The organism is Phenylobacterium sp. T106 (assembly GCF_057219735.1).
Map to the genome: position 1 here is coordinate 55,482 of NZ_JBXVWA010000012.1, position 51,983 is coordinate 107,464.

The window sequence follows — 51,983 nt, forward strand, 5'->3', positions numbered from 1 at the left end:
CTGCCTCATGACCGCCCATCAGACGATCGAAGCCGAAACCACCACCATGTCCGGCGCCGAGATGGTCGTGCGCGCCCTCATCGACCAGGGCGTGGAAGTGCTGTTCGGCTATCCGGGCGGCGCGGTGCTGCCCATCTACGACGCCCTCTTCGCCGAGCCGCGCCTGCAGCACGTCCTTGTGCGCCACGAACAGGGCGCGACCCACGCCGCCGAGGGCTACGCGCGCTCCACCGGCAAGCCCGGCGTCGTCCTGGTCACCTCGGGCCCCGGCGCCACCAACGCCGTCACCGGGATCGTGGACGCGCTGATGGACTCCATCCCGATGGTCGTCATCACCGGACAGGTCGCGACCCACCTGATCGGCACCGACGCGTTCCAGGAGTGCGACACGATCGGGATCACCCGGCCCTGCACCAAGCACAACTACCTGGTGAAGGACATCGCCGACCTGCCGCGCATCCTGCACGAGGCCTTCCACATCGCCACCTCGGGCCGGCCGGGCCCCGTGGTCATCGACGTGCCGAAGGACGTGCAGTTCGCCAAGGGGACCTACCAGGGCCCGACCGAGGTCAAGCACAGCCACAACTACGCCCCGCGCGTGAAGGGCGACGCCGGCCGGATCGCCGAGGCCGTGGCCCTGCTCGCCAAGGCGAAGAAGCCGATACTCTACACCGGCGGCGGCGTCATCAACGCCGGCCCCAAGGCCTCGCTGCTGCTGCGCGAGCTGGCCGAACTGACCGGCGCGCCGGTCACCTCCACTCTGATGGGGCTGGGCGCCTTCCCGGCCTCCTCGCCGCAGTGGCTGGGCATGGTGGGCATGCACGGCAGCTTCGAGGCCAACAACGCCATGCACGACTGCGACGTCATGGTCGCGGTCGGCGCGCGCTTCGACGACCGGGTGACGGGGCGGCTCGACGCCTTCGCGCCGACCTCGAAGAAGATCCACATCGACATCGACGCCAGCTCGATCGGCAAGAACGTGCGCGCCGACGTGGGCATCGTGGGCGACGCCGCCAGCGTGCTGGAGGACCTGGTCGCCGCCTGGAAGAGCCGCCGCCTTTCGATGGACGCGGCGGCGCTCAAGGCCTGGTGGGCCGAGATCGACGCCTGGCGGGCGCGCCAGTCGTTCCGCTATCGGCCGGACGCGAAGCTGATCAAGCCGCAGCTCGCGATCGAGCGGCTCTACGCCGCGACCAAGGACCTCGACACCTACATCACCACCGAGGTCGGCCAGCACCAGATGTGGGCCGCCCAGTTCTACCACTTCGACCAGCCGAACCGCTGGATGACGTCGGGCGGCCTGGGGACCATGGGCTACGGCCTGCCAGCGGCCGTCGGCGTGCAGATGGCGCATCCGGACAGCCTGGTCATCGACATCGCCGGCGACGCCTCGGTGCTGATGACCATGCAGGAGATGTCGACGGCGGTTCAGTACGACCTGCCGATCAAGATCTTCATCCTGAACAACGAGTGGATGGGCATGGTGCGCCAGTGGCAGCAGCTGCTGCACGGGGAGCGCTACAGCCACTCGTACTCGTCCTCCCTGCCCGACTTCGTGAAGCTGGCGGAAGCCTACGGCGGCGTGGGCATCCGGGCCGAGCATCCGGACGAGCTGGACGACGCGATCGCCGAGATGATCTCGGTGCGGAAGCCGGTGCTGTTCGACTGCCGGGTCACGAAGGAAGAGAACTGCTTCCCGATGATCCCGTCCGGCAAGGCGCACAACGAGATGATCATGGCCGAGGAGGCCCGCGACCTGGGCTCGATCATCGACGACGCGGGCAAGCGGCTGGTCTAGGGGGGCTCAGCCGTGCAGCCGAATGGCGCGGCGAATTCGCCAGCTAGAGCGTGTACTCATAGCGCCCGCTGAGGTCCGCTTGTCGCCGCGTGAGCGATGACCGCCTTGCCTCCCCCGTCGCGGTAGCGACGGCGGGAGGGGGACCGCTCGCCGAGGCGCAGCCGAAGAGCGAGGGGTGGAGGGGGCGAGCCACTGGCAGGGGCGACCGTTCAGGCTGTATCTCGCTCAGCGGGCGCCGCTCGCCCCCTCCACCCCCCGCTCTCCAGCCGGCTCGCGCCGGCTTCGGCGGGCGGTCCCCCTCCCGCCGCTTCGCGGGGGAGGTAAGGCGCCCGCAATCCACCGTTGCTGACGGTCTGCTCCCGGCGGAGCGCCCAGAGGCCGCGTTCGACCCGTTGCGGACATCGACGCCTGCGCCCCAACCTCCGTCATCCCGGGCGCAGCGCTCGCCAGAGCGCGAAGACCCGGGACCCAGCCGCACAGCCTCCAACGCGGCTCCTGGAAGACGTCTCCAACAGTGGGCCGTCTCACAGGTCATGGTGCAGCTTTACGGGCGCAGGGACTGGGTCCCGGGTCTGCGCGCTCTTTCGAGCGCTCCGCCCGGGATGACGGGGGGAATGGGGATGACGTCCGCCACGGTCCCCCTCCCGCCGCTTCGCGGGGGAGGTAAGGCGCCGCGACCCACCCCTTGCGGACGTTCAGGGAGTCCGCATCAGGCCGCTTCCACTCGCGCGTGGATCTGGATCCCGGCATTCGCCGGGACGATCGGGAGCTGCCGAGATCGCTGACAGCTCGTTGACGTTCGGACTCTAGACCGGCGCGGGCGCTAGGCCCTGGATGGGCGCGGTCAGGATGGCGCGCGCCCCGGGCCGATTGTCGCTGTAGGTGAGCTCGCCGCCGAGCTGGCGCACCATCGCCGTCATCATGCGGCTGCCGAAGCCCTCCCCGGGCGTGTGCTTGCCGCGGCCATGGTCGGCGACGACGACCTTCAGGTCGGCGTTGTGCTCCTCCAGCCGCACCTCGATCGGCCCCGGCGCGCCGCCGTAGGCGTACTTGTTGGCGTTGATCACCAGCTCGGTCACGACCAGGCCCAGCGACACGGCGCGGTCGGTCGGCACGATGACCGGCGCCGCTTCGACGCTGACCTTGCCGGCCCACTCGGCGCCCATGGAGGCGTTCATGTCGCCGATCAGGTCCTCGAGATAGCGCCCGAGATCCACCGTCTCGATCTGGTCCGCCCGGTAGAGCCGCCGGTGCACCAGCGCGACGGCCTGCAGCCGCCGGCGCGCCTCCTCGAAGGCCTCGTGCAGGTTCGGGTCGCCGACGGCGCGCGCCTGCAGGCCGAGGAAGCTGGAGACGAGCTGAAGGCTGTTCTGGATCCGGTGGTTCACCTCCTTCAGCAACATCGCCTTCTGCTGCAGGAGGCCGTCCTTCTCGCTCAGGGCGCTGCTCAGGCGCGCGTTCAGCTCAAGCTGGCGCCGGTGGCTGCGCGCCTCCAGCAGCGTCTCGCGCAGGCGCTGGGCGGCGTCGGCCTCGGCCAGGGTCCAGCGCCGCGAGCGGCCGCGCACCTGTTCGCGCCAGGCCTCGAAGGAGGCGCGCGGCGTCAGCGTCTCGCCCGGGCCAAGCGCCACGGCCTTGTGCGGATTGCCCGCCCAGTTCACGACCTCCGGCGCCTCGGCCCGGAACCAGAGGACGACGAACGGCTCGTCCGACGCCACCACCAGGCCCAGGAGTCCGCTGGCCTCGGCCATGAACGCCGCCGCGGGCGGATAGCGCTCGGAAAGCCGGTCCGTCACGACGGGATCAGCCGCGCCCGCCTCGACCCAGGCGGCGAGCTCCCGGATGGCGTCGGCCGGAGGGCAGACGCCGTCGGTGAAGGTCTCCCGTCCCCGCACGGCGGCCACGCCGTCGGCGTCCAGCATGCGGCGCAGCTCGGCCATCCCCACCGCGAGGTTCGCGTCCAGGCCGCCGGCCCGCGACAGGCGCGACGTCAGCTCGTCCTCGAGGCCGCGCAGGCGCAGCCGCTCGCGATAGGCCTCGGCCTCCTGCTTGGCCCGGATCTGGCGCGCGAGGGCGCCGGCCAGCGCCCGGGCCGCCGCGCGGACGTCGTACGGCATCAGCCTGGGCTCGCGATGGTGGCAGGCCACCAGCCCCCAGAGCACGCCGTCCTTCACGATGGAGACGGACGCCGACGCGGCCACGCCCATGTTGCGCAGGTACTGCATGTGCACCGGCGAGACCGAGCGGAGCGCGCAGTCGCTCATGTCGAGCGGGGTCGGATCCGTCCAGGCCGGGAGCAGCGGCGCGGGCTCGTAGGTCACGTCGGGGATCACGCGCACCAGGTTGCGGACGTACAGCTCTCGCGCCTGGGCCGGGATGTCCGAGCCCGGGAAGTGGTGGTTGAGGAAGCTGGGCATCCCTTCCGCCAGCGCCTCGGAAAGGACGGCGCCGGCGCCCTCCTCCAGGAACCGGTAGATCATGACGCGATCGAAACCGGTCAGGCGCCGGAACTCGATCGCGGCCCGGTCGCACAGCAGCTTCACCGTCGTGGCGCGCTCGAAGGCGGCGCTGGCCGACTCCAGCTGGGCGAGGAGCATCACGGCCGGCAGGGGAGCTCCGACCGTGGGCTCGACCTCGACGATCAGGCGTTCGCGGTCCAGGTGGGCCGAGACGTCATAGGCGCCTCCGCCGTTGCCGCTGACGTGCCCGGCGAAGCCGCCCTGCGCGCCGGATTGGGTCACCTGGGCGATGCGCTGGGCCAGCGGATCGCCCAGCACCTCCCCCAGCGTGCGGCCCAGCCACGCCTCGCGGCCGAGGATGCGCGGAACGTCGCCCGCCGCGTGGCTCACCTCCTGGGTCGTGCGGTCGGCGACCAGCATGACGCCGTGGGGCTGGATCGAGCCCGGGATGTGGATCGGTTCGCGCGCGCAGGCGTCGAGATCGAGGGCCGGGTCCGTCATGCGTCGGCTCGTCCGCAGAGCCGCCGCTCCACATGTTCGAAGCCGGCCACGCTGCCCGCCACGACGTCGTCGGCCTCGGGCGCCCCCGAGAGCACCGAGAGAAACCCGCGCCAGCGCTCGCCCGCGCGGCGCCCGTAGGGGTCCAGGAAGCTGAGCCCGGTGAGATCGCCGCCGGCGCCCTCGACGTGACGCCGGATCACCCGGCCGCCAAGGGTGGAGCCTTCCAGCACGTACATCAGGCCCAGGGCTTCGCCGACGTTGCGCAGCCGGATCGGTTCGCCGCCCCCCGAGGCCGCGCGGAGACCGAGGACCGCCATGTCCCGGGCCAGGCGCGGGGAGCGGCGGCGCGCTTCGAAGTCGAGCTCCGCCATCCCCGAGAGCCAGGGGGCGAGCGCCGTCTCGGCGTCGAGGTGAAGCGCGCCGAAGCGGCCCACGAGCTCCCGACGCTGGTCCGCGCAGGCGATCCGCCGGAAAATGTCGAGGCGTCGCTCGAGGCGCTGATGTGGCTCGCGCGTCGCGTCCCGCACGCGCCGGAGGGTGTCACAGGTCATCGGGTCTCTTGCGGCGCGGCCCCCACGTCACCCATAGGTACTCGTGCGAGCCGCATCAGTTGGGAACCCGACAGAACCGGCAGTTTCCAGCAGACGCGAACTCTCCATGAGCCGAACGACGCCCGCCACAAACGCACTGAGCCGCGCAAGCGTTGCATTCGAACTGCATGCCTACGACTACGACCCGACGGCCGAGCGTGTGGGTCTGCAGGCGGCCGAGGCGCTGGGCGCGCCGGCGCGCGAGGTGCTTAAGACCCTGATGGTGCGCGCCGACGGCAAGCCCGCCTGCGTCGTGCTGGCGTCGGACCGTGAGGTCTCGATGAAGAAGCTGGCCGCCGCGCTGGGGGCGAAGTCGGCCGAGATGATGAAGCCGGCCGACGCCGAGCGCCTGACGGGCTATCGCGTCGGCGGGGTCAGCCCCTTCGGCCAGAAGCGGGCCGTCCCCACCGTCATCGACGCCGACGCGGCGGCGCTGCCGCAGGCCTTCGTCAACGCCGGCCAGAGGGGGCTGCAGGCGCGCCTGTCCCCCGCCGACCTCGTACGCGTGCTGGACGCCGTCGTGGCGCCCGTGACCTGAAGAGCGCCTAGATTGGCGCTGCAGTCGAGGTCTTCGGTCGCTCCTTCGTGGTCTCCGGGCCTTCCGACTTGCCCGGCTCGCTCTTCGTTCCCTCAGCCTTGGCTGCCTCTGCCCTTGCGCCAGTATTCCGCTCGTTAGCGAGCGATTCCGACGCCTTCTGCAGGCCAGACGCCGCAGTGCAGGCCGAGTGATACTCGATTGCGTCGGCAATAGCTGCAGATAACGGGTACATATCCATTGCAACGGGCCGCGCGGTGCTGCCAGCAACGGCTTGAAGCGACTTGGCGGTGATTCGCTCCTTAATGCTTTCGCGCCTCGTATCCACGCCAAGCAGGATGACAGACACCGTTTGGCTCATAAGAAAGGCCTTATCGTACTGCGCACCGGCTCCGGTCGCCGTTGTCGACAGGGCTGTCAGGGCGTTCTTCGTGGACTCCGGGGTGAAGGCGGTAGCCGCGGCAGATGTCGCTGTGGCAATTGATCCACTCCAGAAGTTAAACCGAGCGCTGAAACTGGCGAACTTGTTCTTCCACAACCCGCAGCGCTGGTTCGCGGCGGCGATCAAGCGGGACTGAATCTCATTTCTGAATAGTGGCTGCTGAGCGGGAGGTACGCGGCTGTAGAATTGAGACACCGCGAAATCCAGGCGTTGGTCTGGCGTCTGCTTCTCATTGCGCACCACAGGTGGTGGCGGCAGGAACGACTGAACGGTGTCAGCGACATCCAAGCTGACGAGCTGATCTTTTGTCAGAAGCAAGCGGACGCCTGCGCCGTTTTGCGCACCGTCGCCCGTCCGACCCAACGTTGTGCATCCTCCAAGCAGGCAAACAGCGCCAGCTACAATCAACGCGCGCATTTCTCAGGCCCTCCCATCAGGTCGGGTAAACCTTGAGCTTAAGAGCGATAAATTGGAAGACGAATCTTTCCTAGACACACGCTACACGCGTGCTCCTGATGGTGCGCCGTCGCGGCTCAGCGAGGGCGAGCATCGAGCCCGGGTGATTGGGCAGCGCAACGCAAAGGCGGCGTCGCCGCCACCAACGACCTCATCGTCAGAGCGGTTTGGGAGATGCCGCGATTTGGAATGTTGGCCGGCGACGGGTCGGCTCGGCTCAGGGAGACTAAACCCTGATCCGCGGCGCGCCCATGAAGTCGCGCTTGCCCAGGGGCGCGCCCTTGGCGCGGAGGATGTCGTAGCCCGTGGTGGCGTGGAAGTAGAAGTTGGGCAGGGAGAACGACAGCAGGAAGTCCCCGCCGCGGAACGGCATCTGGCGCGGGCCGAGCTCGAAGACGAGGTCCTTGTCCTCCAGCGCGTTCACCTCGTCGGGCGACAGGGCCGAAAGCTCGGCGACGGCGTCCGCCACCAGCTTCTGCAGGCCGGCGTAGTCGAACTGGCCATCCCAGAGCGGCGGGCGGAACAGCCCGGCCTTGACGCCCGCAATGGCGCCCCGGGCGTGGTGGACGGTCGAGATCACCTGGCTGCGCAGCGGCCACTGGTCGTCGCAGAGGCGCGCCTCCACGAGGCTTTCCGGATCGCGGCCCGTCTCCACGGCGTGGGCGCGCGCCTTCTCCAGGTAGCCGCCCACCGCGGGCAGGATCTGCAGGTAGGTGCGGACGGAAGCGTCGTAGAGCGTGATGGCCATGTCGGTGTCTCCCCTCGATGGCGCGTGATAGCAGGCCTGACCCTACGGCGCCGACCGGCTCATCGGGCGCCCAGGCGGACCAGCACTTCGCGGGGGATCTGGTAGTGGGCGATGACCGCGTTGCGGTCGCGCAGGCCCATGATCTCGCGCTGGACGAAGAAGCCCCACACGGCGTCGGCCGCCGTCTTCAGCAGCGCGGCGCGGCCGTCGCCGCCCGGGTGCTCGCGCAGCGCCGTGAGCGCCGCCTCGACCCTGCGTCCGGCGCGCCCGAGCGAATGGGCCTGCTCCTCCAGCAGCTCGTAGCGCAGCACCGCCTCGCCGGTCTCGACCTTGAGGCGGCTGGCGAGCGACTGGGGCATCCGGAGCGACGACATGGCCGCCCATGTTGGCGGCCCGCGCCGGGAACGCAACCTCGGCCGCGGAGCCGACACGCCGCCGCGCCTGTCGCGCGGCGGCGGTCGCTCATCCGAACACCTCGGCGAGGTCCTCGTCGATGGACGGCAGGGGCCAGTCGCGGCCGACGCCAGGCGTCAGCGCCCGCTCGAGCTTCCACGAGTTGCGCCCCACGTAGACGCCCATGGCGGTGAGTTCGCCGACAAGGGCCGCGCGGGCGTCCTTGTCGAGCGGCTCGTTCTTCGGCCCCTTGGCTTCGCTGAGACGCCATCCGTGGATCGCGTCGCGCGTCACCTCGGCGATCGCGCCGTCGTCCTCGGTCCACTCGTAGTAGGCCGACCAGCCGGCCGCGGCGTGCTCGACGCGGTCGGCCAGGCAGTTGCCGAAGCGCCGCGCCGCCTCGCGCATCGCAGCCTTGGTGGCCAGCGGCTTCAGGCGCTCGGTTCCCGCGAACGGGAGCGGCGGCAGCTCGGGATAGAGGTCGACCTTCACCGCGGCGAACAGTCCCTCCTCCGTCTCGGCCTCCGCCCAGCGCCCCGCGGCGGCATCGGCGGCGTCCGGACCGTCGCGGAAGGCGATGGCGTCGGCCGCCTCGCACACGGCGCGCGCGCCGTCGTCCGTGATCAGCAACGCCAGGGCCAGCGCCCGCCCCATGGGAGCCGGGAGCCGCCCGAGGCGCTCGATGGCCGCGACGTCTATGACCGCGGCGTGCCGCAGGATCTTCCCGGCCTTCGGATCGGCCAGCAGGTCCATCAGCCGCCGGTAGGCGTCGGCGCTCCACGCCGTTTCGCCCAGCCGCCCCAGCGCGCGCTCGAGCCCCGGCGGGTGGCGGCCCAGCGCCACGCGGATCACGTCGCGCGTGCGCGCCTCGCCCAGCACGCCCGCCAGGCGCGCGACGTCGCCGCCCAGCGCCAGCGCCACGCAGGCCAGGTGCCTCCGCGCCGCGGGCGCGGTGAGGAAGCCGCAGTGCGGCTCGGGCCACGCCCGGGCGATCGCCGGCGCGAACTCGCCGGCGATCATCTTCAGAAGGGCCGTCGGCTCGGTCCTGGCCGGGACCGGGGCGCGACCCGCGATCAGCTTGAACATGGTCAGCTCCAGGGTTCGCCGCCGCGCGGACGCGGCGGCTGCAGTCTCTGTTGAATTGGGACCGGGCGCGGGGGCCGGAGCCCGCGCCCGCCGGAGCGGACGCGGGACCCCTATCCCTTCACGCAGACGACCTGCCGGAGGGTGTGGACGATCTCGACCAGGTCGGCCTGGGCCGCCATCACCGCGTCGATGTCCTTGTAGGCCATCGGGGTTTCGTCGATCACGTCCGCGTCCTTCCGGCACTCGACGCCCGCGGTCGCGGCCGCTTGGTCGTCGAGCGTGAAGCGCCGCCTGGCCTCGGCCCGGCTCATCGCCCGGCCGGCGCCGTGCGAGCAGGTGCAGAACGACTCCGGGTTGCCCTTGCCGCGCACGATGTAGGACCGCGCCCCCATCGATCCCGGGATGATCCCGAGCTCGCCGAGGCCCGCCCGCACCGCGCCCTTGCGGGTCAGCCAGACGTCCTTGCCGAAGTGCCGCTCCTGGGTGACGTAGTTGTGGTGGCAGTTCACCGCCACGTCCGTCGTCACGAGGTCCGGGAAGGCCTCACGCAGCACCGCGAGGACCTGGTCCATCATCACTTCGCGGTTGGCCAGGGCGTACTTCTGCGCCCAGCTGGCTGCGCGGATGTAGGACACGAAGCCCTCCGACCCTTCCGGGAAGTAGGCCAGGTCCTTGTCCGGCAGGTGGATGAACCACCGCTCCATGTCCCGCTTCGCCCGTTCGACGAAGTACGACCCGAAGCGGTTGCCCACGCCGCGCGACCCGGAGTGCAGCATGACCCAGAGCGCGCCGTCCTCGTCGAGGCAGAGCTCGATGAAGTGGTTTCCCGTCCCGAGGGTCCCGAGGTGGCCGAGGCCGCGCGGGTGCGCCGCCTTCGGATCGCGCTCGACGATGGCCTTGTAGCCGTCCTCGAGCGCCGCCCACTTCCGGACCGCCAGCGCCGGCGGGTCGCCCTGGTGGGCGCCCACGTCGTTGCGGCCGCCGTTGTCGGTGCGCCCGTGCGGCGCCGCGGCTTCGATGGCGCCCCGCAGGTCGGCCAGCGAGTCCGGCAGGCGCTCGGCCCGGATCGACGTCTTCACGGCCATCATCCCACAGCCGATGTCCACGCCCACCGCCGCCGGGATGATCGCCCCGACGGTCGGGATCACAGACCCCACGGTGGCGCCCATTCCCCAGTGCACGTCCGGCATCACCGCGATGTGCTTGTGGATGAACGGCAGGCTCGCGACGTTGCGGAGCTGCGCCCTGGCGCTGTCCTCGACCTGGACGCCGCGCGTCCACGCCTTGATCAGCCCCGCATCGCTTTCGATCACTTCAAATCCGCTCATCGGACACTCTCCTGGAACCCTCTGGTCCCTCCCGGCCCCCCGCGGCGGTCGAAGCGTCCTTCCGAAACGAAGAACCCCTCCGCGGCCGGGCCGGGAGGGGTTCTTCGTACGAGCCTCAAAGATGCTGAGACCTAAGCCGAACCGACCTCCCGCGCGCACGTCCCCAGACCCTCGACCTGGCGGTCGGTGGTGCAGGCGAGCGGCGAATTGACGGGCCGGTTGAACACGGGTCTCTCCTTCGAGGTCGGCGCGGATACACCCGGTTCGGGGCCGCGGGAAGCACTCGTTTCGATTGCAACCAACCTTGGCAGGACGGTGTGGCCTGGGAGCCACGCTAGCCCGGCGCGGCGCTGATCCCGCCGTCGACGGTGAACACCACGCCCGTCGTGTAGGCCGAACGGTCGGACGCCAGGAACACCATCAGGTCGGCGATCTCCCGCGGCCGGGCCGGGCGGCCCAGCGGGTAGCTCGCCATCAACTCGCGATAGCGGCTCTCGTCGCCGAAGCGCCGCTGGGCGGCGGTCTTCATGAGGGTGACGATCCGGTCGGTCTCCACGGGCCCGGGACTGACGCCGACCACGCGGACGCCGTCGCGCAGCGACTTGCCGCCCAGGGCCCTGGTGAAGGCGTAGAGCGCCGCGTTGCCGGCGGAGCCCGCGATGTAGCCTGCGTCCATCCGCTCGCCGGCCGCGCCGATGTCGTTGATGATCACGCCCGAGCCGCGACCCTTCATGTGCGCGTAGATGGCGCGCGTGAGGTTGATGTAGCCGAAGACCTTCAGCTCCCAGGCGTGGCGCCAGCGCGCCTCGTCGACCGCTTCCAGCGTGCCGCCCGGGATGTCGCCGGCGTTGTTGACCAGGATGTCGGCGTCCCGGCCCGCCTCGGCGAGCGCGGAGAGCTGCGCCGCGTCACGCAGGTCGGTGGGGACGGCGCGGGCCTGGATCTGATGCTGGCCGCGCAGCCGGGCGCAGAGCGCCTCCAGCGCCTCCGCCGAGCGCGCCGCGAGGATCAGGTCGCACCCCTCCTCGGCGAACGCCTCGGCCGCCGCCGCGCCGATGCCCTTGGACGCGCCGGTGATCAGCACGGTGCGGCCGCGAAGGTTCAGGTCCATGCAAGGTTCCCCCCCGCCAGGAGACATGCTCACGGCGGGCAGCTCAAGGGTTGACTGCGCGCAAACCGTTCTTGAATTGTTCACGGCGAGGGAGATAAATCGATGTTCACTCGCCTTCGCGCCGAATGGCACATGCGGAACACGGAACGCCGCATCCGCAAGCACGGCTGGACCGCGATCTACGTCGGCGATTTTCGAACGGCGCCGACCTGGGTCTACACCGTCGGGTTCGACGACACCCTGAACCAGCCCGAGATCATCATCTTCGACGTCTCGCAGGCCGACGCGAACGTCATGCTCTGGCAGGCCTTCGAGGAGCTCAAGGCAGGCGACCTCGTGTTCGAGGACGGAAAGGTCTGGGTGGAGGACGAGCAGGCCCGGATGGTCTGGCGCAAGGTCGATCCGTCGCAGATCGACGGCGCGGACGGCTGGTTCGCGTTCGCGGTCGAGCGGCGGAGGCGCCGGACGGGCCGCGCGTTCGGCCTCGAGGCGTTCCAGCTCGTGCTGGCCGACCAGCAGCGCCGCCTGCCGTGGGATGACGGCTACGACGAGCGGCTGCGGCCCCTCCAGCCGGCGCTGTGGCTTCCCGCCGAGGACGCCGCCGGCTCGCCCGCAGCGCAGTAACCCCTGGGACGAGGGGTGCGACAGGGCGCTGGCGCATCTGCAGCCTCAGCTGTTCCGCTGGACGTGGAGCCGAATACGCAGCGTGTGCTTGCGGCCAGCGCCGCCCTGTGACACCTCACCCGTCTCCGCCGGGGACCTTCGCCGATGACCGACCAGCAGCCCGCCTCCGTCTACGACCTCGCGCACAAGGAGCAGGACGAAAGCCGGGCCACCTTCGCCGTGCTGGTGGACAACGAGCCGGGCGTGCTGCACCGCGTGGTCGGCCTCTTCGCCGCGCGCGGCTACAACATCGACAGCCTGACGGTGGCCGAGACCGACGGTAACGCCCACACCAGCCGCATCACCATCGTCACCCGCGGCACGACCCAGGTGCTGGCCCAGATCGAGGCCCAGCTGCAGAAGATGGTCTCGACGCGGCACGTGCAGGACGTGACGCGCGACCCCAACGGCATCGAGCGCGAACTGGCGCTGGTCAAGGTGCGCGGCACCGGCGTCGAGCGCGTCGAGGCGCTGCGCGTCTCGGACATCTTCCGCGCCAAGGTGATCGACACCACCCACGAGAGCTTCGTGTTCGAGCTTACGGGCGCGTCGTCGAAGATCGACAAGTTCGTGGACCTGATGCGGCCGCTGGGCCTCGTCGAAGTGTCCCGGACGGGCGTCCTGTCGCTGTCCCGCGGCGTCGAGGTCTTCTAGGGCCACGCTTCGCCACGGAACCGCCGCGCGCGGGCGCCACTTTCCGGGGCGTGTTCAAGCCATTCCTGATCACGGCGAGCCTCGCGGCCCTGGCGGCGCCCGCCGACGCGCAGCTGCTGGGCCGGCAGAAGGCCGCAGGCCCGCCCGAGGGCGCGCCGGTCACCGAAGTCGAAGCCTGGCCCTATCCCGCGCCCGACCCGAAGAGCTGGTGGGACGACAAGCGGCTGAAGGTCCCGGAGGAGGCCGACCCGCTGGGCGGGCGGCGCATCCGCAGCGTGGAACAGCTCGTGAAACCCGACAACGGCGTCGACGCCTCGACCTATCGGCTCTGGGGCCTGATGCCGCTGCAGTGGCAGTTCGTGCGCGGCGACGAGATGATCGTCGAGGTCTGGACCCGCCCCTCCAGCAGCGTGCGCCAGACGGTGACGCGGGTGACCGTCCGCGGAGACGGCGACACGTTCGTGCAGGGCCGCGCGGGCCTCGCCTGCTGCGAGGCCGGCATCGCGCGGCGCATGGGCTTCGACCGCAAGCTGCCCGCGGGGGCGGGGGCGCGCTTCCAGGCGCTGAAGGACCTGCCCCTCTGGCGCTCGCCGCGCGACGTCCGGGTCGCTGAAGCCGGCGCCGCCGAGGCGCTCTGCGTGGAAGGCACCGCCTACGACATCACCCTCGTGACGCCCGGCCGCTCCGTCACCCTGCACCGGGCCTGCGACCCCGCCGAGGTGGGCGAGGCCGCCGACGTGCTGGAGGCGGTGCTGGGCGCGGCCCTGGGTCACGACCCGCGATTCGACGTGCTGTTCCCCGGCGGCGCGCAGTTCGCCGCCGCCCGCGACGCGCACCGCGACTTGCTGGCGGCGAACGGGCGGCTGAAGCCCAACCCCGACGCGCGGCCCCGCCCGCCCGGCCCGGCCCCGGCCCCGTCCGCCGAGGTTGAAGGCGCTGCGCCGACGCGCGAAGCTGCGCCGGTCACACCGCAAAGCTGATCCTCATGAAGACCTTCACCGCCGCCGCCCTCGCCGTGTCGCTGGCCGGGAGCGCACAGGCCGCCGACCTCTCGCGGCAGGCCGCTGACGAGGCCCTGGCCGCCGACCGCGCCTTCTTCGCCCGCGCCCAGCAGGTCCATCCGGCGCAGGCGTTCCGGGAGTACATGGACGAGGCGGAGGGCCTGCTCTACGGGACCGGCGGCGAGCCCGCGAAGGGCGGCGAGGCCATCTACCGCCTCATGGGCGGCGGCGCGCCGCAGCGGATGAAGGTGGAATGGACGCCGAAGCAGGCGTGGGGCGCGGCCTCGGGCGACATGGCCCTCACGATCGGGGACTGGAAGCGCACCTGGCTCGACGGCTCCCGCGTGCTGACCGGCAACTACGTGACCGTCTGGCGCAAGACCCCCGCCGGCTGGCGGGGGCTGATCGACATCGGCGAGGTGGACGAGCCCCCTACCCCGCCGAAGCCGGCCGCGCCTGCGCCATAGCCGCGATCACCCGGGGCCGGACCACCGCACGGATGTGCGCGTACTGCACGGCGAAGAGCGCGAGTTTCGAGGCGATCGGGAAGACCGCCTTGTAGAGCGGCCATTGGGCCGGGAAACCGATGGCGAACACGAGGTTCAGGGCGGCGGACAGCAGCATCAGGCCCGCCCAGACATAGCCATAGGCGATCATCATCCGCTCGCCGTGGCCGGCGGCGATGGGCGGCATGTACCGCAGCATCCAGCCGCGCTTCAGCATCACCGTGGCGACGATCAGGTAGATGATCGTGGGCTTGGCCATCAGGAAGCGCGGGTCGTGCAGGAACAGGCTCGCCGTGCCGAACACCAGCACCAGGCCCAGGCTCGCCCATTGCAGCGGCGCGACCGGCTTTCGGAGCGCAATCCAGAGCAGGACGTGGCCGGCCCCCGCCGCCATGGCGATGACGGTCGCGACGAGCGCGTCGACGCCCGCAGCCAGCAGGCCCGCGAACAGGAGGCTGGAGAACAGGTCGTTCACAAGCGGGCGGAAGGCGTGGGCGAAATTCGTCATGGGAGCTCCGGGGAAAACGTCGACCGGGAGGGTAGGCGTGGCGGTCCGGAGGCCGTGAGTCCGCTCGCGAAGCCGGCGCGGCGGTTCGCGAAACGGCGACCGCCATTGGCGCTTCGCGAGCCGCGCGCGACCGCGCGGTCCTTTGTTTTTCCACCCCGAGCGCCTATATGTGAGCCGTCGGGTTCGCCCGACTATGGAGATAAACGCGCGCGAAATAAGCGGACTGGACCCGGGTGCGATTCCCGGCGGCTCCACCAAATCCTTCCGGGTTATCGCCGGGAAGCACGGGGCCGATCAGCATCGACAGACGTGTAAAGGCGTTGCTTTCTCTCGGCCTGACCCACCGATCCGGGTCTTTAAACTAAATGCGAACGATAACTTCGCTGAGGAAGTTCGCCTGGCTGCGTAATGCGGTCCGGTAACATCCGAACCAAGTCCTAGAGGTTCAGATCTCTAGGCGGGGCCCGAGGGGCGCCTGGCAACAGAAGCCCCTCACCTTTCCCTTTCTGGCGGCGCCCCTCCAATCCCAGGCAAGACTTGGGGGCGCCTGGCAACAGAAGCCCCTCACCTTCATCATCGGAGCGGCGCCCCGGATTTACCCGGCCGTCATCCCGCGGCTTGTCCGCGGGACCCATGCCGGCGGCTGTGCGGTTGGTTGCCGGGCGGGCGCGGCCTCGGTCCGGCGAGAACGGCGGGCTCACAGCCGGCGGACACATGGGTCCCGCGGACAAGCCGCGGGATGACGGGGGTGTGCCTGGGAGGATCGGCGGCGCGGCGGCCAGACCCGCTCTCGCTTCGCGAGCTCCCCCAGGGGGGACCATCGACCGCCACGTCCTTGCGGCTGTCATCCCGGTTTCGCCGTAGGCGAAGACCGGGACCCATACGCGCCCGATGTGGGGCACGGCCCGCGGGCGGCGGCGGCGCGCCTCATCCGGAACCGCGGAGTCTATGGGTCCCGGTGTTCCGCTTGCGCGGAAACCGGGATGACAGGGGGTTGGGCCAGGGGAGGACCTGGGGAATGCTCCTGAAACGCGCGGCGGCGCCTTGCTCAAAACTTCCGCTCGTCTTGTCTTCCCTTGCGCCACACCCGGCACACGTTACCTTTCAGGCGTTCGGTTGTCGGAGTGGGTATGGCTCAGGATCCGCCGGTCCAGGATCTGATGAACTACGAGGCCCTGGCGCAGGACGCGCTGCGGGGCGTCGCCAAGGCTGCGCTGAAGCGCGCCGCCGCGCCCGAGGGGCTGCCGGGTTCGCACCACTTCTACATCACCTTCAAGACCGACGCCGCCGGGGTCTCGGGGCCGCAGGACCTGCTGTCGAAGTATCCCGACGAGATGACCATCGTCCTGCAGCACCAGTACTGGGACCTGGCCCCCGGCGAGACGTTCTTCTCGGTGACCCTGCAGTTCGGCGGCCAGCCCAAGCGGCTCTCGGTCCCGTACGGCGCCATCACCCGCTTCTACGATCCTTCGGTGCAGTTCCTGCTGCAGTTCGAGCCGCCGCCCGCGGCGCCGTCCGAGGCCAAGGCCGCGCCCGAAAAGCCCGCCGAGGCGAAGGCCGAGACGCCTGCGCCGCCGAAGGGCGAAGCCACCGTCGTCTCCCTCGATCAGTTCCGGAAGAAGTAGACCGCATGACCGACGTCGCGAGCGAGCCGGAGGCCCTCACCGACGAGGCCATCCTGCAGCGCTTCCTGCGCACCAAGAACCAGCCGACCGGGTCCCAGACCCTGGGCTTCAGGATGGTGGCGGTGAACCAGGCCGAGCGCTCGGTGGAGGTCGAGTTCGAGGCCAAGGCCGAACTGCTGCTCAACCCCATGCGCCAGATCCAGGGCGGCTACCTGTGCGCCATGCTCGACGAGTGCATGAGCGTGGCCTGCATGGTGGCGTCCGGCATGACGGCCGTCGCGCCGACGCTGGAGATGAAGACCACCTTCTTCCGCCCCGGACAGCCCGGGAAGATCCGCGGCGTCGGCAAGGTGGTGAAGTGGGGCCGTCAGGTCGCCTTCACCGAAGGCGAGCTGTTCGATCCCGAGGGCCGGACGCTGGCGAAGGCGACCGGGACGGCGATCCCGACGCCGTTCTCGAACTACAAGAAATGATGCGGACTGCCGCCCGGCTGCTTGCCCTGACCGCCATGGTCTGGTCGGCGGCGGGCGTCGGCGCGGCCCACGCCGCCTCGGCCTTCGCCGACTGGTCGGCGGTCGTCGTGGCGGGCGACTGGCACGCCAGCGACGGCGGGCCCACGGAAGGGTTCGACAACGCGCGCCGCGACGTGACGCTGGCGCTGGGGCGGGCCGGCTTCCGGCAGCACAACATCCGCCAGTTCTCCGTCCGGCCCGAACGCTACCAGGACACCAAGCCCGAGAAGGCGGAGCAGCGGGGCATCTACAACGCCCTCGCCGACCTGTCGCAGCGGACCAGCGGCGGCTGCCTCTTCTATCTCACCTCGCACGGCCTGCCGCAGGGCGCGCAGGTGGACCAGACGATCCTGCGCCCGGGCACGCTGGCCACCATGCTGGACCAGACCTGCGGCGCACGGCCGACCGTGGTGGTGATCTCGGCCTGTTTCTCGGGGGTCTTCGTGCCGACCCTGGCGAAGCCGAACCGGATGGTGCTCACCGCCGCCCGCCCCGATCGCACCTCGTTCGGCTGCGGCCAGGACAACAAGTACCCCTACTTCGACGACTGCTTCCTCTCGTCCATGCCGAACACCCGCGACTTCGCTAGCCTGGCGAACGCCACCCGGGAATGCGTGCGGACCCGCGAGATCGCCACCCGGATGAGCCCGCCCAGCGAGCCGCAGGTCTGGGTCGGGCCCGAGCTGCGCCCGATGCTGCCGCTCTACGCCTTCGAGAGCGCGCCCAAGCGCGACTAGGCGAGCGCCGCGCGCCGGCGGCGCAAGGCCGCCCCGAGCCCGAAGAAGCCCGTCAGCATCAGCGCCCAGGCGCCCGGCTCGGGCACGGCCATGGCGAAGTCGTCCAGGATCAGGAGGCTGGTTTCGCGGTCGTCGTTCCGGTCGATGACGCCGGCCTCCACGCGATAGGTCCCCGCCCCCAGCCGGATCGAGAACCGGGTCCAGGGCGTGTAGCCCCAGTCTCCGACCCCCGCGATGTCGGCGTAGAACAGCTGCTCGTAGCCGTCGCCGTCGTCGAAGCCCGTCGCCGACACCCCGCTGCCGCCCAGCCGGTAGAGGCGCACGTAGCCGGAGTCGTTCCAGGGGAGGAAATCCTCGCCGAGGAAGGCCGCCGACCCCGAGAAGAAGCCGCCTCCGGTGGTGAACGTCTGGCTCAGCACCACCGGGGTGTCGGTGAAGTTCGCCTGCAGGGTGGCGATGTAGGTCCCGTCGACCGGCCCGTAGCTCTGGTCGACCTCGCCCGACTCCGAAAGGTGGTTCGCTTCGCCCGGGTTGTGGACCTGTTCCTCGTCATAGACCCAGCCGGTGAAGCCATCCTCGAAGCTGCCGTTCACGAAGCGGCCCGCGGCCTCCGCGGACGTGGCGACGAGCGCGCACGCTGCGCCGGCGATGATGACGGACTTCAGGGACATACACGCCTCCGCCCTTCCCAGGGGCCCGCGAGAATACAGTGTTCGAGGAGCGCCGCCATCCACTTCGCCTGGCAAGCGTGGTCCCGCACGGGCCGCCGACCGCCCAGGCGGGAGACGGGCCCCGCGACTCAACCCAGATGATATGGTCCATCCTCCTCGAGCGGAGTTCGGCCCTTGAATCCCAGCCTCTTCAAGGCGGTCCTGGCGGCGCTCGCACTGCTTGTCGCCCCGGCGGCGGGGGCGCAGGAGGCCGCGCTCCCCGAGGCTCCCGTTCCCTACGCCCAGGCCCGACCCGCCGCCAAGGCGCCCCCGCGGCCCAGCGCCGCGCCGGCCGCGCCCAGGGCCCAGGCGGGGCTTGCCGCGGCGGCCGCCCTCCCCCGCCACGCCAACGGCGCCCGTCTCGCGGCGGGCCAGGCGCTGGACCCGGCCGAACTGGAGGCCTTCGTGGACGGGTGGATGACCGACGCCATGGCGCGCGAGCACGTCGCGGGCGCGTCCGTCTCCGTGGTCCAGAACGGCCAGGTGATCCTGAAGAAGGGCTATGGCTTCGCGGACCTCTCGCCGCGGCGGCCGGTGGATCCGGACCGCAGCCTCTTCCGCATCGGATCGATCTCCAAGACCTTCACCTGGATCCTGGTGATGCAGGGGGTCGAGGCGGGCCGTCTGCGACTGGACCGCCCCGTCAACCTGTACCTGCCTGAGCGCGTCCGGCTGACCGGCAAGGCGGGCCGCGTGACGGTCGCCAACCTGCTCGACCATACCGGCGGCTTCGAGGACCGCGCCCTGGGCCAGCTGTTTGAGAACGATCCCCGCCGGGTGCGCCCGCTGGATCTCTATCTGCGGCAGGAGCGCCCGGACCGCGTGCGCGCCGCGGGACGGGTCTCGAGCTATTCGAACTACGGCGCGGCCCTGGCCGGCGCGGCGGCGACCTTCGGTTCCGGCAAGACCTTCGAGCGCCTGGCGGAGGATGAGATCTTCGTCCCCCTGGGCATGCGCCACACCACCTTCCGCGAACCGCGGGAGGCGCGGCGGGGCCTGCCCGCCCCGATGCCCGAGACCCTGAGCGCGCAGGCGGCGCAGGGCTACGGCTGGCGCGCCGCGGGCTTCATGCCCGACGACTACGAGTACATCGGCCAGATCGCGCCGGCCGGGTCGGCGTCGTCCACGGCCGGCGACATGAGCCGGTACATGTTGATGCTGCTGGGGAACGGCGCCTGGAACGGGGTCACCATCTATGGTCCCCAGGCGGCGCGCGCGTTCCGCACGCCGCTCCGGGCGACGCCGGACGGGATCAACGGCTGGGCCCACGGCTTCATGACCATGGACCTGCCGGGCGGGCGCAGGGGCTACGGCCATCTCGGGGCGACGCTGGCCTTCATGTCCAACATGACCCTGGTCCCGGACCTGGGCCTCGGCGTCTTCGTGACCACCAACACCGAGACGGGGCGCGACGTGGCCGGACCGCTGCCGGCGGCGATCGTGCGTCACTTCTATGCGCCGCCGGCCCCCTTCCCGCGGGCCGGGACGCGGGACCTGGCCGAGGCGGGCGACATCTTCGCCGGCCACTACCTGACCACCCGGCGGGCCTACGGCGGCCTCGAGGGCTTCGTCGGCCTGCTGGTCGGCGGCGCCGAGGTGTCGGTGACGCGCGGAGGTCGCCTGCTCGTGACCCGCGACGGCGAGACGAAGGCGTACACGCCCGAAGGCCCTGCGAGCCAGGGCCGGTTCATCGCCGCGGACGACGACGAGCGCCTGGCCTTCCACATCGAGGATGGCCGGGCCACCAGCTTCAGGGGATGGAGCAACACCGAGACCCTGGTCCGCTCGGGCCTCACGGAACGTCCCGCCACGCTGGGCGCCGTCGCGGCCCTGACCGGGCTGGCGGCGATCGCCACGCTCGTCGGCCTGATCCTGCGGAACCGGCGGGAGCTGCGGCAGAACCAGATCCAGGCCCGCGCCGCCCTGGTGCAGAACATCCAGGCGGGCCTCTGGATCGCCGCGTTCGTTCTGTTCGGCGCGTTTGGCGCAGGGGCCGCGGACATTCAGCGGGTGATGTACGGCTGGCCGGGCCCGCTCGTGATCACGGCCTCGGCGTCGGCCCTCGTGGCGGCGGCGCTGACGCTGGTCACCATCGCCGCCCTTCCGGCGATCTGGCAGGGCGGCCGGCGGGTGGACTCCTGGACCGTAGCCCGCAAGCTGTTCTTTACCGCCACCGTGGTCATCTACACCGCGTTCTCCGTGCTCCTCGCGCTGAACGGCGCCCTGGAGCCGTGGAGCCGCTAGAGGCGCGCTCCAGCCGGTGTCGGCGGGCGGCCGTGACCGGCCCTCCTGCGGCGCCGTGCCGCGACCGACAGGGGTCCCGCTACAGTCAAGTTTAAACCGGCCCTTAACCTTGGACTGGGAAATTCCTGCCTACCTGTTGGCGGGGGCCGGTCGTGGCCGCGCGCCGCCGGGTTTGGGGGCGAGGCGTCTTGAATCAGATCGCGGCCATGGTGCGGAGGTTCGGGGTCGGCCGGCTGGCGGCCTTCCTCGGGATCGCCGCGGGCGCGGTCGCCGTCTTCACCGCCATCTTCATGGGTCTGGGCCAGCCGAAGGCCCTGCTCTACTCGAACCTCGACCTCAAGGAGGCGGGCTCGATCACGACGGCGCTCGACCAGGCCGGCGTCAAGTACGAGGTCAAGGGCGACGGCTCGACCATCATGGTCCCGCGCGACCAGGTGGCCTCGACGCGGCTGATGCTGTCCTCCAAGGGCCTGCCGACGGCCGGTTCGGTGGGCTACGAGATCTTCGACGAGGCCAATGCGCTGGGTCAGACCGACTTCGTGCAGCAGCTGAACCGCCAGCGCGCCCTGGAGGGCGAACTGGCGCGCACCATCCTCAGCCTTGACGGCGTCACCTCGGCCCGGGTCCACCTGGTGCTGCCCAAGCGCCAGCTCTTCGAGGAGCAGGCCGAGCAGCCGAGCGCGGCCGTCACCATCGGCGTCGGCGGCCGCGAGCCCAGCGCCGACCAGGTCCGGGCGATGCAGAACCTCGTGGCGGGCGCCGTGCCCAACCTGAAGCCCGACCGCGTGACCGTGGTCGACCAGCGCGCCCGGACCCTGTCGGGCGGCGAGGTCGGCCTGGCCGCCGAGGCCGACGGCCGCAAGTCCGAGGTGGAGCAGCGGATCGCCAAGCAGGTGAAGACGCTGGTCGAAGGCATCGTGGGCGCAGGCAAGGCCCGCGTGAACGTCACCGCCGACCTCGACCTCGCCCGGGTCACGACCCAGGAGGAACGTTTCGATCCGGACGGCCAGGTGATCCGCTCGGAATCGACCACCGAGGAGAACTCGCGCGACAACGACTCGACCGGATCGGGCGCGGCCTCGGTGGCGGCCAACATCCCCGGGGGACCGGGCGCCGACGAGAACGCCAACTCCTCGTCGAGCGGCCGCGCGGACTCCACCACCAACTACGAGATCTCCAAGACCGTCACGACGAAGGTGGAGGAGCCGGGCACCGTGAAGCGGCTCTCGGTGGCGGTGGCCGTCGACGGCGCGACCGCCGTCGGCAAGGACGGCAAGCCGGGCGCCTACACGCCGCGCTCCGCCCAGGAGATGCAGCAGATCGAGCAGCTGGTCCGCTCGGCCGTGGGTTTCAACCAGGACCGCGGCGACCAGATCAGCGTCATCAACGTGCGCTTCCCCACGGCCACCAGCGAAGGCGGCACCGAGGCGGCGAACCCGCTCATGGGCTTCGACAAGAACGACATCATGCGGGCCGTGGAGCTGGCGGTTCTCGCCATCGTCGGGATCCTGATGATCTTCTTCGTCGCCCGTCCCCTGCTCGGCGCCGGCGGCGGCAAGCGCAAGGGCGGCGGCGGCGCCGACGCTGACGCAGGCTCGGGCGCGCCCACCGTCACCCGCATCATGGTGACGCCCGACGGCCAGCAGATGGCCATCTCCTCGGACGGCAGCATGCAGCAGCTGGCGATCGCCGGCCCGCAGGACGACGGCGCCGCGCGCATCGACATCGCCCGCGTGGACGGTCAGGTGCGCCAGAGCGCCGTCAAGAAGGTCTCCGAATTCGTGGAGCGGCATCCGGACGAGTCCGTCTCGATCCTCCGCTCCTGGCTGCATGAGACGGCCTGATGGCGCCCCGGGGCAACGGCAAGAACGTCGTCGACGCCTCCCGCCTCAACGGGGCGGAGAAGTGCGCCGTGATCCTGCTCGCCCTCGGCGAGGACCACGCGCACGTCTGGCAGGCGCTGGACGAGGAGGAGATCAAGGAGATCTCCCAGGCCATGGCCAGCCTGGGCAACGTGACGGCGGCCGTCGTCGAGGACCTGCTCGTCGAGTTCGTGGCCGGGATGGCCGGGACCGGCGCCATCATGGGGTCGTTCGAGCAGACCCAGAAGCTGCTCGCCTCCATCATGCCGGGCGAGAAGGTCGACGCCCTCATGGAGGAGATCCGCGGTCCGGCGGGCCGGACCATGTGGGACAAGCTCGGCAACGTGAACGAGGCCGTGCTCGCCAACTACTTGAAGAACGAATACCCGCAGACGGTCGCGGTGGTGCTCTCGAAGATCAAGTCCGAGCACGCCGCCCGCGTCCTGGCCTCGCTTCCCGAGGACTTCGCCCTGGAGTGCGTGATGCGCATGCTCCGCATGGAGCCCGTGCAGCGCGAGATCCTGGACAAGATCGAACAGACGCTGCGGCTCGAGTTCATGTCGAACCTGGCGCGCACCTCGAAGCGCGACAGCCACGAGATGATGGCCGACATCTTCAACGCCTTCGACCGTCAGACCGAGACCCGCTTCATCACCGCGCTCGAGGAGCGCAACCGCGAGGCGGCCGAGCGCATCCGCGCCCTCATGTTCGTCTTCGAGGACCTGTCGAAGCTCGACCCGGGCGGCGTCCAGACGCTGCTGCGCGCGGTCGAGAAGGACCAGCTGGCCCTCGGCATGAAGGGCGCCTCGGACGCGCTGCGCGAGATGTTCTTCTCCAACATGTCCGAGCGCGCCGCCAAGATCATGCGCGACGACATGGAGAGCATGGGCCCGGTCCGCCTGCGCGACGTCGACCAGGCGCAGATGGCGATCGTGCAGATCGCCAAGGACCTCGCGAACAAGGGCGAGATCATGCTCGCCGGCTCCAACTCCGACGATGAGCTCATCTACTGATGTCGGAAGCCCCCGCCAAATTCGCCTTCGACACCGAGTTCGACGCCCAGGGCTCGATCGCGTTCGTGGCGCCGCGCCCGAAGCGGCTGTACCCGGCCGAAGAGGTCGAGCAGATCCGCGCGGCCGCAAGGGCCGAGGGCGAACGCGCCGCCCTGGCCAGCGTCGCGGCCCAGCAGGCCGCGGCCCTCTCGCAGATCGCGGCGGCGTGCAGCCAGGCCCTGCCCCGGCTGGCCGAGGTGGCGCACGAGCACCGGCAGGGCTCGGCCGCGCTGGCGCTCGCCTGCGGCCGCGCGATCGCCGACGCGGCGCTCGCCCGCTTCCCCGAGGCGCCCGTTCAGGCCGCGCTGGAGACCCTGGCCCGCGAGATCGACGCCCAGCCGCGGCTGGTGGTCTCGGCCGAGCCGGCGCTCGCGGAGGCGCTCATGGGCCAGCTCGACGAGACCGCCCGCGGCCTGGGCTTCGAGGGCGCGGTGGTCGTCAAGCCGGACGGCGCCTTCGGACCCCACGCCTTCACCCTCGACTTCGGCGACGGACAGGCCGCGTTCGATCCGGCGCAGGCCGCCGAGCGCGTGTCGCAGACCCTGGAGGCGGCGCTGGCCGCCGAGGGTCTGCACGCCGAACCCCTGATCCCCGGTTCAGAAAGCTAGACCCATGGCGGACGACGACCTGAAGCTCGACGAATTCTCGCCCGAGGAAGGCGCGCTGCCCGAGGTTGCGGGCGAGGAGAAGAGCGCCGGCGACCTCGCCACCGTGTTCGACGTCCCCGTGGCCATCTCGGCGGTGCTGGGACGGTCCAGCATGTCGGTGGCCCAGCTGCTGCAGCTTTCCCAGGGGTCGGTGCTCGAGCTGGACCGCAAGGTGGGCGAGGCGATCGACATCTATGTGAACAACCGCCTGGTCGCGCGCGGCGAGGTCGTGATCGTCGACGATCGTCTCGGCGTGACCATGACGGAAATCATCAAGGACGGCGACGCCCAGGCCTGAGCCTGAGCGTGTGAAGGAGTAGGAAGATGCGGCTTCTGGTCGTCGGAAAACTGAGCGGACAGCTCTCCACCGCCGTGAAGATGGCGATGAGCGCGGGCGCCAAGGTCAGCCACGTGGAGACCATCGAGGCCGCCACGCACGCGCTCCGCGCGGGCCAGGGCGCGGACCTGCTCATGGTGGACTACGACCTCGACATCGCGGGCCTGATCGCGGCCAACGAGGCCGAGCGGATCAGGGCGCCGGTGGTGGCCTGCGGCATCGCGGCCGATCCCAAGCGCGCGGCGGACGCCATCCGCGCCGGCGCGAAGGAGTTCATCCCGCTTCCGCCCGAAGCCGAGCTGATCGCCGCGGTGCTGGCGGCCGTCAGCGACGACAACCGCCCCATGGTGGTGCGCGATCCGTCGATGCAGGCGGTGATCCAGCTGGCCGACCAGGTGGCGCCCTCGGACGCCTCGATCCTGATCACCGGGGAAAGCGGCGTCGGCAAGGAGGTGGTGGCTCGCTACGTCCACCAGAAGTCGCGGCGCGCCAGCAAGCCCTTCATCAGCGTCAACTGCGCGGCCATCCCCGAGAACCTGCTGGAGAGCGAGCTCTTCGGTCACGAGAAGGGCGCCTTCACCGGCGCGCTGGCCCGCCGCATCGGCAAGTTCGAGGAGGCCAACGGCGGGACCCTTCTGCTCGACGAGATCAGCGAAATGGACGCGCGGCTGCAGGCCAAGCTGCTGCGCGCCATCCAGGAGCGCGAGATCGACCGGGTCGGCGGCGCCAAGCCGGTGAAGGTGGACATCCGCATCCTGGCCACCTCGAACCGCGACCTGGCCCAGGCGGTGAAGGACGGGACGTTCCGCGAGGATCTGCTCTACCGCCTGAACGTCGTGAACCTGCGCCTGCCGCCGCTGCGCGAGCGCCCGGCCGACGTCGTCGCCATGGCCGAGTTCTTCGTCCGCAAGTACGCCCAGGCCAATGGCATGGCGGAAAAGCCGCTGTCCGGCGAGGCCAAGCGCCGGCTGGCCGCCCACCGCTGGCCGGGCAATGTGCGCGAGCTCGAGAACGCCATGCATCGCGCCGTCCTGCTGTCCTCGGGGCCCGAGATCGACGAGACCGCGATCCGCCTGCCCGACGGCCAGCCGCTGGCCCCGGCGGACGCGCATGCGCGCACCGCGCAGGCCGCCGCCAGCGCCGCCGAGATCGCCACCCGCTCGTTCGTCGGCCAGACGGTGGCCGAGATGGAGCAGCAGCTCATCATCGAGACGCTCGAGCACTGCTTCGGCAACCGCACGCACGCGGCCAACATCCTCGGCATCTCGATCCGGACGCTGCGCAACAAGCTGAAGGAGTACACCGAGGCCGGGGTCCCGGTGCCGGCGCCGCAGATGGGCGCGAGCGCGGCATGACCCCGCGCGACACCGGCCATCGGGGATTCTGAGCCGTGACCGACGTCACGCCCTCGCGCTTTTCGAACGCGCCGAGCGCGCGCGACATGTGGGGCTGGGTGGCGCGCGGCGAAGTCGCGCTGGCGCTGGGCGTCATCGGCATCGTCGTCCTGCTGATCCTGCCGATCCCGGCGTTCCTGCTGGACGTGCTGCTCTCGATCTCGATCGCGTCGTCGGTCCTGGTCCTGATGACCTCGCTGCTCATCAAGAAGCCGCTCGAGTTCACCGCCTTCCCGACCGTGCTGCTGGTGGTGACGCTCTACCGGCTGGCGCTGAACATCGCGACCACGCGCCTGATCCTCAGCCACGGGCACGAGGGCGCCCACGGCGCCGGCCATGTCATCGAGACGTTCGGCAAGCTGATGATGGGCGGCAACTTCGCCATCGGGGTGATCGTGTTCGCGATCCTCGTGGTGGTGAACTTCGTCGTCATCACCAAGGGCTCGGGCCGGATCGCCGAGGTGGCCGCGCGGTTCACCCTGGACTCGATGCCGGGCAAGCAGATGGCCATCGACGCCGACCTCTCGGCCGGCCTGATCGACCAGGACGAAGCCAAGAAGCGGCGCAAGGAGCTGGAGCAGGAGTCCACCTTCTTCGGCGCCATGGACGGCGCCTCGAAGTTCGTGCGCGGCGACGCGATCGCGGGCCTCGTGATCCTGGCGATCAACGTCATCGGCGGCATCCTGATCGGCGTCCTGCAGCACTCGGTGCCGCTGGATCAGGCGTTCGCGTCCTACACCATCATGTCGATCGGCGACGGTCTGGTCAGCCAGATCCCCGCGCTCATCATCTCGATCGCCGCCGGCTTCCTGGTGTCCAAGGCCGGCGTGGAGGGCTCCGCCGACCAGGCGCTGGTCACCCAGCTGGCCACCAACCCCATCAGCCTGGGCATGGTCTCGGCGGCGGCCGGCGTCCTGGCCATCATCCCCGGCATGCCGATCATCCCCTTCGCCGCGCTGTCCATGGGCGCGGGCGTGCTGGCCTGGCGACGTTCCCAGAAGGCCGCGGAGCCCGTGGAGGTCGAGGTCGCGCCCGCGCAGGAGGAGACCGAGGAGCCGATCTCCCAGACGCTGGCCATCGACGAGATCAAGATCGAGCTGGGCTACGGCCTGCTGCCGCTGATCAACGACCTGGAGGGCCGCAGGCTCACCGACCAGATCAAGGCCCTGCGCCGCACGCTCGCCGCCGATTTCGGCTTCGTCATGCCCAGCGTGCGGATCCTGGACAACATGCGCCTGCCCTCCATGGGCTACGCCCTGCGCATCAAGGAGATGGAGGCCGGGTCGGGCGAGGTGCGCATCGGCCAGCTGATGGCCATGGACCCCCGCGGCGGACAGGTGGAGCTGCCGGGCGAGCACGTGAAGGAGCCCGCGTTCGGCCTTCCGGCGACGTGGATCGAAGACGCCCTGCGCGAGGAGGCCACCTTCCGTGGCTACACCATCGTCGATCCCGCCACGGTGCTGACCACGCACCTGACCGAGATCCTCAAGGAGAACATGCCCGACCTCCTCACCTATGCGGAGGTCCAGAAGCTGATCCGCGACCTGCCGGCCGAGCAGAAGAAGCTCAGCGAGGATCTCATCCCCAGCGTGGTCACCGCCACCACGGTGGTGCGCGTGCTCCAGGCGCTGCTGCGCGAGCGCGTCTCGATCCGCGACCTGGGCGCCATCCTGGAGGGGATCGGCGAGGCGGCGCCCCACACCACCTCGATCACCATGCTGGTGGAGCAGGTCCGCGCCCGGCTCGCGCGCCAGCTCTGCTACGCGTACCGCGGCGAGGACGGGGCGCTGCCCATCGTGACGCTGTCGCCCGAGTGGGAGAACGCCTTCGCCGACGCGCTGGTCGGGACGGGCGACGACAAGCAGCTGGCGCTGGCGCCCTCGCGCCTGCAGGAATTCATCCGCGGCGTGCGCGAGACCTTCGAGCGCGCGGCGCTCGCGGGCGACAGCCCGGTCCTGCTCACCAGCCCCACCATCCGGCCTTACGTCCGCTCGATCATCGAACGCTTCCGCGGCCAGACGCCCGTGCTGAGCCAGAACGAGGTGCACCCGCGCGCGAGGCTGAAGACCGTCGGCGCGATCTGACCGCGTCAACGGCGGGTTGACAGGAGCGTCAATGCGAGGTTGACTGTCAACATCGGGTTGACAGGAGCCGCGCCATGGCCAGGACCGCCGAAGCCCCCGCCCGCATGTTCCACTGCTCGTTCTGCGCCAAGCCGCAGACCCAGGTGGCGAAGATGGTGTCGGGACCGGGGGTGCTGATCTGCAACGAATGCGTGAAGCTCTGCGACAGCATCATGGCCCAGTACCCGGACCAGCTCGAACCGGCGTCGATCAACGTCCCGGAGCAGCTCTCGACCGACCAGCTGCTGGCCATCCTGAAGGGCTACGACACCGCCGGCGAGCGGGTCGACCAGGCGATGCGGGACATCACCGACATCCTGCGCGAGCGCGACGTCAGCTGGGCGGCCATCGGGGACACGCTGGGCGTCTCGCGGCAGGCCGCCTGGAAGCGCTTCGGCTGACCGCAGGAGCGCGTGCGAAAGCGGGAGCCGGTTTTCGGATCCAGGTGCGCGCCCCGTTCAGACGCTTCCGTCAACCCGATCGTCCCGGCGAATGCCGGGACCCAGATCCACGTGCAAGGTCGCGATGGGAAGGGCTCCGAGCGTACGGAACCCGCTTCCGAGCCCCTCCATCTGGATCCCGGCATTCGCCGGGATGACCGGGTGTCGCGTACGGACCGCTACGCGACCAGGTCGCGGAACTCCTCGCTCCGCCGCAGCCACGCGGCGGCGTAGCCGCAGATCGGCGTGATCTTCAGGCCGCGCCGGCGGGCGTCGGCCGCCACGCCCTCCATCAGCCGGCCCGAGGCGCCGGACCCGCGCAGCGGGACGGGGCTGAACACATAGTCGATGTACATGCGGTCGCCCGCGAGGCGGTAGTCGGCGTAGGACGTCAGGCCCTGCTCGTCGTGCTCGTAACGCTCGCCCGTGTCGCGCAGTTGGGACATTGATCGGTCTCCTGTCCGCGTTAGGGTCGTCCCTGAAGACGTGGGAACGTGCCGGGAGGGATCAAGATGCGACGAGTCGCCATTGCAGGAACGAGCCTTGCGATCATTGCGGTCGGCCTCGCGTCCTGCGGGAAGAAGGAAGAGGCCGCGAAGACCGGCGACGCGGCCCCGGCCGCCCAGGCCGCCGCGACCCCGCTGACGGCGCCGCCCAAGCGCAAGCCCGGCCTGTGGACGCACACCATCGCCTCCAACGGCGTGAACCAGACCATGAAGGTCTGCCTCGACGAGGACACCGACGCCAAGATGACCGTCTGGGGCCAGGCGGCCGGCAAGGAGATGTGCGCCAAGCAGACGTTCACGCCGGCGCCCGGCGGCTGGCGCTTCTCGTCCGAGTGCGACATGGGGGCCGCCGGCAAGACCGTCTCGAACGGCTCGGTCACCGGCGACTTCAACACGTCCTACGTGGTCAAGGCCTCGTCCACGACGACCGGCTCGTCCATGCCGCAGGCGAACGGCGCGCAGGAGATGACGCTCACCGCGAAGTGGGAGGGCCCCTGCCCCGCGGGAATGCAGGGCGGCGACGTGAAGGTCCAGATCCCGGGCGGCCCGGAAATGACCATCAACATGGAGAAGATGACCGCCATGGCCGGCGGGGGGCAGAGGTAGGGCGCACGCGGGTTGTCGGGACGGACGGCCCCCGTTCGTCCTCGGGGTGAACCCCAACCTGCACCGTCGAAGGAGTATCCGATGGCCGTTCCCGCCCCGATCACCCCCAACAACGAGCGCGAGCTGGTTCTCGCGCGGATCATGGACGCCAGTCCGGAGGCGCTCTACCGGACCTGGACCGACGGCTCGACCTATCCCGAGTGGTTCTGCCCCAAGCCCTGGCGCGCCGAGGCCCAGACGCTGGACCTGCGGCCGGGCGGCGCCAGCCGCATCACCATGCATGGGCCGGACGGCGAGGTCTTCCCGAACGACGGCGTCTTCCTCGAACTCACGCCCGGCCGGAAGATCGTCTTCACCGACGCCTTCACCGAGGGCTGGGTCCCCAATCCCGAGGGCATGATGACCGCCGTCATCACGTTCGAGCCGCACGCCGGCGGCAAGACCCTGCTGACCGCCCGCGTCGGTCATCCCACGCTGGAGAAGAAGACGCAGCATGCGGAGATGGGCTTCGAGGACGGCTGGGGCGTGATGCTCGACCAGCTGGAAGCGGTGGCCCGCCGCCGTCGTCACCTGGTGGACCTGATTGAGTCCGGAACCTAGGCCAGCTCCACCGCCATGGCCGTGGCCTCGCCGCCGCCGATGCAGAGGCTGGCCACGCCGCGCCGGCCGCCACGCGCCTGCAGCGCCGCCAGCAGCGTCGCCAGGATGCGGGCGCCCGAGGCGCCGATCGGGTGGCCCAGCGCGCAGGCCCCGCCGTTCACGTTGAGCCTGGCGCGGTCGATCCCGAGGTCGCGCTCGGCGATCATCGCCACCACGGCGAAGGCCTCGTTGATCTCGAAGAGGTCGACGTCCGCCACGCTCCAGCCCGCCCGCTTCAGCGCCTTCTGGACGGCGGGGACCGGCGCGGTGGTGAAGAGGCCCGGCTCGTGGGCGTGGGCCGCATGGCCCGCCACCCGCGCGACGATGGCCATGCCGAGCTTCCGCGCCACGCTCTCGCGGGTCATCACCAGGGCCGCCGCGCCGTCCGAGATCGAGCTGGCGTTCGCCGCCGTGATCGTCCCGTCCTTGGCGAACGCCGGCCGGAGGGTCGGGATCTTCGCCGGGTCGGCCTTCAGCGGCTGTTCGTCGGTGTCGACCGTCGCCTCGCCCTTGCGGTCCCTCACCGTCACCGGCGTGATCTCGCGGGCGAACGCGCCGCCTTCGATGGCCGCCTTGGCCTTGGTCAGCGACCCGATCGCGTACTCGTCCTGCGCCTCGCGGGTGAACTGGTACGACCGCGCCGCCTCCTCCGCGAAGCTGCCCATCAGCCGGCCCGGCTCGTAGGCGTCCTCGAGGCCGTCCAGGTACATGTGGTCGTACATGGTGTCGTGGCCGATCCGCGCCCCGCCGCGATGCTTGGTCATCAGGTACGGGGCGTTGGTCATGCTCTCCATGCCGCCCGCGACGATGATGTCGGCGCTGCCGGCCGCCAGGGCGTCGTGGGCCAGGATCGCGGCCTGCATGCCCGAGCCGCACATCTTGTTGACGGTGGTGGCCTCCACCGACTTGGGCAGGCCTGCGCCCAGCGCCGCCTGCCGCGCCGGCGCCTGGCCCAGGCCCGCCGGCAGCACGCAGCCCATCACGATCTGCTCCACCGCATCCGGCGCGACGCCGGCGCGCTCGACCGCGGCCCGCACGGCGGCGGCGCCCAGTTCGGTGGCCTTGGCGCCCGAGAGCACGCCCTGGAAGCCGCCCATGGGCGTGCGGGCGTACGAGGCGATGACGACGGGGTCGGAGGTCTGGCTCATGCCCGCGATATAGCGTCGCCTCCCGGTCATATGAAGTCCGGCGGACAGGAGGGCCGGTGGGCCGCCCAGTTTAACCGCGGAGATCGCGGAGGAGGCGCGGAGGGCGCGGAGACCTCTGCGCTCTCAGCGTTCCTCACTGCGTCCTCCGCGGTTCGATCGAGCGCCTGCGGCGTCCGCGGAGAAGATCCCATGGGGCGGGATAGCGCTCGGCTCGGCCGCGGGCAGAGTGCGGCTCCTATATCAACCGCCCGCCGGAGGCCTGCCCATGCACCAGCATCAACCGCAAGACCAAAGCGCCATCCGCACCGATCTCGGCGCGATCTTCGTCTCGCTGGAACTCAGTCGATCAACATGGCTGACTACGTCTTTATCGCCGGGAGCCGGCGAAAAGCTGTCCAAGCAATCGGTCGCGGCGGGCGATGTTGGGGGATTGCTGGCGCTGTTCGCGCAGCTTCAACAGAAGGCGACCGCTCGTCTGGATCGCGCTTTTCCGATCATCGCCATCCAGGAGGCCGGCCTCGATGGGTTCTGGATTCACCGGGTGCTGGAGAGCGAAGGATCGAGAGCCACGTCGTGGACGCCGCGTCGATCCTGACGTCCCGGCGCCGACGCCGGGCCAAGACCGATCGGATCGACGGGGAGACCCTGGTCCGCACGCTCCTGGCGTTCAAACGGGGAGAGCCGCGGGTGTGCTCGATGGTCAAGGCCCCGACGCCGGAGGAGGAAGATCGTCGGCGCATCTGCCGGGAACGCAAGACCCTGGTCGCGGAGCGTATCGAGCATACCAACCGGATCAAAGGGCTCCTCAGCGCACAGGGGATCCGAGACTATGATCCGCTGCGTCGCAACAGCCGCGCACGGCTGGACCAGTTGCGGACCGGGGACGGCCGGCCGCTGCCCCCGCGCCTGAAGGCTCAGATCGCCCGTGAGCTGGATCGCATCGAGATGCTGGTGACACAGCTGAGAGCCGTTGAAGCAGAGCGCGATTCTCTGCTCCAGCAGGCGAGAGACGAGGCATCCAGGCCCGCCGCCATGCTGGCGCAGCTCAAGGGGATCGGGCCGCAGATCGCCACCCTGCTGTGGTCCGAAGCCCTGTTCCGCCATTTCAACAATCGCCGCCAGGTGGCCGCCTACGCGGGCTTGGCGCCGACGCCTTGGAAGAGCGGATCAATCGATCACGAGCAAGGCGTGTCCAAGGCCGGCAACCCGCGGCTCCGAACGACGATGATCCAGGTCGCCTGGCTCTGGACCCGGCATCAGCCGGGCTCGGCGCTGAGTCGCTGGTTCGAGGAACGCGTGCGGCGCAGTGGCGGCCGGATGCGCAAGAGCACGATCGTGGCTCTGGCGCGCAAGCTCTTGGTGGCCTTTTGGAAGTACGTGACCAGCGGGGTGGTGATCGAAGGCGCCGTGTTGCAGGCCGCCTGATCGCCAACGGTAAATTTTCGCAATCCACAGGGCCTGATCAGTCCTGGCGGATCCAGGTGACGAACCGATTGCAGCCATGGCCTAACCAGCCGCAAATGAAGAATGGCTTCGTTCCCCTGAGCCCACCACCCGTCGAACGCGGGATATTGGTGCAGCCGTAGCGATGCGGCGACCGGATGTGAGGTTGATCTGGTGCGCTCAGCCCCAGGTCGTCAGACGGGCTCAGACTTGGATTCCAGGTGCGGCAGAGTTCCCCCGTGGTCGCCTGCCGCGCTCTACGTTGGTGCTGGCGGAGTTAGGAGGGCGGCTCGGCGCCAGCCTCGTGGACGATGGACACCTTGTGCCCTGGATGGTTGTCCGAGACGTGGACGTCCGCCTGCAACTGCTGCGCGAGCGCGGCGACAATGCTGGTGCCGAGGCCAGACTTGGCGCTTGCCTTGTCCTGCGGCATGCCGACGCCGTTGTCGCCGACGGACAGGGTCCAAGCGGCACCGTCGGCTCGATAATCGACGTTGATCTTGCCCTCTCGGCGGCCCGGAAAGGCGTGCTTGAGGGCGTTGATCACCAGTTCGGTGACGATCAGGCCGAGGCTTACAGATACATCGGCGGTGGTGACGGTGTCATCGGAGCTCACCTCCAGCTTGAGTTGATCGTGGTCACGGATCATCGAGGCGCCGATGCTCTCGCAAAGCTCCGCGAAATAGCCGCGCAAGGCGACGTCCCCGATTGTGGTCGCGGCCAACTGCCGCTGGACGGCGGCGACCGACATGACCCTCTGGTGAGCGTCGTAAAGGTGCGTACGCGTCTCGTCCGAGTCCACACGCCGCGCGCTTTGCAGAAGCACGCTGGCGATGATCTGCAAGCTGTTCGCCACACGGTGCTGCAGCTCCTGCAGGAGGATCGCCTTCTCACGGACCAGGTCGTCCTTCTGGCGAAGCATATTGTCCTTGAGCTTCTCGGCGAGGCGCGCATCGGTCACGTCGGCGACAGCGAGGAGAAGTCGGACGTGGTCGGCGTCGCCATAGTCGAGGTTCTTGACGTTCAGGACGAGCCGGCGGACTTCCTGGCCCTCGCGCACGAGGTCCATTTCGTAGGCGTCGATCTGCGCCTTCCCCTCGGCCGTGGCCTTAAGCAGGGACCGTAGCTGGCGGATTTCCCATTCACCGGAGCCGAGCGCGAAGATTTCCCGGCCTTCCGCTTTGGCAGGGTCGATTTGGAAAGCGTGATAGAAAGAACTACTGGCCGCCACGACCGCAAAATTCCCGTCCAACAGCACGAGCGGCGCCGTCGATGACGCGATGACCGCCAAGGCGAGGTCGAGGGCGGCGTCGGCATGAAGCAATTTCGAAGTCATAGATTGCCCCCCTTCTTGGCGGGCCGGAGGCTCGCGAAGCGAAAGCCAACCCCGGCGACGTACGACGGCCGGATCGGACGGACCCGTCACGGTCCGCCAAAGCGTTTTCGTCGGTGAACCATAGCACGAGACCGGGAGCTTGGATGACTTCGACCAAATAACTCGCGAACGCCCCTCAGAGCGCTCATGGAACGCGGCCATCGCCGAATCGTTTGAAGCCCAAGGGTCGGATAGCCGACGCTGGCTCTGGGGGGAGCATCGTGTCCGATCCAAACGCGCCGTTAATTCTATACGTGGAGGACGACGCCCCGGTCCTTGAACTGGGCGTGACGGCGCTGGAGGAAGGCGGGTTCCAGGTCAAAGCCGTCCAGTCCGGCCCTGACGCCATCGCCGCGCTCGAGAACCTGTGGACGCGGTCGTCAGAGCTCTCGTGACAGACATTGACCTTCCCGGAGGGATCAGTGGCTGGGACATTGGGAGACGGGCAAGGGAGTTCTTTCCAGAGCTGCCCGTCATCTACGTCAGCGGCGGCAGCTCCCATGAGTGGGCTTCCAGAGGGGTCCCCGGCAGCGTGATGCTGACGAAGCCATTCGCGCTGGCGCAGCTCGTGACGGCCGTTTCAAGCGCCACGCTGGGACCACAAGGCGACGGCGTCAGCGACAGCTGACCCCGGGGTTGACCTGGAAATCCCCATGTGAGGCTGCAAGGGGATGGGGACCTGGCGTAGCAGGGGTCTGCATCCCGGCTCGGGACAGACCACGTCCAGCCGTGCGTAGGCAGCCTCAGGGCGCCCGCGTGGTGACGTCGCAGTAGGGGCCGCCGTCGCGGATCGTCTTGTTCCGATAGATCACGGCGCCCACGACGTTCGGCGCCTGCCGGATGGCCGCGCAGAATTCCGGGAACAGGTCCGAGGGCAGCCAGAGGCAGGGCGCGCGGGGATCCTCGTCGCAGGCGATGTCCACGAGCTGGCGGGCGTCCATGGCCGGAGCATCTTCCCTTCCCGCTGCGCGGGAAAGGGGGGTCATTGGTTGCGCACGGTCCCGGCGATGAAGCCGCCGCCCAGCACGCGCGTGTCGTCCTCGGGCGCGTAGAGCACGCAGGCCTGGCCGGGCGCGACGCCTTCCTCGGGAGCGGCGAACACCACGCCGGGCTGTCCGTCCACCACGCCGAGGCGGCCGGGGGCGGGCTCGCGGGTGGACCGCACGCGCGCCAGGACCGGGCGCTGCCGCCTCACCGCATCCTCGAGCGAGGGACCGTCCCCGATCCAGTTGCTTTCCTTCAGGCTCAGCGCCCGCGTCAGAAGCGCCTCGCGCGGGCCCACCACCACCTGCCGGGCGTCGGCGTCGATGCGCACCACGAAGAGCGGATCGCCCACCGCGACGTTCAGGCCGCGGCGCTGGCCGATGGTGTAGCGGGTCACCCCCTCGTGGCGGCCCAGGACGCGGCCGTCCAGGTGCACGATGTCGCCCGGCTCCGCGCCCTGCGGCCGCAGCCGGTCGATGACCGTGGTGTAGCGGCCTTCCGGCACGAAGCAGATGTCCTGGCTGTCCGGCTTCTCGGCCACCGCGAGCCCCAGTTCGGCCGCCGCCGCGCGGACCGCCGGCTTCGGCAGCCCGCCCAGCGGGAAGCGCAGATAGGCCAGCTGCTCGGCCGTGGTCGCGAACAGGAAGTAGGACTGGTCGCGCGCCGGATCGGCCGCGCGGTGCAGTTCCGGTCCGGCGGGGCCCTCTTCGCGCCGCACGTAGTGGCCGGTCGCCATCGCCTCGGCGCCCAGTTCGCGCGCCACGTCCAGGAGGTCGCGGAACTTGACCGTCTGGTTGCAGCGGATGCACGGGATCGGCGTCTCGCCGCGCAGGTAGCTGTCGGCGAAGTCCTCGATCACCTGCTGGCGGAAGCGGCTCTCGTAGTCGAGCACGTAGTGGGGGATGCCGATGGCCTCGGCCGCCGTCCGGGCGTCGTGGATATCCTGGCCGGCGCAGCAGGCGCCCTTCTTCTGGATCGCCGCGCCGTGGTCGTAGAGCTGCAGCGTCACGCCCACGACGTCATAGCCGGCGCGCGCCAGCAGCGCCGCGGTGACGGTGGAGTCCACGCCGCCGGACATGGCGGCCACGATGCGGGTCCCGGCGGGCAGGCGCACGGCCGCGCGCGCGGCCTCGACGAGGCCGTCGCTCAGGCGGTCGGGCGCGAGCACAGGCGCGGACATGCCGGCTATGTAACGGCTCCGCCTGGACTTTTCGAGGGCCGGGCGGCCTTCGCGCGCGCGCTCACTTCAGGATGTTGAGCAGCGACGACTGCTGGAGGGCCTGGAACACATAGGCCACGGACTGCACCGACAGCTGCGCCTGCTGGAGCTGGGCCGCGGCCTCGGCCATGTCGGCGTCGGTGATGTCGCCCAGCATGCCGGCCAGGGTGTTCTGCCGTCCCTCCAGGTCGGCCGCGATGGTGTCGAGACGCTTCTGGTTGGTGCCGTTGCGCGCGGCGAGCAGGGTGACGTCCTCGCGAACGGTCTCCCAGCTTGCCAGCTGTCCCTCCAGGAAGGTGCGCTGGGCGTCCGTGAGGGCGCCGGCGAACGGTCCCGACGGGCCCTGGTTGAAGGCCTGGAAGCTCTGGAACGCCGTCAGCATGGACGTGCCGATGTCGTCGGCCAGGAAGCCGATGGTGACGTTGGTCGCCTCGTCCAGCTTGGCGGTGACCTTGAAGTCGTCGTTCGCGAAGAAGCTGGCGATCGGCGGCCCGGAGGTCAGGTCGGAAAGCGTGGTCGCCGTCACCGGCCGGGTGTCCACCTGGCCGCCGGCGAAGAGGTACTTGCCGCCGTAGCGGGCGTTCATGGCCTCGATCGCGGCGCTGAACTGCGCCTGCACGTCCTCCACCAGCGTGTCGACGCGCCCCGAGGCCAGCGCCTCGGAGAACACCTGCCGCACCGACTGCGCCGCATCGGCCACCCGGATCAGGGCGGTGTCCTGTGTCGTGAGCTTGTCGGCCAGGAGCTTGTTCTGGTCCTGGTAGACGCCGAGGCGGGTCTGCACCGACCGCATGGCGGTGATCAGCTCGGACGAGCGGGCATAGTCCTTGAGGTCCTGCCCGTTGCGCTGGGTCGAAACCTTGTTGCCGGCCTCCAGCTGCCGCTGCTGGGCGGCCAGGAGGTTGTTCAGGACGGCCGAGTAGCTGCCGGGCGTGGTGACGCGGGTGACCATCGTTCAGTCTCCTCAGACCATGTTCACGAGCACGTCGAAGAGCTCGTTGGCGGCCTGGATCATGCGGGCGGAGGCGTTGAAGGCCTGCTGGTAGGTGGTGAGGTTCACCAGTTCCTCGTCGAGGTTCACGCCCTCGACGGCCTGGCGGCGGGTGTTGGCCTCGAAGGCGACGGCCTCGGCGCTGGCCTTGCGGGTCTCGGCGGAAGCGGCGCCGCGGCCGATGGCCCCGCCGAACTCCGAGGCGTAGCGCGAGACGGACATGGTGACCTGGCCCAGCGAGCCGGCGGCCTGGAACAGGACCGGGAGCTCGCCCGCGGCGGACAGGGCCAGCGCGCCCTGGCCGTCCCCGGGCCGGATCGCGACCTGGCCGACCGCGGCGGAAACGTCGAGCTTGCCGACCGCCACCTTGGTGGGATCCGAGTTCAGCGCGGAACTGACCTGGAACCGGCCCGCCCGGGCCGCACGCTCCTGCGCGCCGATGCCGAAGAGCTGGCTGATGGACGGGCCGCCGACGCCGCGGGCGGTGTTGTCGTTGATGACCGAGATCTGGGCGTCCAGCGGCGCGCCCCCGGCGAAGCTGAGCACGCCGTTCCCGTCGAGCGAGAAGGCGCCGTAGAGGCCCACGCCGCTGGCGTTGTTGTTCAGGGCGTTGAGCAGGTCGGTCATGGTGGCCGCCGCGGGCGCCGAGACCGACACGTCGCGGATCGGCCGTCCGTCGGCGCTGGACAGGCGCAGGTTGATGACGCCGCCGGGGGTGAAGCCGTGCGGGTCGGCCGCCTGGAGACCGGTCGCGTAGTTGGTGAAGCCCGAGGCCTTCACCAGGTCGTTGAGGCCGAAGAAGTGCGAGAAGCCGCGGCCCGTCTTCTGCGACGTCCCCTCGTCGATCGCCAGGCCGTTGGGCGCCGTTGCGTTGACGGTCAGGGCGCCGCCGCTGAACGTGGCCGAGCCCAGCGCGCCCAGGGCGGTGTTGAGCCCGGCGAGGAAGGTGGCCGGCGTGAAGGCCGCTCCGGCCCCGCCGTTCACCGAGATCGTGCCCGCGGTGAAGTCGATGGCCACCGTCCGCTGCAGCACGCCTGCGGCGTTCACGACCGCGATGGTCGAGGTCCCCGAGAAGCCGCTGACGGCCGTCGGCAGATCGAGCCCGGTGTTGCGGCCCGCCAGCGTGGCCGGGGCCGGATAGGCCGCCGCGTCGTTGTGGGCCGCGTTGAGCTGGTCGACGGCGCGGCTCACGAACTCACCGAGCTGGTCGTAGAGCTTCGGCAGCTCGACGTCGCGCAGCTCGGTCAGGCCGCGCAGTTCGCCGCTGGTCAGCTGGATGGGCTGGTCGGTGGAGCTGCCGGCCGGTCGCGCCGTGATGTAGCCCGGGGTCGAGGCTGTGGAGTTGTAGGTGAGCCGGGCCGGCTCGTCGCCGGCCAGCAGCACGCCCTCCACCGAGCGCACGTCGGCGCCGCCGCCGGCGCGGGGCGCCACGCGGATGTTCATCAGGCCGGCGAGTTCGTCGAGCAGCTGGCTCTGGATGTTCTCCGAGCCCGAGGCGTCGGCGTTCACCAGGCTGGCGCGCTTGATGTCGGTGTTCAGCTTGGAGATCTGCTCGAGCAGCGCATTGGCGCGGTCCACGCCGGCGGAGATCTGCGTCTCCACGGTGTCGCCCAGCGAGACGATCTGGCTGTTGATCCGCCCCGCCTCGGTCAGGAAGTCCTCGATGTTGCCCAGGGCCTGGCTGCGCAGGAGCGTCGACGACGGATCGTCCGCCGCCGTGGCGAAGGCTCCGAAGATCTTGTCCAGCCGGCTGAAGAAGAAGCCGTCGGCCGACGGGTCGCCGAACAGGCTCTGGGCGTTGTCCAGGTACTGGGCGACCGCGCTCCAGCGCTCCTTGTCGGACGCCGCCGAAAGGGACGCGCCCTGCAGGTACTGGTCGGTGATCCGCTGGACGCCCTCGATCGTGACCCCGGCGCCGACGCCGGCGACAACGAGCGGCTGCTGGTTGACGGCCTTGCGGACGTACCCGGGGGTGTTGACGTTGGCGATGTTGTCGGACGTCGCGCGCAGGGCCGCCTGGGCGGCGTTGAGGCCCGAGGAGGCGGTGCGCAGGGTGGCCGTGAGCGACATGGATTAAGGCTCCGCCCGGCAAAGGCTGACGCTCGACCCGGCGGATTCTGCCGGGACAAGGGTGAACGCGCACGCGTCAGGCCGGAATTTTCTCAACAGATTCAACATGGGCCCTCCGAGGCCCGGTCGATGTCGGTGGGACAGGCGCAAGAGGCGGGCCAGTTCGAACGAACGTACGGCCGCGCGCCCGCGAGGGGCCCGTCGCCAGGACGCCGTCGCGGACCGGCTTGTCGCTGCTAGGGCGGCACGGATCGACCCACCGCGGCCCCGAACGGCCCGGCAAATTCCGCCGTCGCGCCGACGCTCAGCGCGGTCGGACCCCCCGTTTCTCTATTTGAATCAGTCATTTGAAACGTTGGCCCGGGGGTTGCTCAGGGTGTCGACCGAAGACCCCGGCGCAGGACGCGCTCCCCTCGAGATCGAAGCTCCGGCTTCCGAAAGCCATGACCGCGTCCAGCATCACGACAGCGCAGCCCGCCGCGACGGCCGGCCCCGGCCCGGCCGGCCAGGCCGCGGGCCGGGCTCCCGGCGCAGGCGGCCTCGCCGGCTTCGAAGCCCTGCTTGCGGCCTTGTTCCCCGCGGGCGGCGCCGTCACCCCGACCGGCGCCGGATCGCCGTCCGGCGCGGCCGACGCCTCGGCCGAGGAGGAGGGGTCCAAGGGTGAGGCGAATGCAGACGGCAAGGGCGCGTCCGTCGAGCTGATCCCCGCGCCTGCGGTGGACCCCTCGGCCCTGGCCGCCGCCCTGACGGCGCCGGCGCCCCCTCAGGGCGCGCCGACCGCCGGGACATCCGAAGTTCCGGGCGATGGGCAGGCCGTGCAGCGGCAGGCGCTGCGCTCGGCCGCGATTTTCGCGCCGATGGCGGAACCGGCGCCCGCCGGCGAGGCCGTCGCCGCAGAGGCGACGCCGGACGCCGAGCCGCCGGCCGCCGGCGCCACGCCTCCGGGTCCGGCGCTCCAGGCCGACGGCGAGCGCGGGAACGCCCGGGCCGCACCGCCGCCCGCCTTTGGCCGCGACAAGGCCCCCGCCTCCCCCGCGGCGCCCGCGCTCGAGAACGCGAACCCGCGCGCGGACCTGGCGTCCAAGGCCGCGACGGCGGACGCTGCGCCCGACGCACCCCTCCCCGCTTCGGCGCCCGAGGCGACCCCGACAGGGGCCTCTCAGCTCGCCCAGGTCACGCCTCCTCCCGCCCAGACGCCTCGCGCCGAGCCGGCGTCCAAGGCGGCGCGGTCCGAGCGCAAGGGCGGCTCGGCGCGCTCCGAGTCGCTGGACGCGCCCGGCGCCGCCGAGACGGCGGCGAAGCCCATGCAGGCGAAGGCCGCCGAGGCCGCCGCCAAGCCGGCCGCCACCACTGCGCCGGCCGAGGCCGCCGAGCGGCCTGTCGGCGACGACATTGGATCCGCCGACACCGTCGATCCGGCGCCGCAGGCCGAGTCCCGGGCCGCCGCCCAGTCGTCTGCGACGGCGGCGCACACGGCCCACGGGGTCCGCGGCTCGCCCGAGACCGTGGCGAACCTCGCGGCGCAGATCGTCAGGAAGCTCGAGGAGCGGTCCACGCGCTTCGACCTCGAGCTGGATCCGGCGGGCCTGGGCCGGGTGGACGTTCGCCTCGAGATCGGCGCCAACGGCAAGCTCACGGCCTCGATGCTCTTCGACAATCCGCAGGCGGCCAACGAGCTGAGGGCGCGCGCCGCCGAACTGCAACGCGTGCTGGAGCAGGCGGGCTTCGACCTCTCCGGCGGCCTCTCCTTCGACGTCGCCGACCAGGGCCGCCATCAGGGCCAGGCCTGGCAGGACCAGGGCGAGCCGGGCCGCGCCTTCCGGGGCCAGGCCTTCCGGGCCGCGCTCGAAACCGCGGGTGAGGCCGCGGACGTCGCCGGAGCCAGCGCGCTGCGCCTTCGCCGAGGCGTGAACTCCGGCGTGGATGTGAGGATCTGATGGTCGATTCCGTCTCCACCGTCGCCGCCGGCGCCGACACCAGCGTCATCGGGCGCAACCGCCTGGCCGAGAGCTTCGACACCTTCCTGGCGCTGCTGACCACGCAGCTGAAGAACCAGGACCCCCTGTCGCCGCTCGACTCCAACCAGTTCACCCAGCAGATCGTGCAGATGACCGGGGTCGAGCAGCAGCTGCTCACCAACGACCTCCTGAAGAAGCTGGTCGCCAACACCGGATCGGGGATCGCCACCGCCGTCAGCCTGATCGGCAAGGAGGTCCGGGCGGACGCCGACGTGGCCGCCCTGGCGAACGGCAAGGCCGAGTGGGTCTACAAGCTCGACCGCGCCGCCAGCGACGTGAAGATCGAGGTGCTCGATTCGAAGGGCCGCGTGGTCCAGACGCTCGCGCCGACCGACAACAAGGCGGGCGAGCACACCTTCACCTGGGACGGCAAGGGCGCGGGCGGCCAGACCATGGCCAACGGCGTCTACTCGCTCCGCGTCACCGCCAAGGACAGCGAAGGCTCCGCGGTGCCGGCCACGGTGGCGGCCCAGGGCGTCGTCACCGGCGTGCAGCAGATCGACGGCGGCACCGTCGTCACCATCAACGGGGCCCAGGTGCCCTGGGAGAAGATCACCCTCATCCGCGAACCGCCGGCGCCGGCGACGACCGCTTCGAACAGCGCCTCGTCATCGGCCGGCGGCTCAAACAGCAACACCACGGGCGACGAAACGTCGCCTCCAGCGGCGGCCCAATGAGGCCGGCCCCGCAGCAGGCGGACCCGCGTCAGGAGAACGGAACCTAAGTCATGTCGATCAACTCAGCCCTTCGCGCCGGCGTCTCCGGCCTGGTCGCCAACTCGTCGGCGCTCGCGGCGATCTCGGACAACATCGCCAACGTCAACACCGTCGCCTACAAGCGCAACCAGGTGAACTTCGCCAACGTCGTCACCGCCCAGGCGGTGAAGGGCCAGTACTCGGCCGGCGGCGTGCAGGCGGTGAACCGCCAGTTCGTGAGCCAGCAGGGCCTGATCCAGGCCTCTGGGTCCTCCACCGACCTGGCCATCTCGGGCGACGGCTTCTTCGTCGTGGCCGACAAGGGCGCGGGCCTGACCGCCTCCGACGCGCGTTCCTTCACCCGCGCCGGCTCCTTCAGCGTCGACGCCGACGGCTACCTCGTGAACGACTCGCGGCTCTACCTGCAGGGCTGGCCGGTGCAGGCGGACGGCAGCTTCAACATCAACCCGTCCGACCTGTCGCTGATGAACTCCATCAACGTGCGCAACCTCGGCGCAGCCGTGGCGCCGACCGCCAACATCGGCGTCAGCGCCAACCTCAACAAGGGCGGCGTCGTCTCGGCCGGCGAGGCCGCGTACAATGGGACCACGGTCGCCTCGATGGCGGACTACGCCGACGATCCCTCGACCGGCACGCGGCCCGACTTCGTGATCGAGATGAACGTCGTCGACTCCACCGGCGGCTCGCGCAAGGTCGCCATGGCGTTCCTGAAGGACGACGCGGCCAACCCCAACCGGTGGCACGCCGAGATCTATTCGATCCCCGCCACCGATGTTTCGGTCGCCGGCCGTCCGGGACAGCTGGCGCGCGGCCAGGTCTTCTTCAACCAGGATGGCACGATCGACCTCGCGAACACGACGCTGTTCGGCGCGGCGGGCGCTGCCCCGACGCTGACCCTGAACGCCTCCAACGGGGCCGATCCCCGCTGGGCGCCCTCGCTGGGTCTCGCCGCCCAGACGATCGATCTGGATCTGGACAACATCACCCAGTACTCGGCCACCTCGACGGTGAACGCGATCAACCAGGACGGGGCGGGCGTCGGCAACATCGTGGCGATCGAGGTCGACGAGGTCGGCATCATCTCGGCGATCTACGACAACAGCCAGATCCGGACGGTCGCCAAGGTGGGCGTCGCCACCTTCCCCAACCCGGACGGACTGCAGCCCATCAGCGGCAACGCCTACCGCCCCACCATCGCGGCGGGTGAGTTCATCGTGAAGGAGGCCGGAGTCGGCGGCGCCGGAAAGATCTCGCCCTCGAGCCTCGAGGCCTCGACGGTCGACCTCTCCGCCGAGTTTACCGGCCTGATCCAGACCCAGAAAGCTTATTCGGCTTCTTCAAAGATCATCACGACCGCTGACCAGATGCTGGAAGAACTAATCAACATCAAGCGCTAGAATTAGCGCTGAATTCCACCTGATGATCTTACTTAGTCTCTACTGTATTAAAATGGTACATGGGGGAGCTCATGATCAGCCCTTTCTTTACCAAGGCGATTCAGCGGCCGTTAGGGGCCCCTGTGTCACCTTCTCGCCAACAGTGATGGTGAGGCGGTAGAAAGCCCATGCTTCAACAGCAGCAGACGCGCACGAACAGCCGCGGCGAGACCTACGTCATCGGCCCGACGGGCGCGCCCTTGACCAAGAACGATCTGCCCCCGCCGAACACCGGCCGGTGGGTGATCCGCCGGAAGGCGGAAGTGGTCGCGGCTGTCCGCGGCGGCCTGATCAGCCTCGAGGAGGCGCTGGAGCGCTACTCGTTGACGAGCGACGAATTCCTGTCCTGGCAGCGCTCGATCGAGCGTCACGGGATGGCCGGCCTGCGCACCACGCGTCTGCAACAGTACCGCTAGAGCCGGCCCGCCTCACGGACGGCTCTGCGTGAGCCGGCCGCGCCCCAGCACCCCCGGGCGCGGCCGGCTTTCGCGTTTCAGCCCAGCCGCGAAACCCGCACGGTGATCCGCTCCCGCTCGCCCGGCCGTCGCTCCACCAGCAGGCGCGCCACCTGGGCGTCGTCATGGAAGGCGTAGCCCTTGATGGCGTCGAGGATCGCCTTGGCCAGGTTGTCGAGGTCCAGCCACGGGGCCTCCCCCACGTAGTCCATCGCGATCTCCACGGCGAACTCGCCCCAGGCCGGGCGGCTGCCGCGCCAGGCCTTGCGGAAGAACTCGTAGAGAAGGGGTTTGTAGTACTTCGCCTGGGTGGTCAGTCCATCGACGGTGATCTCGAGCAGGCCCTCGGCCTCGCGGGCGCGCACCTTCCCGTGTTGGACCCATTCCTCGCTCATCGAGGCACCCATAGCCGCGCGCAGCCTTGCAGTCTCCCTCGGGCCGGTTAAACCGTGGGGCGCTTAGCGAGGGGGATCCATCCAGATGAGCGCGACCCGCACCGAGACCGACACCTTCGGGCCTATCGATGTGCCCTCCGACCGGTACTGGGGCGCGCAGACGCAGCGGAGCCTCGGCAACTTCAAGATCGGCTGGGAGAAGCAGCCGAAGCCGGTCATCCGGGCGCTGGGCATCGTCAAGCGCGCGGCCGCCGAGGCCAACATGGAGCTCGGCAAGCTCGACCCCGAGCTCTGCCGGTTCATCGTCCAGGCCGCCCAGGAGGTCATCGACGGCAAGCTCGACGACCACTTCCCGCTGGTGGTGTGGCAGACCGGCTCGGGCACCCAGTCGAACATGAACGCCAACGAGGTGATCTCGAACAGGGCGATCGAACTGATGGGGGGCACGATGGGCTCGAAGAAGCCCGTGCACCCCAACGACCACGTCAACATGAGCCAGTCGTCGAACGACACCTACCCGACGGCGATGCACATCGCGGCGGCCGAGGAGGTGGCGCGGTCCGTGATGCCGGCGCTGGAGCACCTGCACGCGGCCCTCAAGGCGAAGTCCGACGAGTTCGCGCACATCATCAAGATCGGCCGCACCCACACCCAGGACGCCACGCCGCTGACGCTGGGCCAGGAGTTCGGCGGCTACGCGCACCAGGTCGCCATGTCGGTCCGGCGCGTGAAGGAAACCCTCTACGGGCTCTACGAGCTGGCGCAGGGCGGCACGGCCGTCGGCACCGGCCTCAATGCGCCCATCGGCTTCGCCGAGAAGGTGGCCGAGAAGATCGCGGGCATCACCGGCCTGCCCTTCGTGACCGCCCCCAACAAGTTCGAGGCCCTGGCCGCGCACGACGCCATGGTGTTCAGCCACGGCGCGCTGACGTCCGCGGCGGGCGCCCTGTTCAAGATCGCGAACGACCTGCGCTTCCTGGGTTCGGGCCCCCGCGCGGGCCTGGGCGAACTGGCGCTGCCCGAGAACGAGCCGGGCAGCTCGATCATGCCCGGCAAGGTGAACCCGACCCAGGCCGAGGCCCTGACCATGGTCTGCGCCCACATCATGGGCAACCAGACCGCCATGGCCTTCGCCGGCAGCCAGGGCCACTTCGAGCTGAACGTGTTCAACCCGGTGATGGCCTACAACTTCCTGCAGTCCTGCCGCCTGCTGGCCGACGGGGCCATCAGCTTCACCGACAACATGGTCGTGGGCACGGAAGCCCGCGAGGACAACATCAAGGCCAACCTCGAGCGGTCGCTCATGCTGGTGACGGCGCTCAACGGCAAGCTGGGCTACGACAACTGCGCCAAGATCGCCAAGGCGGCGCACAAGAACGGCACCACGCTCCGCGAGGAGGCCGTCGGCGGCGGCTATCTCACGAACGAGGAGTTCGACGAGTGGGTGCGGCCCGAGAAGATGATCAGCCCGGGCTGATGACGCTTCAGCTCGTCCGGCTCGACGACGCGCTGCCGGACGGCTTCGACGCCCTGCGCTCGGAGGCCGACGCCGAGGGCCATCGGCACATGAGGCGACTGGCCGCGGAGGTCGCCGCAACTCCCGAGATGTTCACCGCGCTCCTGGCGGCGTTCGGGGACGGGGTTCTCGTGGGCGTCGGCGGCATCACCCCCGAGCCCGAGGCGGCTCCGGGCGAAGCGTGGCGCATGCGACGCCTCTTCGTGTCGCCGCGGGCGAGGCGCTCGGGCGTGGCCCGCGCGTTGGCCAACGCTCTGCTGGCCGAAGCCCTGGGCCTGAGCCGCCTCGTGACCGTCCACGCAGGGAATCCTGACGCCGAGGCCTTCTGGGAGGCGATGGGGTTCGAGCGCGTCTCCGGCCGCGCCTGGAGCCATCAGTTCCTGGCCGGCTGACGCCGGGCGGCCGGCAGGCTATGCTGCCGACATGGGCAAGCTCGAACCCAAGATCGACCCGGACCTCCTCGCGCAGGCGCAGGCGGCAGGGGTCGAGGTCGAGGCGGTGATCGAAGCGGCGCTCCGCGCGGCCCTGAGGGGCGCCGACGCCTCGGCGGCCGATGCGCGGGCGGCCAAATGGGCCGAGGAGAACGTCGAGGCCATCGCCGACTACAACCGCCGCATACGTGAGCGCGGACTAGTGGGCGCCGAGTTCCGGAAGTGGTGAGTGCGGCAGTTCGACGTCGTCGATAATCCGTCGGAACGTTCACGGGCCCACGCCCCGTACTTCGTCGTGCTGCAATCGCACCACCTCCACCAGCTGGACAGCGTGGTGGTCGCGCCGGTGCTCCGTGACGCCGCGCGGACAATGTCCGCACTGGACCTGGAGGTCGACCTCCTCGGCGAGCGGCTCGTCATCGCCCTGGGCGAGGTCTTCAGCCTCGAGAGAGCCGGGTTGAAGGGGACCCGCGGCTCCTTGGCCGGGCACGAGGATGCGATCCGGCGCGGCCTCGACCGGCTCTTCACCGGCTTCTAGGGCGGCGTCCCGCCGAGAACGAGCCAAGCGACCCGCCCTAAGCCCGGCGCAGCACGGCGAAGTCGGCGAGGTCCTGGAGGGCGGGGAGCCAGCTGTTGGAGCCGGGCTCGGAGATGGCCGCCTTGGCCGCGTCGGCATAGCGGCACGCCAGCGCCAGGGTGTCGTCCAGCGCGCCCGTCTCGCGCATCAGCTCGCGCGCGTGGTCGAGGTCGGCCGGCTCCTGCTCGCGGCGGTCGATCGTGCGGACCCAGAAGTCGCGCTCGGACGCCGCGGTCCGGCCCATGGCGAAGAGGAGGGGCAGCGTCACCTTGCCTTCGCGGAAATCGTCGCCGGGGTTCTTGCCCAGGGTGGCCGCATCGCCGGAGTAGTCGAGGGCGTCGTCGATCAGCTGGAACGCGAGGCCCAGGTCCTGGCCGAACTTGCGCAGCGCCCGGCAGCGCTCGGGCGACGCGCCGGCCGAGATCGCGCCCGCCTCGGCGGCGGCGGCGAACAGCTCGGCGGTCTTGGCCTTGATGATGTCGATGTAGACCTCCTGGCTGAGGTCCAGGTCGTGGCTGCGGGTGAGCTGCAGCACCTCGCCTTCGGAGATCACGCGGCTGGCGCGGGCCAGCACCTCCAGCGCGGGCATCGACCCGGCGCCGACCATGAGCTCGAAGGCGCGCGCGAACAGGAAATCGCCCACCAGCACGCTGGCGGGGGCGCCCCAGATCAGGTGCGCGGCGACGCGCCCGCGGCGCAGCTCGGAGGAGTCGACCACGTCGTCGTGCAGCAGGGTCGCCGTGTGGATGAACTCCACTGCCGCCGCGAGCTTGAGGCACGCGTCGTCCCGCGCGCCGCAGAGCCGGGCCGCGGCGATGGTCAGCAGGGGGCGCAGCCGCTTGGCCGAGCCGGCGATCAGGTGGTCCGCCAGCGCCGGGATCACCGGCACGGGGCTGTCCATGTGATGTCGGATCAGCTGGTCCACGGCGCGCATGTCGGGGCCGGCCAGCGTGAGGAGCAGGTCCAGCGAGGGCGGCGCAGCGACGGCCTGGGCGGCTTCCAAGACGGGGTATTCCTTACCTGCCAAAGCGTCCGGGCCCTACCGGTCGCCGTTTGCCGGGACAATGGTGACGCGATAGGGCACGGTCAAGCGGCCCCCGCCGAACACGTTCAGACGCTCACGCCGAGATCCGCCCCGGATGGACTCCGTCACCGAGGATCGCCTGCTGGATGGCCGCCTGCGCCTGCGGCAGCCGGCGCGCGGCTATCGCGCGGGGCTGGATGCGGCCCTGCTGGCCGCCGCCTGCGACGCCGCCGACGGGCAGCGGGTGCTGGAGGCCGGGTGCGGGCCCGGCGCGGCCCTCCTGGCTGCGGCGGCCCGACGGCCGGGCGCCCGGTTCACCGGCCTCGAACGGGAGCCGGAGGCGCTGGCCCTCGCCCGCGAGAACGTCGCCCTCAACGACCTTGCGGATCGCGTCGACGTGATCGAGGGCGACGTGGGGCGGCGCTTCTCGCACCTCGGCCTGCCGCCGTTCGACGCGGCCCTGGCCAACCCGCCGTTCTTCGACGATCCCGCCGAACTGCGACCGCCCGCGCCCGAGAAGGCGGCGGCCTGGATGGCGGACGAGGGCCTGATGGGCTGGGCCGAGTTCCTGCTGAAGGCGGTGCGCGAGGGCGGCTCCATCACGGTGATCCACCGGGCGGACCGGCTCGCCGACCTCCTGTCACACCTCTCGGCCAAGGCCGGCTCGTTCCAGGTGCGGCCGATTCACCCGTTCGCCGATGCGCCGGCCAAGCGGGTGCTGGTGCGCGCCATCAAGACGGGCAAGGCGCCGCTGCAGCTGCTGCCGCCGCTCGTCCTGCACGAACGCGGCGGCGCGAAGCACCGGCCGGACGTGGAGGCCATCCTGCGCGGCGAAGCCGACCTGCCCTGGCGGGTCCAGCTTCCCACGCGCGCCCGAATACCCCCTGGCGGGGAGTCGCCTTGACATCTCCGGTCGCGGCTGTCTGGCTTTGCCGATAGCCATAACCACGAGGTCGCGATGTCGTCCGCTCTACGTGGCGTTTTCGTTGCCGGGCTCGCCCTCCTGGCGCTGTCGACGCCCGCGCAGGCGGAACTCTTGTACCTGCAGGCGGGTACGAACGAGGCCTGCCCGCCCGGCGCCTGCCGCACGTCGACGCTGGGCGACGTGAACGGAAGCCTCTACGGTTTCCAGACCTTCGACAACTTCACCTTGAGCCGCGACGCGCGGATCCAGACCGTCACGTGGCGGGGCTTCGTGTGGCAGGACGGCGTCGGTTCCGGAACCGCGCCCGATCCGATCACCGAGACCTGGCAGGTCGGCTTCTACGGGGACAACCTCGCGACGCCGGACACCGACGCAAACCTCTACACAGCGAACATCGACGCCGCGGACGTCACCGTCACCCTCCTGGGAACCGATGTCTTCTCCGGCGACAACGTCAACGTCTACGAGTGGTCGGCGACCCTGCCGACGGACTTCCTGGCGACCGGCGGCGTGCGCTACTGGGTGTCCCCGGTTTCGCTGCAGGCGAGCTTCAGCCCGCTGTTCGGCTGGAGCGCTTCGACGCCGGCCTCGGGCCTGGCCTACCAGCGGCAGTTCGCGAACGGCGCCTGGGGACCGCTGAGCGGGAACGCCAACAACCGCGCCTACAGCCTCAGCGGCGCCTATGTGCCTGAACCCGGGACCTGGGCTCTCATGATCCTGGGCTTCGCGGGTGCGGGCGCCATGCTGCGGCGGACGCGGCCGCGGGCCGGCCTCGCCGGCTGAGGCGCCGATCCGGTCAGGTCACCGGCGAGAGCTTCGCGCTGTCGGCGAGCATGCGGTCCAGCAGGTCGAGGTCGATCTGCTCGGGCCGGCGGAAGCGGATGCAGCTCTTGCCCGCGTCCAGGCCCTTCAGCGCCTCGGCGTGGAGCGGATGCACCCGGGGGCTCACGTAGAGCGAGATGTACTGCTTCTGGCTGTTGAAGGCGAAGACGGGCGTGGCGTCGTCCGGGCGCGTGTAGCCCGGCATGCCGTAGCGCATGCCCTCGGAGCGCTCGCCGAAGTGCTTGAGCGCGCTGGCCCGCACGGCGCGCAGCGCCGCCTCCCGCTTCGGGTCCACCGTCTCGAACCAAGCGTCCACAGTCTGAGCGATCGAGGTCACCATGGCTTCAGATCCCCAGCTCGGCCCTGCAGCTCTCGTCGACCAGGTCGTGGGCCTCGGGATGCTTCTTCACCCAGGCGGCCATGAAGGGGCACGTCGGGACGACCTTCAGGCCGCGTTCGCGGGCCGCGCCGAAGGCATGGCGGGCGAGCGCGCTGGCCACGCCCTTGCCTTCGAAGGCCGGCGGAACGACCGTGTGCGGCAGGACCATCCGGCCCGGCTGGAGGCGGTACTCGGCGAAGGCGGTGTCCCCGTCGAGGGACACCTCGAAGCGGCTCTTCGCGGCGTTGTCGGTCACCTGGATGTCGGCCATGCCCCAACTTGACGCGAAGCGGGCGGGCCGCCAAGGTCCGCGGCGTCCGGAACGGCCAGCAGAGGAGAGGTTCGATGTCGCCCATTGTCCGCGCAGCCCCTCGCTGCGTCGCGCCGCCGGTCGCCTGAACAGGCAGATCCCCGTGATCCGGGGATGATCCGCGGTCGACGCCCCAGGGACCGGAAGGTCCGCGGCCTTCGACAACAAGGACATCCACGTTGCTGACCTCAGCACTCGACGCCTACGGCTGGAGCGATCGCCTCCAGGCCGACTTCGAACCCTACGCCGCCCAGGGCCTCGTGCCCGGCCGCATCGTCGTGCAGCAGCGCGGCGGCTATCGCATCGTGACGCCGGACGGCGAGATCGAGGCCCGGGCCTCCGGCGCGCTCATGCGCGCGAGCGCGGACTCCGAGCGGCCGGCCGCCGGCGACTGGGTCGCCGTCGAGGCCCGGCCCGGCGAGACCACGGCGCTCGTCCACGCCGTGCTGCCGCGCCGGACCGCCTTCATCCGCAAGGCCTCCGGGACCCGCGGCGGCGCCCAGGTGGTGGCGGCCAACGCCGACGTGGCCTTCCTGGTCGCCTCGCTGAACGCCGACCTCAACCTGCGCCGCCTGGAGCGCTACCTCGCCACCGCCTACGAGAGCGGCGCCGACCCGGTGATCGTGCTGACCAAGGCCGACATCGCCGACGACGCCGCCGCCCAGGTGGCGGAGGTGGAGGCCATCGCCGTGACCGCGCCGGTGCTGGCCATCTCGTCCAAGACCGGCGAGGGGCTGGACGCGGTGGCCGCCCACCTGGCGCCCGGCCGCACCGCCGTGCTGCTGGGCTCCTCGGGCGCGGGCAAGTCGACGCTGGTGAACGCCCTGGCCGGCGAGGAGCGGATGGCCACGCGGGAGATCCGCGAGGACGACGCCCGGGGCCGCCATACGACCACGCACCGGGAGCTGGTCCTGCTGCCGTCCGGCGGGCTGATCCTGGACACGCCGGGGATGCGGGAGCTGGGCCTGTGGAATGCCGACGAGGGCGTCTCGGCGACGTTCGAGGACGTCGAGGCGCTGGCGGCGGCCTGCCGGTTCGCCGACTGCCGGCACAAGGGCGAGCCGGGCTGCGCGGTGCGCGCGGCCATCGCGTCCGGAGAGCTGCCGGCGGAGCGGCTGGCGGCGTACGAGAAGCTGCAGGCCGAACTGGCCTACGAGCACCGGCGCGAGGACCCTGCGGCGGCCAAGGAGAACCGCAGGCTCTGGGCCAGCCGCCACAAGGCGTCGCGGGCCTGGATCAAGCACAAGCGGCGGGGCCCGGACGGCGGCTGAGGCGGCGGGGCCGTGCGCGGGCGGTCGGCGGGAGGCTCGCCGGGCTGTGGGGCGGAGGCCTTGCCGGCTGCCCCCTCCCCGCCGGCGCGTCGCGCCGCCGGACCTCCCCCCAGGGGGGAGGATCTTTGGTGGGGATGCTCCCCCTCTGGGGGAGCTCGCGAAGCGAGAGGGGGTCTTGCGGCGAAGGCCCTGCCGGCTACCCCCTCCCCGCCGGCGCGTCGCGCCGCCGGACCTCCCCCAAGGGGGGAGGATCTTTTGGGGACGATGC

General features: G+C 70.5%; 52 protein-coding genes, 1 other RNA gene and 1 pseudogene. 33 read left to right on the forward strand and 21 right to left on the reverse strand.

Annotation, left to right across the window (positions count from 1 at the left end; all coding sequences use genetic code 11):
• Window positions 1–7 precede the first annotated feature (7 nt).
• Window positions 8–1,798 (forward strand): acetolactate synthase 3 large subunit, encoded by a 1,791-nt coding sequence (locus AC2D8W_RS20395; protein WP_484673077.1) that lies wholly within the window; start codon window positions 8–10, stop codon window positions 1,796–1,798.
• Window positions 1,799–2,604: 806 nt separating this feature from the next.
• On the opposite strand, the gene AC2D8W_RS20400 is transcribed toward AC2D8W_RS20395, so the two are convergent.
• Complete coding sequence (locus AC2D8W_RS20400; RefSeq protein WP_484673078.1) at window positions 2,605–4,755, reverse strand: histidine kinase dimerization/phosphoacceptor domain -containing protein; 2,151 nt, start codon at window positions 4,753–4,755, stop codon at window positions 2,605–2,607.
• Complete coding sequence (locus AC2D8W_RS20405) at window positions 4,752–5,306, reverse strand: biliverdin-producing heme oxygenase (RefSeq protein ID WP_484673079.1); 555 nt, start codon at window positions 5,304–5,306, stop codon at window positions 4,752–4,754. Before AC2D8W_RS20405 ends, AC2D8W_RS20400 begins: the two co-directional genes overlap by 4 nt.
• Window positions 5,307–5,412: 106 nt before the next feature.
• Here AC2D8W_RS20405 and ybaK point away from each other — a divergent pair, with 106 nt between their 5' ends.
• Window positions 5,413–5,883 (forward strand): Cys-tRNA(Pro) deacylase, encoded by a 471-nt coding sequence (gene ybaK / locus AC2D8W_RS20410; protein WP_484673080.1) that lies wholly within the window; start codon window positions 5,413–5,415, stop codon window positions 5,881–5,883.
• Window positions 5,884–5,890: 7 nt separating this feature from the next.
• Here the strand turns inward: ybaK and AC2D8W_RS20415 are convergent, their stop codons facing one another.
• The 6 genes from AC2D8W_RS20415 to AC2D8W_RS20440 form a co-directional block, all read right to left on the reverse strand.
• The gene (locus AC2D8W_RS20415) at window positions 5,891–6,739 is read right to left on the reverse strand and encodes a hypothetical protein (RefSeq protein ID WP_484673081.1); all 849 of its coding nucleotides are present in this window, start codon (window positions 6,737–6,739) and stop codon (window positions 5,891–5,893) included.
• Between the two features lie 265 nt (window positions 6,740–7,004).
• Entirely contained in the window at window positions 7,005–7,526 is a 522-nt protein-coding gene (locus AC2D8W_RS20420; RefSeq protein WP_484673082.1) for a DUF1993 domain-containing protein, read from the reverse strand.
• Between the two features lie 59 nt (window positions 7,527–7,585).
• Window positions 7,586–7,900, reverse strand: a complete 315-nt coding sequence (locus AC2D8W_RS20425; RefSeq protein WP_293483573.1) for a DUF6665 family protein — start codon at window positions 7,898–7,900, stop codon at window positions 7,586–7,588.
• Between the two features lie 88 nt (window positions 7,901–7,988).
• Window positions 7,989–9,005 (reverse strand): hypothetical protein, encoded by a 1,017-nt coding sequence (locus tag AC2D8W_RS20430; RefSeq protein WP_484673083.1) that lies wholly within the window; start codon window positions 9,003–9,005, stop codon window positions 7,989–7,991.
• Window positions 9,006–9,115: 110 nt separating this feature from the next.
• Window positions 9,116–10,333 carry an RtcB family protein gene (locus tag AC2D8W_RS20435; protein ID WP_484673084.1) on the reverse strand — a complete coding sequence of 406 codons (1,218 nt, stop codon included), beginning with the start codon at window positions 10,331–10,333 and terminating at the stop codon, window positions 9,116–9,118.
• A 334-nt stretch (window positions 10,334–10,667) separates the two neighbouring features.
• Window positions 10,668–11,444 (reverse strand): SDR family oxidoreductase, encoded by a 777-nt coding sequence (locus AC2D8W_RS20440; RefSeq protein WP_484673085.1) that lies wholly within the window; start codon window positions 11,442–11,444, stop codon window positions 10,668–10,670.
• Between the two features lie 102 nt (window positions 11,445–11,546).
• On the opposite strand from AC2D8W_RS20440, the gene AC2D8W_RS20445 reads away from it, so the two are divergent.
• The 4 genes from AC2D8W_RS20445 (at window position 11,547) to AC2D8W_RS20460 (ending at window position 14,229) form a co-directional block, all read left to right on the forward strand.
• A complete protein-coding gene (locus tag AC2D8W_RS20445) occupies window positions 11,547–12,068 on the forward strand; it encodes a DUF4262 domain-containing protein (RefSeq protein ID WP_484673086.1) in 522 nt (173 codons plus the stop codon).
• 144 nt (window positions 12,069–12,212) lie between these two features.
• Complete coding sequence (gene ilvN, locus AC2D8W_RS20450; RefSeq protein ID WP_293483581.1) at window positions 12,213–12,761, forward strand: acetolactate synthase small subunit; 549 nt, start codon at window positions 12,213–12,215, stop codon at window positions 12,759–12,761.
• 50 nt (window positions 12,762–12,811) lie between these two features.
• On the forward strand, window positions 12,812–13,741 hold the full coding sequence (locus AC2D8W_RS20455) for a hypothetical protein (protein WP_484673087.1): 930 nt from the start codon (window positions 12,812–12,814) through the stop codon (window positions 13,739–13,741).
• Between the two features lie 5 nt (window positions 13,742–13,746).
• Window positions 13,747–14,229: a YybH family protein gene (locus AC2D8W_RS20460; RefSeq protein WP_484673088.1), complete on the forward strand. Its 483-nt coding sequence runs from the start codon at window positions 13,747–13,749 to the stop codon at window positions 14,227–14,229.
• Here AC2D8W_RS20460 and AC2D8W_RS20465 read toward each other — a convergent pair.
• Window positions 14,195–14,776 (reverse strand): inner membrane-spanning protein YciB, encoded by a 582-nt coding sequence (locus tag AC2D8W_RS20465; protein WP_484673089.1) that lies wholly within the window; start codon window positions 14,774–14,776, stop codon window positions 14,195–14,197. The two genes, AC2D8W_RS20460 and AC2D8W_RS20465, sit on opposite strands and share 35 nt — an antisense overlap.
• Window positions 14,777–14,913: 137 nt before the next feature.
• Between AC2D8W_RS20465 and ssrA the strand changes: the two genes are divergently transcribed.
• From ssrA to AC2D8W_RS20485, 4 genes are all read left to right on the forward strand, one after another.
• Window positions 14,914–15,273: a transfer-messenger RNA gene (gene ssrA / locus AC2D8W_RS20470) on the forward strand.
• A 633-nt stretch (window positions 15,274–15,906) separates the two neighbouring features.
• Window positions 15,907–16,401: an SspB family protein gene (locus AC2D8W_RS20475; RefSeq protein WP_484673090.1), complete on the forward strand. Its 495-nt coding sequence runs from the start codon at window positions 15,907–15,909 to the stop codon at window positions 16,399–16,401.
• Window positions 16,402–16,406: 5 nt separating this feature from the next.
• A complete protein-coding gene (locus AC2D8W_RS20480; RefSeq protein ID WP_293480911.1) occupies window positions 16,407–16,874 on the forward strand; it encodes a PaaI family thioesterase in 468 nt (155 codons plus the stop codon).
• Complete coding sequence (locus tag AC2D8W_RS20485) at window positions 16,871–17,650, forward strand: C13 family peptidase (protein ID WP_484673091.1); 780 nt, start codon at window positions 16,871–16,873, stop codon at window positions 17,648–17,650. The genes AC2D8W_RS20480 and AC2D8W_RS20485 overlap by 4 nt, the downstream gene beginning before the upstream one ends.
• On the opposite strand, the gene AC2D8W_RS20490 is transcribed toward AC2D8W_RS20485, so the two are convergent.
• A complete protein-coding gene (locus tag AC2D8W_RS20490) occupies window positions 17,647–18,321 on the reverse strand; it encodes a PEP-CTERM sorting domain-containing protein (RefSeq protein WP_484673092.1) in 675 nt (224 codons plus the stop codon). The two genes, AC2D8W_RS20485 and AC2D8W_RS20490, sit on opposite strands and share 4 nt — an antisense overlap.
• A 174-nt stretch (window positions 18,322–18,495) precedes the next feature.
• On the opposite strand from AC2D8W_RS20490, the gene AC2D8W_RS20495 reads away from it, so the two are divergent.
• The 8 genes from AC2D8W_RS20495 (at window position 18,496) to AC2D8W_RS20530 (ending at window position 28,420) form a co-directional block, all read left to right on the forward strand.
• Entirely contained in the window at window positions 18,496–20,604 is a 2,109-nt protein-coding gene (locus tag AC2D8W_RS20495) for a serine hydrolase domain-containing protein (protein ID WP_484673093.1), read from the forward strand.
• 188 nt (window positions 20,605–20,792) lie between these two features.
• Complete coding sequence (gene fliF / locus AC2D8W_RS20500; protein WP_484673094.1) at window positions 20,793–22,448, forward strand: flagellar basal-body MS-ring/collar protein FliF; 1,656 nt, start codon at window positions 20,793–20,795, stop codon at window positions 22,446–22,448.
• Complete coding sequence (fliG, locus tag AC2D8W_RS20505) at window positions 22,448–23,479, forward strand: flagellar motor switch protein FliG (protein WP_484673095.1); 1,032 nt, start codon at window positions 22,448–22,450, stop codon at window positions 23,477–23,479. Before fliF ends, fliG begins: the two co-directional genes overlap by 1 nt.
• Window positions 23,479–24,126 (forward strand): FliH/SctL family protein, encoded by a 648-nt coding sequence (locus AC2D8W_RS20510; protein WP_484673096.1) that lies wholly within the window; start codon window positions 23,479–23,481, stop codon window positions 24,124–24,126. Before fliG ends, AC2D8W_RS20510 begins: the two co-directional genes overlap by 1 nt.
• Before the next feature lie 4 nt (window positions 24,127–24,130).
• Window positions 24,131–24,463, forward strand: a complete 333-nt coding sequence (gene fliN / locus AC2D8W_RS20515; protein ID WP_484673097.1) for a flagellar motor switch protein FliN — start codon at window positions 24,131–24,133, stop codon at window positions 24,461–24,463.
• 26 nt (window positions 24,464–24,489) lie between these two features.
• On the forward strand, window positions 24,490–25,857 hold the full coding sequence (flbD, locus tag AC2D8W_RS20520; protein WP_293480898.1) for a sigma-54-dependent transcriptional regulator FlbD: 1,368 nt from the start codon (window positions 24,490–24,492) through the stop codon (window positions 25,855–25,857).
• Window positions 25,858–25,943: 86 nt separating this feature from the next.
• On the forward strand, window positions 25,944–27,980 hold the full coding sequence (flhA, locus tag AC2D8W_RS20525; protein ID WP_484673118.1) for a flagellar biosynthesis protein FlhA: 2,037 nt from the start codon (window positions 25,944–25,946) through the stop codon (window positions 27,978–27,980).
• A gap of 74 nt (window positions 27,981–28,054) precedes the next feature.
• Window positions 28,055–28,420 (forward strand): ClpX C4-type zinc finger protein, encoded by a 366-nt coding sequence (locus AC2D8W_RS20530; RefSeq protein ID WP_293480896.1) that lies wholly within the window; start codon window positions 28,055–28,057, stop codon window positions 28,418–28,420.
• Window positions 28,421–28,638: 218 nt separating this feature from the next.
• Here the strand turns inward: AC2D8W_RS20530 and AC2D8W_RS20535 are convergent, their stop codons facing one another.
• Window positions 28,639–28,905, reverse strand: a complete 267-nt coding sequence (locus AC2D8W_RS20535) for a GNAT family N-acetyltransferase (RefSeq protein WP_293480894.1) — start codon at window positions 28,903–28,905, stop codon at window positions 28,639–28,641.
• Between the two features lie 66 nt (window positions 28,906–28,971).
• Here AC2D8W_RS20535 and AC2D8W_RS20540 point away from each other — a divergent pair, with 66 nt between their 5' ends.
• Both AC2D8W_RS20540 and AC2D8W_RS20545 read left to right on the forward strand, forming a co-directional pair.
• Window positions 28,972–29,571, forward strand: a complete 600-nt coding sequence (locus tag AC2D8W_RS20540) for a DUF3617 domain-containing protein (protein WP_484673098.1) — start codon at window positions 28,972–28,974, stop codon at window positions 29,569–29,571.
• 81 nt (window positions 29,572–29,652) lie between these two features.
• Window positions 29,653–30,171 carry an SRPBCC family protein gene (locus AC2D8W_RS20545; RefSeq protein ID WP_484673099.1) on the forward strand — a complete coding sequence of 173 codons (519 nt, stop codon included), beginning with the start codon at window positions 29,653–29,655 and terminating at the stop codon, window positions 30,169–30,171.
• On the opposite strand, the gene AC2D8W_RS20550 is transcribed toward AC2D8W_RS20545, so the two are convergent.
• Window positions 30,168–31,358, reverse strand: coding sequence for an acetyl-CoA C-acyltransferase (locus AC2D8W_RS20550; RefSeq protein ID WP_484673100.1), 1,191 nt, complete (start codon window positions 31,356–31,358; stop codon window positions 30,168–30,170). The genes AC2D8W_RS20545 and AC2D8W_RS20550 overlap by 4 nt on opposite strands.
• Window positions 31,359–31,623: 265 nt before the next feature.
• Here AC2D8W_RS20550 and AC2D8W_RS20555 point away from each other — a divergent pair.
• A pseudogene (locus AC2D8W_RS20555) lies at window positions 31,624–32,783 on the forward strand (IS110 family RNA-guided transposase).
• Window positions 32,784–33,078: 295 nt separating this feature from the next.
• Here AC2D8W_RS20555 and AC2D8W_RS20560 read toward each other — a convergent pair.
• On the reverse strand, window positions 33,079–34,137 hold the full coding sequence (locus tag AC2D8W_RS20560) for a sensor histidine kinase (RefSeq protein WP_484673101.1): 1,059 nt from the start codon (window positions 34,135–34,137) through the stop codon (window positions 33,079–33,081).
• 260 nt (window positions 34,138–34,397) lie between these two features.
• On the opposite strand from AC2D8W_RS20560, the gene AC2D8W_RS20565 reads away from it, so the two are divergent.
• A complete protein-coding gene (locus tag AC2D8W_RS20565) occupies window positions 34,398–34,571 on the forward strand; it encodes a hypothetical protein (protein WP_484673102.1) in 174 nt (57 codons plus the stop codon).
• 348 nt (window positions 34,572–34,919) lie between these two features.
• Here the strand turns inward: AC2D8W_RS20565 and AC2D8W_RS20570 are convergent, their stop codons facing one another.
• From AC2D8W_RS20570 to flgK, 4 genes are all read right to left on the reverse strand, one after another.
• On the reverse strand, window positions 34,920–35,117 hold the full coding sequence (locus AC2D8W_RS20570; protein ID WP_484673103.1) for a hypothetical protein: 198 nt from the start codon (window positions 35,115–35,117) through the stop codon (window positions 34,920–34,922).
• 41 nt (window positions 35,118–35,158) lie between these two features.
• On the reverse strand, window positions 35,159–36,340 hold the full coding sequence (mnmA, locus tag AC2D8W_RS20575; protein ID WP_484673104.1) for a tRNA 2-thiouridine(34) synthase MnmA: 1,182 nt from the start codon (window positions 36,338–36,340) through the stop codon (window positions 35,159–35,161).
• A 61-nt stretch (window positions 36,341–36,401) separates the two neighbouring features.
• Window positions 36,402–37,331, reverse strand: coding sequence for a flagellin (locus tag AC2D8W_RS20580; protein ID WP_484673105.1), 930 nt, complete (start codon window positions 37,329–37,331; stop codon window positions 36,402–36,404).
• A gap of 12 nt (window positions 37,332–37,343) precedes the next feature.
• Window positions 37,344–39,440: a flagellar hook-associated protein FlgK gene (flgK, locus tag AC2D8W_RS20585; protein ID WP_484673106.1), complete on the reverse strand. Its 2,097-nt coding sequence runs from the start codon at window positions 39,438–39,440 to the stop codon at window positions 37,344–37,346.
• A gap of 443 nt (window positions 39,441–39,883) precedes the next feature.
• Between flgK and AC2D8W_RS20590 the strand changes: the two genes are divergently transcribed.
• The 4 genes from AC2D8W_RS20590 (at window position 39,884) to sciP (ending at window position 44,026) form a co-directional block, all read left to right on the forward strand.
• On the forward strand, window positions 39,884–41,377 hold the full coding sequence (locus AC2D8W_RS20590) for a flagellar hook-length control protein FliK (protein WP_484673107.1): 1,494 nt from the start codon (window positions 39,884–39,886) through the stop codon (window positions 41,375–41,377).
• A complete protein-coding gene (locus AC2D8W_RS20595; protein WP_293480876.1) occupies window positions 41,377–42,135 on the forward strand; it encodes a flagellar hook assembly protein FlgD in 759 nt (252 codons plus the stop codon). Before AC2D8W_RS20590 ends, AC2D8W_RS20595 begins: the two co-directional genes overlap by 1 nt.
• A gap of 50 nt (window positions 42,136–42,185) precedes the next feature.
• Window positions 42,186–43,571: a flagellar hook protein FlgE gene (locus AC2D8W_RS20600; RefSeq protein WP_484673108.1), complete on the forward strand. Its 1,386-nt coding sequence runs from the start codon at window positions 42,186–42,188 to the stop codon at window positions 43,569–43,571.
• Between the two features lie 167 nt (window positions 43,572–43,738).
• On the forward strand, window positions 43,739–44,026 hold the full coding sequence (gene sciP, locus AC2D8W_RS20605; RefSeq protein ID WP_293480872.1) for a CtrA inhibitor SciP: 288 nt from the start codon (window positions 43,739–43,741) through the stop codon (window positions 44,024–44,026).
• A gap of 77 nt (window positions 44,027–44,103) precedes the next feature.
• Here the strand turns inward: sciP and AC2D8W_RS20610 are convergent, their stop codons facing one another.
• Window positions 44,104–44,460, reverse strand: coding sequence for a RusA family crossover junction endodeoxyribonuclease (locus AC2D8W_RS20610; protein WP_484673109.1), 357 nt, complete (start codon window positions 44,458–44,460; stop codon window positions 44,104–44,106).
• A gap of 85 nt (window positions 44,461–44,545) precedes the next feature.
• Between AC2D8W_RS20610 and fumC the strand changes: the two genes are divergently transcribed.
• The 4 genes from fumC to AC2D8W_RS20630 are packed head-to-tail and all read left to right on the forward strand — an operon-like array spanning window position 44,546 to window position 46,945.
• Window positions 44,546–45,937: a class II fumarate hydratase gene (gene fumC, locus AC2D8W_RS20615; protein WP_484673110.1), complete on the forward strand. Its 1,392-nt coding sequence runs from the start codon at window positions 44,546–44,548 to the stop codon at window positions 45,935–45,937.
• Window positions 45,937–46,368: a GNAT family N-acetyltransferase gene (locus AC2D8W_RS20620; protein WP_484673111.1), complete on the forward strand. Its 432-nt coding sequence runs from the start codon at window positions 45,937–45,939 to the stop codon at window positions 46,366–46,368. The genes fumC and AC2D8W_RS20620 overlap by 1 nt, the downstream gene beginning before the upstream one ends.
• A 31-nt stretch (window positions 46,369–46,399) precedes the next feature.
• Window positions 46,400–46,636, forward strand: a complete 237-nt coding sequence (locus tag AC2D8W_RS20625) for a type II toxin-antitoxin system CcdA family antitoxin (protein WP_484673112.1) — start codon at window positions 46,400–46,402, stop codon at window positions 46,634–46,636.
• On the forward strand, window positions 46,637–46,945 hold the full coding sequence (locus tag AC2D8W_RS20630; protein WP_293480863.1) for a CcdB family protein: 309 nt from the start codon (window positions 46,637–46,639) through the stop codon (window positions 46,943–46,945).
• A 37-nt stretch (window positions 46,946–46,982) separates the two neighbouring features.
• Here AC2D8W_RS20630 and AC2D8W_RS20635 read toward each other — a convergent pair whose 3' ends face one another.
• Window positions 46,983–47,951 (reverse strand): polyprenyl synthetase family protein, encoded by a 969-nt coding sequence (locus tag AC2D8W_RS20635; protein WP_484673119.1) that lies wholly within the window; start codon window positions 47,949–47,951, stop codon window positions 46,983–46,985.
• A 172-nt stretch (window positions 47,952–48,123) separates the two neighbouring features.
• Between AC2D8W_RS20635 and AC2D8W_RS20640 the strand changes: the two genes are divergently transcribed.
• On the forward strand, window positions 48,124–48,912 hold the full coding sequence (locus tag AC2D8W_RS20640; protein WP_484673113.1) for a tRNA1(Val) (adenine(37)-N6)-methyltransferase: 789 nt from the start codon (window positions 48,124–48,126) through the stop codon (window positions 48,910–48,912).
• 54 nt (window positions 48,913–48,966) lie between these two features.
• Complete coding sequence (locus tag AC2D8W_RS20645; RefSeq protein ID WP_484673114.1) at window positions 48,967–49,716, forward strand: PEPxxWA-CTERM sorting domain-containing protein; 750 nt, start codon at window positions 48,967–48,969, stop codon at window positions 49,714–49,716.
• 13 nt (window positions 49,717–49,729) lie between these two features.
• On the opposite strand, the gene AC2D8W_RS20650 is transcribed toward AC2D8W_RS20645, so the two are convergent.
• Window positions 49,730–50,095, reverse strand: coding sequence for an iron chaperone (locus AC2D8W_RS20650; protein ID WP_484673115.1), 366 nt, complete (start codon window positions 50,093–50,095; stop codon window positions 49,730–49,732).
• A gap of 4 nt (window positions 50,096–50,099) precedes the next feature.
• Window positions 50,100–50,405 carry a GNAT family N-acetyltransferase gene (locus tag AC2D8W_RS20655; RefSeq protein ID WP_484673116.1) on the reverse strand — a complete coding sequence of 102 codons (306 nt, stop codon included), beginning with the start codon at window positions 50,403–50,405 and terminating at the stop codon, window positions 50,100–50,102.
• Window positions 50,406–50,623: 218 nt separating this feature from the next.
• On the opposite strand from AC2D8W_RS20655, the gene rsgA reads away from it, so the two are divergent.
• Window positions 50,624–51,715, forward strand: coding sequence for a ribosome small subunit-dependent GTPase A (gene rsgA / locus AC2D8W_RS20660; protein ID WP_484673117.1), 1,092 nt, complete (start codon window positions 50,624–50,626; stop codon window positions 51,713–51,715).
• Window positions 51,716–51,983: the final 268 nt, after the last annotated feature.

What these genes read in the sequence shown, in the direction of transcription:
- AC2D8W_RS20415 (WP_484673081.1), bottom strand. Translation starts at nt 6,739, where the DNA reads ATGCGCGCGTTGATTGTAGCTGGCGCTGTTTGCCTGCTTGGAGGATGC.
- AC2D8W_RS20430 (WP_484673083.1), bottom strand. Translation starts at nt 9,005, where the DNA reads ATGTTCAAGCTGATCGCGGGTCGCGCCCCGGTCCCGGCCAGGACCGAG.
- AC2D8W_RS20550 (WP_484673100.1), bottom strand. Translation starts at nt 31,358, where the DNA reads ATGAGCCAGACCTCCGACCCCGTCGTCATCGCCTCGTACGCCCGCACG.
- AC2D8W_RS20570 (WP_484673103.1), bottom strand. Translation starts at nt 35,117, where the DNA reads ATGGACGCCCGCCAGCTCGTGGACATCGCCTGCGACGAGGATCCCCGC.
- AC2D8W_RS20465 (WP_484673089.1), bottom strand. Translation starts at nt 14,776, where the DNA reads ATGACGAATTTCGCCCACGCCTTCCGCCCGCTTGTGAACGACCTGTTC.
- AC2D8W_RS20475 (WP_484673090.1), top strand. Translation starts at nt 15,907, where the DNA reads ATGGCTCAGGATCCGCCGGTCCAGGATCTGATGAACTACGAGGCCCTG.
- AC2D8W_RS20485 (WP_484673091.1), top strand. Translation starts at nt 16,871, where the DNA reads ATGATGCGGACTGCCGCCCGGCTGCTTGCCCTGACCGCCATGGTCTGG.
- AC2D8W_RS20395 (WP_484673077.1), top strand. Translation starts at nt 8, where the DNA reads ATGACCGCCCATCAGACGATCGAAGCCGAAACCACCACCATGTCCGGC.
- AC2D8W_RS20480 (WP_293480911.1), top strand. Translation starts at nt 16,407, where the DNA reads ATGACCGACGTCGCGAGCGAGCCGGAGGCCCTCACCGACGAGGCCATC.
- AC2D8W_RS20435 (WP_484673084.1), bottom strand. Translation starts at nt 10,333, where the DNA reads ATGAGCGGATTTGAAGTGATCGAAAGCGATGCGGGGCTGATCAAGGCG.
- ybaK (WP_484673080.1), top strand. Translation starts at nt 5,413, where the DNA reads ATGAGCCGAACGACGCCCGCCACAAACGCACTGAGCCGCGCAAGCGTT.
- ilvN (WP_293483581.1), top strand. Translation starts at nt 12,213, where the DNA reads ATGACCGACCAGCAGCCCGCCTCCGTCTACGACCTCGCGCACAAGGAG.
- AC2D8W_RS20595 (WP_293480876.1), top strand. Translation starts at nt 41,377, where the DNA reads ATGGTCGATTCCGTCTCCACCGTCGCCGCCGGCGCCGACACCAGCGTC.
- AC2D8W_RS20545 (WP_484673099.1), top strand. Translation starts at nt 29,653, where the DNA reads ATGGCCGTTCCCGCCCCGATCACCCCCAACAACGAGCGCGAGCTGGTT.
- AC2D8W_RS20600 (WP_484673108.1), top strand. Translation starts at nt 42,186, where the DNA reads ATGTCGATCAACTCAGCCCTTCGCGCCGGCGTCTCCGGCCTGGTCGCC.
- AC2D8W_RS20540 (WP_484673098.1), top strand. Translation starts at nt 28,972, where the DNA reads ATGCGACGAGTCGCCATTGCAGGAACGAGCCTTGCGATCATTGCGGTC.
- AC2D8W_RS20580 (WP_484673105.1), bottom strand. Translation starts at nt 37,331, where the DNA reads ATGGTCACCCGCGTCACCACGCCCGGCAGCTACTCGGCCGTCCTGAAC.
- fliN (WP_484673097.1), top strand. Translation starts at nt 24,131, where the DNA reads ATGGCGGACGACGACCTGAAGCTCGACGAATTCTCGCCCGAGGAAGGC.
- AC2D8W_RS20530 (WP_293480896.1), top strand. Translation starts at nt 28,055, where the DNA reads ATGGCCAGGACCGCCGAAGCCCCCGCCCGCATGTTCCACTGCTCGTTC.
- AC2D8W_RS20535 (WP_293480894.1), bottom strand. Translation starts at nt 28,905, where the DNA reads ATGTCCCAACTGCGCGACACGGGCGAGCGTTACGAGCACGACGAGCAG.
- AC2D8W_RS20420 (WP_484673082.1), bottom strand. Translation starts at nt 7,526, where the DNA reads ATGGCCATCACGCTCTACGACGCTTCCGTCCGCACCTACCTGCAGATC.
- flbD (WP_293480898.1), top strand. Translation starts at nt 24,490, where the DNA reads ATGCGGCTTCTGGTCGTCGGAAAACTGAGCGGACAGCTCTCCACCGCC.
- AC2D8W_RS20645 (WP_484673114.1), top strand. Translation starts at nt 48,967, where the DNA reads ATGTCGTCCGCTCTACGTGGCGTTTTCGTTGCCGGGCTCGCCCTCCTG.
- flhA (WP_484673118.1), top strand. Translation starts at nt 25,944, where the DNA reads ATGTGGGGCTGGGTGGCGCGCGGCGAAGTCGCGCTGGCGCTGGGCGTC.
- mnmA (WP_484673104.1), bottom strand. Translation starts at nt 36,340, where the DNA reads ATGTCCGCGCCTGTGCTCGCGCCCGACCGCCTGAGCGACGGCCTCGTC.
- sciP (WP_293480872.1), top strand. Translation starts at nt 43,739, where the DNA reads ATGCTTCAACAGCAGCAGACGCGCACGAACAGCCGCGGCGAGACCTAC.
- AC2D8W_RS20560 (WP_484673101.1), bottom strand. Translation starts at nt 34,137, where the DNA reads ATGACTTCGAAATTGCTTCATGCCGACGCCGCCCTCGACCTCGCCTTG.
- AC2D8W_RS20590 (WP_484673107.1), top strand. Translation starts at nt 39,884, where the DNA reads ATGACCGCGTCCAGCATCACGACAGCGCAGCCCGCCGCGACGGCCGGC.
- AC2D8W_RS20610 (WP_484673109.1), bottom strand. Translation starts at nt 44,460, where the DNA reads ATGAGCGAGGAATGGGTCCAACACGGGAAGGTGCGCGCCCGCGAGGCC.
- AC2D8W_RS20425 (WP_293483573.1), bottom strand. Translation starts at nt 7,900, where the DNA reads ATGTCGTCGCTCCGGATGCCCCAGTCGCTCGCCAGCCGCCTCAAGGTC.
- AC2D8W_RS20440 (WP_484673085.1), bottom strand. Translation starts at nt 11,444, where the DNA reads ATGGACCTGAACCTTCGCGGCCGCACCGTGCTGATCACCGGCGCGTCC.
- AC2D8W_RS20650 (WP_484673115.1), bottom strand. Translation starts at nt 50,095, where the DNA reads ATGGTGACCTCGATCGCTCAGACTGTGGACGCTTGGTTCGAGACGGTG.
- AC2D8W_RS20655 (WP_484673116.1), bottom strand. Translation starts at nt 50,405, where the DNA reads ATGGCCGACATCCAGGTGACCGACAACGCCGCGAAGAGCCGCTTCGAG.
- flgK (WP_484673106.1), bottom strand. Translation starts at nt 39,440, where the DNA reads ATGTCGCTCACGGCCACCCTGCGCACCGCCTCCTCGGGCCTCAACGCC.
- AC2D8W_RS20620 (WP_484673111.1), top strand. Translation starts at nt 45,937, where the DNA reads ATGACGCTTCAGCTCGTCCGGCTCGACGACGCGCTGCCGGACGGCTTC.
- AC2D8W_RS20405 (WP_484673079.1), bottom strand. Translation starts at nt 5,306, where the DNA reads ATGACCTGTGACACCCTCCGGCGCGTGCGGGACGCGACGCGCGAGCCA.
- fumC (WP_484673110.1), top strand. Translation starts at nt 44,546, where the DNA reads ATGAGCGCGACCCGCACCGAGACCGACACCTTCGGGCCTATCGATGTG.
- AC2D8W_RS20400 (WP_484673078.1), bottom strand. Translation starts at nt 4,755, where the DNA reads ATGACGGACCCGGCCCTCGATCTCGACGCCTGCGCGCGCGAACCGATC.
- AC2D8W_RS20460 (WP_484673088.1), top strand. Translation starts at nt 13,747, where the DNA reads ATGAAGACCTTCACCGCCGCCGCCCTCGCCGTGTCGCTGGCCGGGAGC.
- fliG (WP_484673095.1), top strand. Translation starts at nt 22,448, where the DNA reads ATGGCGCCCCGGGGCAACGGCAAGAACGTCGTCGACGCCTCCCGCCTC.
- AC2D8W_RS20640 (WP_484673113.1), top strand. Translation starts at nt 48,124, where the DNA reads ATGGACTCCGTCACCGAGGATCGCCTGCTGGATGGCCGCCTGCGCCTG.
- AC2D8W_RS20490 (WP_484673092.1), bottom strand. Translation starts at nt 18,321, where the DNA reads ATGTCCCTGAAGTCCGTCATCATCGCCGGCGCAGCGTGCGCGCTCGTC.
- AC2D8W_RS20445 (WP_484673086.1), top strand. Translation starts at nt 11,547, where the DNA reads ATGTTCACTCGCCTTCGCGCCGAATGGCACATGCGGAACACGGAACGC.
- AC2D8W_RS20510 (WP_484673096.1), top strand. Translation starts at nt 23,479, where the DNA reads ATGTCGGAAGCCCCCGCCAAATTCGCCTTCGACACCGAGTTCGACGCC.
- AC2D8W_RS20625 (WP_484673112.1), top strand. Translation starts at nt 46,400, where the DNA reads ATGGGCAAGCTCGAACCCAAGATCGACCCGGACCTCCTCGCGCAGGCG.